We start from the raw sequence: 57,671 nt of genomic DNA on the forward strand, positions 1-57,671 counted from the left end.
GCGAAGCCGGCGTCGTCATCCTCGGCAAGACGAACATGGACGAGTTCGCGATGGGCTCGTCCACGGAGAACTCGGCTTTCGGCCCGACGCACAACCCGTGGGACCACGCGCGAATCCCGGGCGGCTCCGGCGGCGGCTCGTCCGCGTCGATCGCCGCGTTCGAGGCCGCGCTGGCCATCGGCACCGACACCGGCGGCTCGATCCGCCAGCCCGGCGCCGTCACCGGCACTGTCGGCGTGAAGCCGACGTACGGCGGCGTCTCGCGTTACGGCCTCGTCGCCTTCTCGTCGTCGCTCGACCAGGCCGGCCCGTGCGCGCGCACGGTGCTGGACGCCGCGCTGCTGCACGAGGTCATCGCCGGCTACGACCCGATGGACTCGACGTCCATCAAGGCCCCGGTTCCGCCCGTCGCCGCGGCTGCGCGCGAGGGGGCCAACGGCGACCTCAAGGGTGTCCGCGTCGGTGTCGTCAAGGAGTTCAGCGGCGACGGCTACCAGGGCGGCGTCCTGCGCTCGTTCCAGGCCGCGGTCGAGCAGCTGCGCGCGCTCGGCGCCGAGATCGTCGAGGTGTCGTGCCCGCACTTCACCTACGCGCTGCCCGCGTACTACTTGATCGCGCCGAGCGAGGCGTCGTCGAACCTGGCCAGGTTCGACGCCATGCGCTACGGCCTGCGCGTGTCCGACGACGGTTCGCACAGCGCCGAAGAGGTCATGTCGCTGACCCGCGAAAAGGGCTTCGGCGCGGAGGTGAAGCGCCGGATCATGCTGGGCACGTACGCGCTGTCGTCGGGTTACTACGACGCCTACTACGGCTCCGCGCAGAAGGTCCGCACGCTCATCACGCAGGACTTCTCCGACGCCTTCGGCAAGGTGGACGTGCTCGTGTCGCCGACCACGCCGACCACGGCGTTCAAGATCGGCGAGCGCGTGGACGACCCGATGGCGATGTACCTCGCCGACCTGTGCACCATCCCGTCGAACCTCGCGGGCAACGCCGCCATGAGCGTCCCGAGTGGACTGTCCGACGAGGACGGCCTGCCGGTCGGCCTGCAGATCATGGCCCCGGCGCTCGCCGACGACCGGCTCTACCGCGTCGGCGCCGCCTACGAGGCCGCGCGCGACGCCGCCGCCGGCGGATCGCTCGTGCACAAGGTCCCGGAGCTGGGAGGAACGAAGTGACTGCCGTGGCCGAGTTGATGGACTACGCCGACGTCGTCGAGCGGTTCGACCCGGTGCTCGGGCTCGAGGTCCACGTGGAGCTCAGCACGAACACGAAGATGTTCTGCGGCTGCGCCAACGAGTTCGGCGGCGAGCCGAACACCAAGGTCTGCCCCACCTGCCTGGGCCTGCCCGGCTCGCTGCCGGTCGTCAACGGCAAGGGCGTGGAGGGCGCGATCCGCATCGGCCTCGCACTCAACTGCGAGATCGCCGAGTGGTGCCGGTTCGCCCGGAAGAACTACTTCTACCCGGACCAGCCGAAGAACTTCCAGACCTCGCAGTACGACGAGCCGATCGCCTTCAACGGCTACCTCGACGTCACGCTGGACGACGGCGAGGTCGTGCGCGTGGAGATCGAGCGCGCGCACATGGAGGAGGACACCGGCAAGTCGCTGCACGTGGGCGGCGCGACCGGCCGGATCCACGGCGCGGACTACTCGCTGCTGGACTACAACCGCGCGGGCGTGCCGCTGATCGAGATCGTCACTAAGCCGATCGAGGGCACCGGCGAGCGGGCGCCCGAGGTCGCGCGGGCGTACGTCAGCGCGTTGCGGGACCTGCTGAGCGCGCTCGACGTGTCCGACGTCCGGATGGACCAGGGCTCGCTGCGCTGCGACGCGAACGTGTCGCTGATGGCCAAGGACGCCACCGAATTCGGCACGCGGACCGAGACGAAAAACGTCAACTCTCTGCGCAGCGTCGAGCGCGCCGTGCGGTACGAGATGACGCGCCAGGCGGCCATTCTCGCCGGCGGCGGCTCGATCAAGCAGGAGACGCGGCACTTCCAGGAGGCCGACGGCACCACGTCCGGCGGGCGCACCAAGGAGACCGCGGAGGACTACCGGTACTTCCCGGAGCCCGACCTGGTGCCGATCGCCCCCTCGCGCGAGTGGGTCGAGGAACTGCGCGCGACGCTGCCGGAAATGCCGTCCGAGCGGCGCAAGCGCATCCAGACCGAGTGGAGCCTGTCCGACGAGGCCCTGCGCGACCTGCTGAACGTGGGCGCCGTCGACCTCGTCGCGGCCACGGTCGAGGCCGGCGCGTCGCCGGACGAGGCCCGCGGCTGGTGGGTCAACACGCTCGCCCAGGAGGCCAACTCGCGTGAGGTGGAGCTCGCCGACCTGGCGATCACGCCGGCGCAGCTGGCCGAGGTCATCGCGCTGGTGTCCTCCGGCGAGCTGACGAACAAGCTCGCCAAGGAGGTCGTCCAGGGCGTCCTCGCGGGCGAGGGCTCGCCGCGCGAGGTCGTGGAGAAGCGCGGACTGAAGGTCGTCTCCGACGACTCCGCGCTGCTCGTCGCCGTGGACGAGGCGCTGGCCGCGCAGCCGGACATCGCGGACAAGATCCGCGGTGGCAAGGTCGCCGCGGCGGGCGCGATCGTCGGCGCGGTCATGAAGGCGACCAAGGGGCAGGCCGACGCCAAGCGCGTCCGCGAGCTGATCATCGAGCGCGTTGGTTCCTGAGTGTCGTTCTCCGTCAAACGTGTCACCTGGCGCGAGTGGCTCGGCCTGGCGGCCGGGCTGCTCGCGCTGGGCTCGCTCTTCCTGCCGTGGACGACGCTGACCGCGGACACGGCCACGCCGGACGTGCGCGACGCCTTCACATCGCTCCCTCACGGCGACGTCGTGCGGTCGGCGTGGAACGCGGATTTCTTCTCGTGGTTCCCGCCGTTCGTGCTACTGCTCGCCGGCGTGGCGGTGGTGCTTTTCGGGCAGGTGACGAAGGTGCGGACCAGCGGCCTGCCGCACCTGTGGCTCGTCGCCGGTCTCGGGGCGCTGCTGCTGATGGTCATCGGCTGGACCACACTCGACTGGATCTTCGACAGCGACCAGCGCGCCTTCCTGCAGACCGCCGGCGTCGAGATCAACGCCGGGATCGGGCGGTACCTGGGGCTGCTCTTCGCGGTGGTCTCGGTGGTGGCGGCTGTCCTGGACATCCGCGCTGCTCGCGCCGAAGCCCGAGCCCCACGCCCTCGTCGTTCCTGAGTGGCGACGCTCCGGCGATGCCGTAGCCCTTGGCTGGCGAGCGTTGCCGATCGTTGTTGCCGTTGACTGGCGAGGCCTCGCTGATTGTTGTCACCCTTGGTCGGCGACGTCCGGCTGAGCTGCGTCGTCTCTCGCCGGAACGGCTGTGTTCGCTCAGTGGCGACACCCTCGTGCCGCGCGGCAGCGGTGCTTGGCGTTGCCGACGAGCGGCGACGGTCGGTCGTCGGCAACCGGCGATAGCTGGGGAGTAGCCGCCAGATGGTGATGATCAGGATGTCGCCAATCGGCGACGATCAGACTGGCCCGCAAACCTAGCCGGTGTGCCGACTTGCCACTGAGCGGCGATGCCCGGTTCGCCGCTGATCGGCGACGTCCGGGGTTGCCGTCAATCGGCGATTTCCGGACTTGCCGCCAACTGGCGACGATCAGGCTGGTCGCCAACTGGCGATGCCCGGACTTGCCCCTAACCGGCGATGTCCGGGCTGGCCGCCAACCAGCGATGCCTGGACCCGCCGCGAACTGGTGACCGCCAGATTGCTGCTGACCGGCGACGTCTGAAGGGGTCGTCGCCAGTGGGCAACGGGGAAGGCGCCCGGCCGTCGATCGCCGGGGGAGGAGTTGCCGGTACCAAGCGGTCCAGGTCCTGACCAGGCAATCGCCAGTGGCGGGCGACAAGAAGACCACCAGGGCAGCTCAGTCCTTGCCCTGCCCGCCGTTGGTCTGGCTGATGGTGATGAGCACGACGCGGTCGTCACTGGAGACGGGTTTGCCGCCGTCCTTGTTGGTGGTGCCCGCGACGGCCACCTGGGGGTTGATCATGCCCATGCCGGCGAGGCGGCCGTACGTCGTGGGGGGCTTGCCCTTGCCGTCGAGGCTGATGGTGGGCTTGCCGGTGACGGCGCCGTCCGCGTTGACCGGCAGGTTCTGCAAGCCGCCCGACGAGGCGACGGCGAGGATGCCGTTCGCGTCGATGAAGTCCGCGCAGCCGCCGACGCCCGGTTTGTCCGGCCACGTCCACGCGGGCACCGTGAGCTGCTGGCCCGCCTGGACGCGGTAGACGGCGTCGGCGCTGCCCGGCTGGTCGGTGACCCACAGGCGTTTGCCGTCGGCGGAGCCGCAGATGCCGCCAGGGGCGTGGAGGCCGGAGGCGAACACCGCGGAGCTCGGCGTCGGGTTGTCGGCGGCGGGCTTGCCGGAGGTGTCGATCCGCAGGATTTTGCCCGCGAGCGAATTCGCGTCGGCGGCCGCCGACGGGTTGCCCGCGTCGCCCGTCGCGACGAGAAGCGCGCCACGGCCGTCGCTCGCCAATGCGCCGCGGTTGCCCGTCGTGCCCTTCGGGATGCCGGTGAGCACGGCCTTCGGCGCCTGGCCCTTCGCGAAGCGCACGACGCGGTTGTCCGTGGCCGTCGTCACGTACGCGAACACGAGCTGGTCCTCGACGTAGCTGGGCGAAAGCGCCAGCCCGGTCAGACCGCCGTCGCCGGTGGCCTGGACGTCGAGCTGCGCGAACGTCGTCGCGTCGTGGCCCGCGGTGGCGAGCAGGACGCGGCCGGACTTCCGCTCGCCGGCGAGGGCGCTGGGCGTGGTGCCGTCGCCGGGCAGCCCGGCCACGGCCGCGACGGTGTCCAGGCAGGTGGCGATCACGGCCTTGTCGAAGTCCTTGCAGCCCTGTGGCGGCGGGACCGGCGTCGGCGGCTGCTGCGACCCGCCCGGGTTGCCGGGGCCAGCCCCGGAATCGTCGCCGGGGCCCTGGACCTGCGGGGGCGACTCGGGGCTGGGGACGGGCGCGGGGCTGAACGTCTGGCCCGCGGCGCTGTCGTCGAACCGGGCACAGCCGGAAAGCAGGAGACCGCCGCAGGCCAGCAGGGCCAGCGGCGAGGACCACCGGTACCGGGTACGCACGGTGACCCAGCCTAGGTGGCGCCGCGTGAGCCACAGGTAAGTGGTTACCGTGGTGATCATGACCGTAACCGTGCTGGTCCCCGATGACGAGGGCGTCGCCGCGCTCTCGGAGGTCCCGCTCGTGCAGGCCGTGCGCTACCAATGGGGCGATCCGGCGCCGACGGAAGCCTCGAAGGCGGAAGTGCTCATCCCCGGCCGTCACCCGGCGGGCGACGAGCTGTGGCGCGAGCTGCCGAACCTCAAGCTGATCCAACTACTGACGGCGGGCGCCGACGACTGGATCGGCAAAGTCCCCGAGGGCGTTCTCCTCTCGACGTGCCGCGGCGCGCACGGCGGCAGCATGGCCGAGTGGGTCGTCGCGGTGCTGCTGTCGATGCACCGGCAGTTGGACGTCTTCGCCGACGCACAACGAGAAGCGCGTTGGACGCGGTTCTCGGCCGACACGCTGCAAGGCAAGCACGTGCTCGTCATCGGCGCCGGCGATCTCGGCCGGCAACTACGGCGGCGACTCGAACCGTTCGACGCGCGCTGCACGATGGTCGGCATGTCCGCGCGCGACGGTGTGCACGGCGTCGAGGAGCTGCCGGACCTGTTGCCGGTGCACGACGTCGTGGTGCTGATGGTCCCCCTCACGTCGCGTACGCGCGGCATGGTCGACGCGGAGTTCCTCGCCGCGATGCAGGACGGCGCAGTGCTGGTCAACGCCGCGCGCGGCCCCGTCGTGGCCACCGACGCGCTGGTTGCCGAACTGGCCGCGGGACGGCTACGCGCTGCCCTCGACGTCACCGACCCCGAACCGCTGCCGCCGGAACACCCCCTGTGGTCGGTGCCGGGCCTGCTGCTGACGCCGCACATCGGCGGGACGGTGAGCGGGGGCCGCCGCCGCTCGTACGCCGTCGCCGCGGCCGAGATCGCGCGGTACGCCGGCGGCGAGCTACCGGACAACCTGGTGCACGGGGAGTACTGAATTCGCCCGCTTGACGTCGAGATGGTGTGAGGAGGGAGACGAGGCGGTGTCGTACGCGGTGTGGACCGGTTCAGTGGACCGGTTCAGTGGAAAGGGGTCCCTGACCTCGGCGTGCTCGCTCGCGGCCGGGCGCGTCATCGCCTAATCTTCGCGCGTGACCAGTCAAGGGGACGACCACCAGACCAGTCTGCTGTCCGGCGTGGAGGACTCCAGCGGCGACGATTTCGACGAGCCGCGCCAGGCCGGCCTTGGCCTGGGCCTGCTGGTCCTTCGGCTCGGGCTGGGCGTGATCATGGGCGCGCACGGGCTGCAGCACCTGTTCGGCGCGTTCGGCGGGCCGGGGGTCGGCGGCTTCGCGCACGTGCTGGAGACGTTCGGCTACCACAAACAGACCACCCTGCTTTCGTGGATCACGGGTGTCACCGAGGTCGCGGGCGGGGCGCTGGTGCTCGTCGGCCTGTTCACCCCGCTCGCGGCCGCCGGGCTGCTCGCTGTGGCGGCCAACGTCGTCTACGCGAAGTTCCACGGCGGCTTCTTCGTGGGTGACGGCAAGGGCTTCGAGTTCGAGCTGCTGCTCGGCCTGGTCGCGCTGGCGCTGGTCTTTACGGGTTCCGGCCGAATTTCGCTGGAGAGGAACACGCCGTGGCGGAAACGGCCATTGCCGCTGGGGCTCGTTTCGCTACTGCTCGCCGCGGCGGCGTCTGTGGTGGTCATCGTCCTGACCCGGTGACTGGTGACCCGCTGAGGCGGGCTAAGACGAGCGAAAGGGCCGTTCACCACGGGTGAACGGCCCTTTCGCGTCAAAGTGGTCAGGTCGGGAGGCCTGGTGGATCGACCATGGCGGGCAATCCGGCAAACCTGGTCGGGTCAGCCAGATCAACAGGTAAGGCTGGTCGGTCGAACCTGCGAGGCCAAGCAAGTCGTGCCGACCGGCCGAGCCGAGGGCGGTCAGATCAGCGGACGGCCACAGGGCAGCCAGGCCGGACCGATCGATCCGGTCGGACCGACCCAGCCAAGGCGGCTCAGCCCAGCCAAGGCCGCTCAGCCCAGCCAAGGCCGCTCAGCCGAGGCCGCCCAGCCCAGCCAAGGCAGCTCAGCCGAGGCTGACCGACCCAGCCAAGATCGAACCCAGCCAAGTCCGAACCCAGCCAAAGCCGACCAGCCCAGTCAGGCCGACCAACGCACTCGGCCCGACCAACCCAGCCCCACGGTCAGCTCACTTGTTCGGGTCGCGCACCGCGCCCGTGTCCGCGGAGGTGGCCATCCGGGCGTACGCGCGCAGCGCCGCCGTGATCGGGCGCTGGCGGTCCTTCGGCTGCCACGGCCGTTCGGAGACTTCCATCTTCGACCGGCGCTCGGCCAGGATCTCGGGGGCGACCAGGAGTTCCAGGCGGCGTTCGTGGATGTCGAGGACGATCTGGTCGCCGTTTTCGACCAGGGCGATCAGGCCGCCCGCGGCCGCCTCGGGGGAGATGTGGCCGACCGAGATGCCCGAGGAGCCGCCGGAGAAGCGGCCGTCCGTGATCAGGGCGCACTTCTTGCCGAGGCCAGAGCCCTTGAGGAACGCCGTCGGGTGCAGCATCTCCTGCATGCCGGGGCCGCCGGCGGGACCCTCGTACCGGATCACCAGGACCTCGCCGGGCTGGATCTCCTTCTTGAGGATCGCCGAAACGGCCTCCTCCTGGCTTTCCAGCACGCGCGCCGGCCCCTGGAAGTGCCACAGGTCCTCGTCGATGCCCGCGGCCTTGATGACCGCGCCGTTCTCGGCGAGGTTGCCGCGCAGGATGGCCAGGCCGCCGTCCTTGGTGTACGCGTGCTCGACGTCGCGGATGCAACCGCCCGCCGCGTCGGTGTCCAGCGACGACCAGCGGTTGTCCGTGGAGAACGCCTTTGTGGTCCGCACACCGCCGGGCGCCGCGTGGAACAGCTCCAGTGCCTTCTCCGACGGGGACTCGGCGCGAACGTCCCACTCGTTCAGCCACGAGTCGATGTCGGGGGAGTGCACCGAGTGGACGTCGGTGTTCAGCAGCCCGCCGCGGTGCAGTTCGCCGAGGATGGCCGGGATTCCGCCGGCGCGGTGGACGTCCTCCATGTGGTAGTCGGAGTTCGGCGCCACCTTCGACAGGCACGGCACGCGGCGGCCGATCGCGTCGATCTCGCCGATGGTGAAGTCGACCTCGCCCTCCTGGGCGGCCGCGAGGATGTGCAGGACGGTGTTCGTCGAGCCGCCCATCGCCATGTCCAGCGCCATCGCGTTCTCGAACGCCGCCTTGGTGGCGATCGAGCGGGGCAGCGCGGACTCGTCGTCGTCGCCGTACCAGCGCTTGCACAGGTCGATCACGGTGCGGCCGGCGCCCGCGAACAGGTCGCGGCGCGCGGCGTGCGTCGCCAGCGTGGAGCCGTTGCCCGGCAGCGAAAGGCCGAGCGCCTCGGTCAGGCAGTTCATGGAGTTCGCGGTGAACATGCCGGAGCAGGAGCCGCAGGTCGGGCAAGCGGAGCGTTCGACGATCGACAGCCCCTCCTCGTCCACCTCGCTGTTCGCGGACGCGGAGATGGCGGTGATCAGGTCGGTCGGCGCCTGCGCGACCCCGCCGACGACCACGGCCTTGCCCGCCTCCATCGGCCCGCCGGAGACGAACACGGTCGGGATGTTCAGCCGCATGGCGGCGTTCAGCATGCCCGGCGTGATCTTGTCGCAGTTGGAGATGCACACGAGCGCGTCGGCCTGGTGCGCGTTGACCATGTACTCCACGGAGTCCGCGATGATCTCGCGCGAGGGCAGCGAGTAGAGCATGCCGGAGTGGCCCATCGCGATGCCGTCGTCGACGGCGATCGTGTGGAACTCGCGGGCGGTGCCGCCCGCCTCCTTGACCGCTTCCGCGACGATGTCGCCGAGGTCCTTGAGGTGCACGTGGCCCGGCACGAACTGCGTGTAGGAGTTGGCGATGGCGACGATCGGCTTGCCGAAGTCGCTGTCGGTCATTCCGGTCGCGCGCCAGAGCGAGCGCGCGCCCGCGGCGTTGCGGCCGTGGGTGGTGGTCCGGGAACGGAGGTGCGGCACGGCATTCTCCCAGGTCAGAAGGCTGGTCCAGGCGGAGTCACGAGATCGCCCCGCAAACTGGTCCTACCAATTCTACTCGCCCGGCTTCGCCTCGGACCCGGCGGTCTCCGCGGGAGCGGTCTCAGCAGCGGTCTTGGAAGCGGGCTCAGGAGTGGCCCCGGCGTCCGGTCCGGCCTTCGCCTCCGGCGTGGTCACGCCCGTCTCGGCGCCGGCTCCGTCGGCCTTACCGGTCTTGACGTCGTCGTCGCCCAGCACCCCGCTCGGGTCCTTGACCACGCCCTCGCTGACCAGCGCGAGTACGGGCAGGTGCCGCGTCCGCACGGTGGGCAGCGCGATCTGCGTGTCGTCCTGCAATACCGCGCGGACCCGCGACTTGCCGGTGATGGCCAGCCCCTTGAGTGCGGACCACGGCAGGTCGCGCTGGCCGAACATGGTCCGCACGGCGAGGCCCCGCTTGGTCGCGACGGTCCGCCACCGCGCGACGAACACGAACAACGCGATCGGGAAGACGTACAGCCACTGCAGCCCGCCGATCTCGCCGAGTGCGATCGGTGTCACACAGACGGTCAGGAGCCCGATCGCCAGGTATGCCGTGCTGGGGATCTTGAAGACGGCCTTCCGGCCCTCGTCCACGCTCTGGTCCTGCTCTTTTCCGTCCACGGGAGAATGGTGCACCGGCCCTCGCGCGGGCCTGCGCGCGGGTCTGCGGGGACAGTACTGGCCGTCCAGCATGCGGAATCGCCGTCCCGCAGAGTTGACACTCGCGCGGCGGCCGGTCTAACGTCAGCGCCGTGACAACGCACACCGGCCTCGTACTTCCCAAGCGCGTCGACGCTTAGGAAGAGTCCGCTGCGTCGACGCGCGACCCTCGTGCGACCTTATGGTCGGCGAGGGTTTTTTGTTGCGTGAAACCGGTTTTCGACCGGTGTACGGCCCCAGATAACCCGAACGAGTGACACCGACAACCCACGAGGCAGAACCGATGACCAGTGCCACGTCGCGCAGCGACGCGAAGCCCGGGCCCACCGCGCCCGGTGTCCCAGGAGCACGTCCGAAGCCGGCGCCGCCGGCGGGAACCCCGGTAAGGGTCACGGGCGCCCAGTCGCTTGTGCGCTCGCTCGAGGCGGTCGGCGCCGAGATCGTCTTCGGCATTCCCGGCGGAACGATCCTCCCCGCGTACGACCCGCTGCTCGACTCCACGAAGGTCCGGCACATCCTCGTCCGGCACGAGCAGGGCGCCGGGCACGCCGCCACCGGTTACGCCCAGGCGACCGGCAAGGTCGGCGTCTGCATGGCGACGTCGGGCCCCGGCGCCACGAACCTCGTCACCCCCCTGGCCGACGCGAACATGGACTCGGTCCCGATCGTCGCCATCACGGGGCAGCAGAGCCGTTCGCTGATCGGCACGGACGCGTTCCAGGAAGCCGACATCTGCGGCATCACCATGCCGATCACCAAGCACAACTTCCTCGTCACCGACCCGGCGGAGATCCCGCGGGCCATCGCCGAGGCGTTCCACCTGGCGTCGACGGGCCGACCCGGCCCGGTGCTGGTGGACATCCCCAAGGACGTGCTCCAGGAGATGACCTCGTTCTCCTGGCCCACGGAGCTGCGGCTGCCGGGCTACCGCCCGACGCTGCGGCCGCACGGCAAGCAGGTCCGCGAAGCCGCGAAGCTGATCGCGCAGGCCCACCGCCCGGTGCTGTACGTCGGCGGCGGTGTGATCAAGGCGGAGGCCTCCGAGCAGTTGCTGGAGCTGGCCGAGCTGACCGGCATCCCGGTCGCGACCACGCTAATGGCGCGGGGCGCGTTCCCGGACTCGCACCGCCAGCACGTCGGCATGCCCGGCATGCACGGCGCCGTCGCCGCCGTCGCGTCGATGCAGCGCGCCGACCTGCTGATCGCGCTCGGCGCGCGGTTCGACGACCGGGTCACCGGGCAGCTCTCGTCGTTCGCGCCCGACGCGAAGGTCGTCCACGCCGACATCGACCCGGCGGAGATCTCCAAGAACCGCAAGGCCGACGTGCCGATCGTGGGCGACTGCAAGGAGATCCTCGGCGAGCTGATCACCGCGGTGCGCGCCGAGTTCGACCACGGCCACCGCCCCGACCTCGCCGACTGGTGGACGCAGGTCGATTCGTGGCGGACGGACTACCCGGCCGGCTACGAGTGGCCCGACGACGGCTCGCTGTCGCCGCAGTACGTCATCGAGCGGATCGGCGAGCTGGTCGGCCCGGACGCGGTGTTCACCGCGGGCGTCGGCCAGCACCAGATGTGGGCCGCGCAGTTCATCAAGTACGAGAACCCGCGCACCTGGATCAACTCCGGCGGCCTCGGCACGATGGGTTACGCCGTCCCGGCCGCGATGGGCGCGCAGTTCGGCCTCCCCGACACGCCGGTGTGGGCGATCGACGGCGACGGCTGCTTCCAGATGACCAACCAGGAGCTCGCCACGTGCGCCATCGAGGGCGCGCCGATCAAGGTGGCCGTGATCAACAACGGCAACCTCGGCATGGTCCGGCAGTGGCAGAACCTGTTCTATTCCGAGCGGTACTCCAACACCGACCTCGGCACGCACAAGCACCGCATCCCGGACTTCACGCTGCTGGCCGAGGCGCTCGGCTGCGCCGGCCTGCGCTGTGAGACCAAGGAAGACGTCGACGCCACCATCCGCCGCGCGATGGAGATCAACGACCGTCCCGTCGTGATCGATTTCGTCGTGGGGAAGGATGCCCAGGTGTGGCCGATGGTGGCCGCGGGCACCGGGAACGACGAGATCATGTCGGTCCGCGGGATCCGGCCGCTGTTCGACGACGACGACGTTTCGCAGGAAGTGGCCGAGACCGCCACAACCGCGGAAGGAGAAGACCGATGACCGTCCACACGCTCAGCGTGCTGGTCGAGAACAAGCCCGGTGTGCTCGCCCGGGTTTCCGGACTGTTCTCCCGCCGCGGCTTCAACATCGAGTCTCTCGCCGTCGGGCCCACGGAGAACCCCGAGGTGTCCCGCATGACGATCGTGGTCGCCGTTGAGGAGCTACCGCTCGAACAGGTGACCAAACAGCTCAACAAGCTGGTGAACGTGATCAAGATCGTGGAGCTGGAACAGTCCACGGCGGTGCAGCGCGAACTGCTGCTCGTGAAGGTCCGGGCCGACAACACCGTGCGCAGCCAGGTGCTCGAGACCGTCCAGCTCTTCCGTGCCAAGGTGGTGGACGTGTCCCCCGAGGCGCTCACCGTCGAGGCGACCGGCACGTCGGACAAGATCGGCGCGCTGCTGCGGATGCTCGAGCCGTACGGCATCCGGGAGCTCGTGCAGTCCGGGATGGTCGCGGTCGGGCGCGGGGCCCGCTCGATCACCGCCACCTCGCCCCGCTGACAGTGTTCCCGGGGGCCGGACCCCCAGACCCCCCATCGGAGGGCAAGCCCGCGCTTGCCCCAAGACGTTCAGAAGTCAGGAAAGGAAGTAGTACCCCCCATGGCAGTGGAAATCTTCTACGACGACGACGCGGACCTTTCGATCATCCAGGGTCGCAAGGTCGCCGTGATCGGCTATGGCAGCCAGGGCCACGCCCACTCGCTGAGCCTGCGCGACTCGGGTGTCGACGTCCGGATCGGCCTGCAGGAGGGGTCGAAGTCCCGCGCCAAGGCCGAAGAGCAGGGCCTGCGCGTGCTGTCGGTGGCGGAGGCCGCGGCCGAGGCCGACCTCATCATGATCCTCGCGCCGGACACCAAGCAGCGGTTCATCTACGAAGAGCACATCGCGCCGAACCTGAAGGACGGCGACGCGATCTTCTTCGGCCACGGCTTCAACATCCGCTACGACCTGATCAAGCCGCCGGGCAACGTGGACGTCGCCATGGTCGCGCCGAAGGGCCCGGGCCACCTGGTCCGCCGGCAGTTCGTCGACGGCAAGGGCGTGCCCTGCCTGATCGCGGTCGAGCAGGACGCCACGGGCGGCGCGCAGGCGCTCGCGCTCTCCTACGCCGCGGCCATCGGCGGCGCGCGGGCGGGCGTCATCAAGACGACCTTCACCGAGGAGACCGAGACCGACCTCTTCGGCGAGCAGGCCGTGCTCTGCGGCGGTGCCTCCGCGCTGGTGCAGACCGGTTTCGAGGTGCTCACCGAGGCCGGCTACGCCCCGGAGATCGCCTACTTCGAGGTGCTGCACGAGCTCAAGCTGATCGTCGACCTCATGTACGAGGGCGGCATCGCGCGCCAGCGCTACTCCATCTCCGACACGGCCGAGTACGGCGACCTCACCCGCGGCCCGCGCGTGATCTCGCCCGCGGTCAAGGCGGAGATGAAGAAGATCCTGGGCGAGATCCAGGACGGCACCTTCGCCCGCGAGTGGGTGGCCGAGGACGAGGCCGGTCGGCCGAACTTCATCAAGCTCGAGGAGCAGGGCAACCAGCACCCGATCGAGGCGACCGGCAAGAAGCTGCGCGACCTGATGTCCTGGGTGGACCGGCCGATCACCGAGACTGCCTGAGTCCTGCCTTCGGATCCGATCACAGCGGGTCCGATTACCGCGGATCCGGGCACCTCGGTGGTCCCGACTGTCGCGGTGGTCCCGATCGCCGCGGCGGTCCCGATCACCTCGGTGGTCCCGATTGCCGAAGTGGTCCCGATCGCCGTGGTTCCGGTCGCGAACGGCCCCCTCGCCCTGCCGGGTGAGGGGGCCGTTCCCGTCCGCGTGGCCGTCCCTTGTGGCCGGTGACCGGGTGGTTACGCTGGCGTCATGACTGATCAGCCGGTCGATGACAAGGCGCACATCCGGCACGAACTCGACCTGGCCGACGCCGAGTGGATCCGGGGCGAGCAGGAAGGCATCACACTCGAGAACCGCCTTGAGTTCGCCTTCGTGCCGCACACCGATGGCGTCACCTACGTGGCATTGCGGCATTCCGTGGAGCCGGACGGCCTCACGATGGTGTTCACGCCTTCGGAATGGGATGCGTTCGTGAAAGGCGTCGAGGACGGGGAGTTCGAACTACCCGGGGACTTCTCGAAGTAGCCGTTGATCGGCGACGGGCTGTGCTCCTGCTGGTCCTCGTTGCTCGCGAGGTCAGGCCGGCTGGTCGCCCAGGCTCGCGATCAGCTCCGGCAGCCGTCCCGCGGTCGCGGCCAGCGAGAGGTGGTCGCCGTAGTCACGGGACTCGACGATCAGGCCGTCGCGCACCCGCACCACGAAGATGTTGTTGACGCGGAACGGTTTTCCACCGAGTTCACCCTCGTAGCCGAATTCGCCGATGATCACCTCCGGATCGGTCGACTGGTACGTCACGAGGTCGGTCGCCTGCATCCGGATCCCCAACTCGCCGGCCGACGCGAAGTGGGTCCGCAGGTCGTCGCGGGTTTTCAGGGCCGGTGCGTTCGGCAGGAACGGGTGACTGACGTCGGTCTGCTCGGCGTAGAGGTCCGGGAGCTCGGCCCAGCGGCCGTCCGAGACGCCGAAGCAGAGCCGTTGGAACACACCCAGTGGGCTCTTGCGGTCGGCCAGTTCGGCGGGCCGGGGCGCGATGGGCCCGGGCACGTGCGCCGGGGCTTGCGCGTAGGCGTCCGCGAGCTGGTCGGTGCCGCCCTGGACGGCGGCCAGCTTGAGGTAGTCGTGGTAGTCGCGGGTGTGGACGAGCAGCCCGTCGCGCGCGCGGATCACCAGGATGTTGGCGGTTTCGGTGCTCCGCCCCGTCTTGAGGGACTCCACCGTGTTCCGGTATTCGGCGACGATCACCTCGGGATCCGTCGTCTCGTGGACGACCACGTCGTGGCCCTTCAGGCGCAGCGTCGCCCCGAGCCCGCCGGTGAACCGGTCGTGGAGGGCTTGGCGCCCCTCCAGCCGCCCGGGCCGCGGCACCGCCGTCGGATGCTCGACCACGGTGTCCTCGGCGTACAACGACGAAAGCTCGTCGTACCGCCCCTCGGACAGGCCATCGGAAAGGCGAGTGAACACATCGGCGGGTTTGGTCATGAAGCCCTCCAGTGGACGCGATGAAACGGAGTATCTAGTCCGTATACTCGACGACCATACGGACTAGCTACTCCGGTTGTCCACTGGTCGGCGCTTGGCGGGGCGCTGAGCAGGGTTTGGCCGCTGGGTGGCTACGGCTCGGGAGCGTGCTCCGGGCCGGCCAGCTGCTGCAGCAGGACGCGGGCCTCCGGCTGGTCGCACGCCTCGGCCCAGCCTTCGGGGGTGCTGTTCCATTGGCTGTCGCGGACGGTGAGGTCGGCGCCGGCCGCGGTGAGCGCGGTGATGACGTCCAGCCGGCCGCCCTCCGCGGCGAGGTGCAGCGCAGTGATGCCCACGCCGTGCTCCGGACCGCCGAACGTGCCCACGCGGTTCACGTCGGCGCCCAGTTCGAGCAGCGTCCGCACCACGGCGAGCCGGCCCCGGGCGACGGCCCACGTCAAGGCGGTGCCGCGGTAGACGTCGGCGTCCAGGTCCGCGCCGCGGGCGGTGAGCGTCCGGATTGCTTCCACGCGATCGTTGCGCGCGGCCCAGCTGAGGGCTTCGTCGCGGATCTCGGCCGGGTCGTCCGTGGGACGCCAGAACGGGAATCCGCTGTGCGGGCGGTAGAACTCGCGGTGCTCGCCCGCGCCCGGCGCGAGTGTCCCGTTCGGACGGATGAGCTCGTCCAACAGTGCGAGGTCGCCGAGGCCAGCGGCGACCCGGAGGTTGTGAGGGGACCGTTCGCGCGCCGCCAGTTTTTTGGCCACGGCCCGGTTTCCCCAGAACAGGGCGACGATCAGGGGAGTCCCGCCGTCGCCGCGCGCGGAAACGTCCAGTGGTGCGCCGGCGTCGAGCAGCATGCCGGCGAGCAGCGGCAGCTTGCTGTAGGCGGCCTGGTGCAGCGGCGTCCAGCCGTGCGCGTTGGCGCGTGACGGGTCGGCGCCGCGATCGAGGAGCACGCGCGTGAGCCGTTCGTCGCCGGTGGCGCCGGCCATGCCGAGCAGGTCGTTGCCGTTGGTGCCGCGGGCGTGGACCAGCTGGGGGAACGCGTCGAGCATCGCCGCCAGCCCGTCGACGTCGCGCGCTTCGACCAGCCGGTACGCGCGGGCGAAAGGTTCGCCGCTTTCCGGCAACGCCGCGACGTGCTCGCGTAACGCCCGCCACGAGCCGAAACCGTGCTCCCGCGCGACGACCGCCCGGGCGCCGTCGCGGGTGAGGGCCTGACCGTGGCGTTCGAACGCCACGCACGCGCCGGGCGTGCCATCTTCGGCGGACGCGAGCAGCCCGATCGCGCGGTCGGCGTAGTAGCCGACGTCGGCGTGGTAGGCGTGCTGCAGGTCTGGCCCGTTTTCGGCGACGCGGCGGACGTACGCCTGCAGCTTGGGCCAGCTCGGGAAACCGTGCTCGCGCGCGATGCGGAACTGCGCTTCGGACAGCTTCACGGCTTCGGCGCGCGCGAGTTCTTTCGCGCGTTTACGCAACTGCTCCAGGCTGGGATTCGCGGGCAGCGTGCCCATAGTGCCTCCTTCCCTCGTCGCCCGTGGTCCGCCGGCACCGGGCAGGAAAGAAGGTGCGGAACTGGTGGTGCTGTGCTGCGGGGGTGGGCTCAGCCCTTTCCGCGGACGGGACGCGGCCCTCACCGCGTCCCGCCAGCTTACCTCGGGGCCCGCCGCTCGCTGCTCAGGTCAGCAGGGCGGCGAGGGCGCGGTAGGACCGCGGGGTCCGGGCCAGCACCTGGACGCAGACGTGGTCGGCGCCCGCGTCGAGATGGGCCCGGATCCGGTCGGCGACCTGCTGTTCGCCGCGGAAGGCGACCAACGCGTCGACGAGCCGGTCGCTGCCGCCGCCGGACAGGTCGTCGTCGGTGAAGCCGAGCCGACGGAGGTTCGACCGGTGGTGCGGGGCGAGCTTCACGTACGTGCCAACGTGTTCCCGGGCCACCTCACGCGCCGTCTCGGTGTCGCCGTCCAGCACCACCGCCTGCTCGACCGCGAGGTACGCGCTCTGGCCGAGCTGTTCCCTGGCCAGCGCCGTGTGCTCCGGCGGGACGAAGTACGGGTGGGCCCCGTCGGCCTGCTCCGCCGCCAGGTCCAGTGCCTTCGGGCCGAGCGCCGCGAGCACCCGGCGCGGCCGCAGTGCCGGCGGCGGCAGTCCGGGCAGGTCGGCCTGGTCCATGCCGGCCAGGTATTCGCGTATCGCCGCGAGCGGCCGCTGGCCCGGGAAGTGCCCGCCCAGGCCGACGACGAACCGGCCGGGGTACGCCTCGCCGAGCGCCCGCGTCGCGGCCTCCGCCGTGATCGGCGCCCGTCGGTCGAACCGCGCGATCCCGGTCGCCACCGTCAGCTTCGACGTGGCCGCGAGGATCAGCGCGGCTTGCGTGAACGCGTCCCGCCCGCCGTATTCGCCGAACCAGAGCGCGTCGAAGCCCAGCTCCTCCACCTCGGCGGCGGTCTCGCGCAGGGCGCCGACCGGGACACCGTCGAAGAACTGCCAGATTCCCACGCTCATCGCGTCACCTCGGCCAGTGCCGGGGCCAGCTCGGCCAGATCGTCCACAATGGATTCGAAGGAGCCGGCGGACGGGGTGACGAGCACGTGGTCCGCGCCGGCGTCGAGGAGTTCGCCGAGCCGCTTCGCGATCGTCTTCGCGTTGCCCCAGATGAGGTAGTCGTCGACGAAGCGGTCGCTGGGGCCGTTGATGTCGGAGTCGGTGAAGCCGAGCCGTTTCCAGCCTGCGATGTACGCTTTCACGTTGTGTTCGTGTGAAAGCGCCACGCTGCGGCGGACGCTCGCCCTGGCTTCTTCGCGGCTGCCGAGCAGCACCGTCTGCTGCGGGATCAGCAGTTTGTCCGGCCCGAGGATTTCGCGGGCGTACGGCGTGTGCCCGACCGTCTGGGCGAACGGGTGCGCGCCGTCGGCGTGGTCGCGGGCCAGCGCCAGCATTTTGGGCCCGACAGCGGCCAGTACCCGGGGAAACGCCACCGGGGAAGGGTTCTCCGCCGCACTGGCGTCCATTTCGGACAGATAGTCCCGCAGCTGTTCCACCGGCCGGTATCGCTTGCCGAGCTTCGCCGTCTGGAACTCGTGCCCGGCGCCGATGCCGAGCACGAACCGGCCGGGGTATGCCTGCGCGAGCGTCGCCCCGCCCTTTTCGGCGGTCCGCCCCGCCCGCGACCACATGTTGGCGATGCCGGTGCCGAGTACGACGTCCGGCACCGAGGCGAGCAGGTCGCCGAAGTGTGCGAACACCTCGCGCGTGCCGGGTCCTTCACCGCTCCAGACCGAGCGGTAGCCGAGCGCGGCGAGCTGCCGGGTCGCCGCGCGTTCGACGTCCGGCGGTGGGGCCAGTGGCGCGCTCGGCAGCCACGCGCCGATCGCGCCGAGCCGGGCCCGGGTGTCTTCGAGCAGGGTCATCTCGTTCCCTCCAGTAATCCGAGGCTGCCTCCGGTTAACATACGGAGGCTGCCTCCGAATGTCTACCGGGTAGCATTGGCGGGGCGATGACCGAAGTGAAGCCGATGCGCGCGGACGCCCGCCGTAACTACGAACGCCTCCTCGAGGAGGCGGAGCGTGCGTTCACCGAGCACGGCGTCGACGCGTCGCTGGAAGACATCGCCCGCCGCGCCGGCGTTGGCATCGGCACGCTCTACCGGCACTTCCCGACCCGGGAAGCACTACTCGAGACGCTCCTGCGCGCCCGGTTCGACGTCCAGGCCGAGCGGGCGCGCGAACTGCTCACCCACGCCGAGCCGCTGACCGCCCTGCAGACCTGGCTGGCGGGGCTCGGCGACACCACCGGCACCTTCCGCGGGTTGGTCGAACTGACCGCGGACGCGCTCAACGACGAGTCGTCGCGGCTGTACGCGTCCTGCCACGCTATGCGCGAGGCGGGTTCCCATCTAGTGGAACGTGCGAAGCAGGCAGGCGAGCTCCGCGCCGACGTCACGGCGAACGAGCTGCTTCTGTTGCTGCACGCGGCATCCTGGGCCGGTGCGCACCTGCCCGGCGACGGAGGCATGCAACGCCTCCTTGCTCTTGTTTTCGAGGGATTGCGGGCGAGTTAACACCGGGAGAAGCCAGGGGCCGGTCCAGCGGGTTAAACTCCGCCTTGACCGGGGCACAATGACGTGCTGAGACCGTTGTCGACCCAGAGCATCCTGGAATGTGACCAGATAGTGGGAGCCGCATCGTGACCAAGCCCAGCAAACCCGTCGTCCTCATCGCGGAGAAGCTCGCGCCTTCCGTGGTGAGTGTTTTCGGTGACGAGGTAGAGGTCCGGCATGTGGACGGCACGGACCGTCCCGCGCTGTTCGAGGCGGTGAAGAGTGCCGACGCGCTCCTGGTCCGATCCGCCACGAAGGTCGACGCCGAAGTGCTCGCCCACACCACGCAGCTGAAGGTCGTCGCGCGCGCGGGCGTGGGGCTGGACAACGTCGAGGTTCCCGCCGCCACCGAGCGTGGCGTGCTGGTGGTCAACGCGCCGACGTCCAACATCGTCTCCGCCGCCGAGCACGCGGTCGCGCTGCTGCTCTCGGTCGCCCGGCGCGTGCCGGCCGCCGACCAGAGCCTGCGCGCGGGCGAGTGGAAGCGCAGCTCGTTCTCCGGCATCGAGCTGCAGGGCAAGACCGTCGGCGTGGTCGGCCTCGGCAAGATCGGCCAGCTGTTCTCCCAGCGCCTCGCCGCCTTCGACACCAAGCTCATCGCGTACGACCCGTACGTCTCGGCCGCGCGCGCCGCGCAGCTCGGCATCGAGCTCGTCACCCTCGACGAGCTGCTGGAGCGCGCCGACGCCATCTCCATCCACCTGCCGAAGACGCCGGAGACCAAGGGCCTGATCGACGCCGAGGCGCTCAAGAAGACCAAGCCCGGCGTCATCATCGTCAACGCCGCGCGCGGCGGCCTGATCGTCGAGGAGGCGCTGGCCGACGCGATCCGCAGCGGCCACGTCGGCGGCGCGGGCATCGACGTGTTCGTCACCGAGCCGACCACGTCCAGCCCGCTGTTCGAGCTGCCGAACGTCGTGGTCACGCCGCACCTGGGCGCGTCCACCGCCGAAGCGCAGGACCGTGCGGGCACCGACGTCGCCCGCTCCGTGCTGCTCGCGCTGCGCGGCGACTTCGTGCCGGACGCGGTCAACGTTTCCGGTGGTGGTGCCGTCGGCGAGCACGTGCGCCCGTACCTGTCGCTGACGCAGAAGCTGGGCACCGTGCTCACCGCGCTGCGCCCGAAGGCGCCGACCTCGGTGACCGTCGTGGTCAAGGGCGAGCTGGGCAGCGAGGACACCTCCGTGCTGCAGCTCGCCGCGCTGCGCGGCGTGTTCGCCGGCGTGGTCGAGGACCAGGTCACCTTCGTCAACGCGCCGCGGCTGGCCGAGGAGCTGGGCGTGCAGGTCGACCTCGTCACCGAGACCGAGAGCCCCAAGTTCCGTAGCCTGGTCACCGTTCGCGCGGTGCACGGCGACGGCACGACCCTGACTGTGTCCGGCTCGGTCACCGGCAAGGACGAGGTCGAGAAGCTCGTCGAGGTCAACGGCCGCCACTTCGACCTGCGCGCCGAGGGCCACGTGCTGCTGCTCGAATACCCGGACCGCCCCGGCATCATGGGCCGTGTCGGCACGCTGCTCGGCGAGGCCGGCATCAACATCGAGGCCGCGCAGATCAGCCAGACCACCGACGGCTCCGACGCCGTGATGCTGCTGCGCGTCGACCGGCATGTGGACAACAACGTGCTCCAGCCGATCGGCGCCGCCGTGGGCACGCACACGATCCGCGGGGTCGACTTCAACTAGATTTCCACTGGACACGACCACGTCGAAGGCCCCTTTTCCGCGCGCTGCGGGAAAGGGGCCTTCGTTTTCGCCGGTACGGGCAGACCGGCAACATTCGCATAACAGAGGCTATTCGGCACGAAAGTAGGTCTTTCGGGCGGATAGGTTCTGTGCCGCGAGGCAGAACCACGCGCCGTGAGAGCACGGCGCGGCGCCGGGCGCTCACCTGTCGGGGGTGATCGGGGAGCGGCAGGCAGGTTCACGATCCAGGCCTCGGGTTAAGGGGTTGGGTGTTCATGAGTAGATCCCGCTTACCTGGCTGGACGGCCCGGTCCACGGCCGTGGTGTCCGCCGTGGTGCTCGCGGCCGCCGTCGCCGGTGTGCCGGTCGCGTCGGCGCAGGGGGCGCCGCTCGCGGAGCCGGTCGTGCCCGCGAAGGTCGACGCTTCCGGGTTGCAGGGCAAGCTCTCGCCGCGGCTGAGCGCCGCGCAGGGCAAGATCACGGCGTTCGTGGAGCTGGCCAAGAAGCCGGCCGTCGACGCGTTCACCGCTGAGCAGAACAAGGGCGCTGGCAAGGAGAAGGCCAAGCAGGCCGCGCGCGCCGCGAAGGCCGACACTGCCGCCGCGGTCACCTCCGTGCTCGGGCAGCTCAAGGCCTCGGACTCGGCCGCGAAGCTCGTCACGCAGACGTCGAACGCTGTCGCGGGTGCCGTCGTCACGGCGGACGCGGCGAAGATCCGTGAACTCGCGAAGCGCGCCGACGTCGTCTCCGTGCGCACCGTCGTGCCGAAGTCGCGTACGAACGCCAGCGCCGAGCAGCTGACGAACACGCTCGCCTCCTGGCAGCAGACCGGGAAGTACGGCGACAACATCCGCGTCGGCGTGATCGACGACGGCATCGACTACACCCACGCCGACTTCGGCGGCCCCGGCACCCCCGAGGCGTACAAGGCGGTCGACCCGACCAAGGCGTCGCCGCTGTTCCCGAGCGCCAAGGTGGTCGGCGGCACCGACCTGGTCGGCGACGACTACGACTCCAACGGCGAGACCGGGTCCCCGACCCCGAAGCCGGACCCCAACCCGCTGGCCTGCGGTGAGCACGGCACGCACGTGGCCGGCACCGTCGCCGGCTTCGGCGTGAACGCCGACGGCAGCACCTTCACCGGCGACTACAAGAAGCTGGACAAGAAGAAGCTCGAAGCGCTGAAGATCGGCCCGGGCACCGCGCCCAAGGCGCTGCTGTACGCCATCAAGGTGTTCGGCTGCGCGGGCTCCACGAACGTCACCTCGCAGGCTCTCGACTGGGCCCTCGACCCGGACGGCGACGGCGACTTCACCGACCACCTCGACGTCGTCAACCTGTCGCTGGGCAGCGACTTCGGCGCGCCGGACGACCCGGACTCGCTGTTCGTCCGCAAGCTCGCGCAGAACAACGTGCTCCCGGTGTTCGCGGCGGGCAACGGCGGCGACCTCAACGACATCGCGGGCTCGCCGGGCGCCACCCCGGAGGCGCTGACCGTGGCCAGCAGCCGCGACGCGGGTGTGCTGCGAGACGCCGTCGAGGTCACCGCGCCGACCAAGGGCCAGCAGCCGGGCCAGTACAGCCAGGACTACGCGGCTTACGACACGCTCGACCTGACCGCCCCCGTCGTCGCCCTCTCCGCGGCGAACAACGCAGGCTGCCTGCCGTACTCGGCCGAGGACAAGGCCAAGGCCGCGGGCAAGATCGTCTGGCTCGAATGGGACGACAACGACTCCAGCCGCGCCTGCGGTTCCGCCGCGCGCGCCAACAACGCGCAGGCGGCCGGGGCGAAGGCGGCTCTGGTGTCGTCGACACTGGAGCAGTTCTCCGCCGGGCTCGCCGGCAACGCGGCCGTGCCGATGTTCCAGCTCACCGGCAAGGCCACCGCGGCGCAGCGGCCGGCCTTGACCGCAGGCACGCTGACCGTGCGGTTCTTCGGCGCCGGCCGGACGACGCTGCAGACCTACGACCAGTCCATCGTGGACAGTCCCAGCTCGTTCACCTCGCGCGGCGGCCGCGGGCCGGCGCTCAAGCCGGACGTCTCGGCCCCCGGTGACACGATCACGTCGGCGTTCCGCGGCAGCGGCAACGGCCGGGCCGTCCTCTCCGGGACGTCCATGGCCGCGCCGCACACCTCGGGCATCACGGCGCTGATCCGCCAGGCGCACCCGGACTGGTCGGTCGAGGAGGTCAAGGCCGCGGTGATCGACACCGCCGGGCACGACCTGAGCGACGGGGCCGGTCACACCTACGCGCCGCAGCGCGTCGGCGCCGGCCGGATCGACACGCTGGCCGCGCTGGACAACCAGGTGCTCGCCTATGTTCAGGACGACCCGGGCGCGGTGAGCGTCAACTTCGGCACCGTCGAGGCCGGCGGACCGGTCACGCTGACGAAGACGATCAAGGTCGTCAACAAGGGCGTCACGCCGGCCGAGTACTCGGTGGCGTACGAGGCGGTCAACAGCCTGCCCGGTGTCGAGTACACGGTGGACAAGAGCTCGGTGAAGCTGAGCCCGCGCGGCGTCGCGACGGTGAAGGTGACGTTCAAGGTCGCCGATCCCAAGAAGCTGCTCAAGGTGATCGACCCGACTATGCAGACCACGCAGGCCGGGCTCGCCCGCCAGTTCGTCGCCGACGCCTCGGGCCGCGTCGCCTTCACCCCGAAGAACGGGGCGACGGTGCCGCTGCGCGTGGCCGTCTACGCGGCGCCGAAGCCGGTCTCGGCCATCACCACGCCCGCCGGCGTGCGGTTCGGCGCCGGGCAGGACCAGGCCGTGCTGAACCTCGGTGGCAAGGGGGTGGACCAGGGCAGCGGCGCCCAGCGGTACCGCTCGCTGGTCAGCGTCCTGGAGCTGCAGGCCGAGTCGCCGCAGCTGCCGGAGTGCGAAGGGGGCGTGACGTCCGACTGCACGCTCAACCGCACCGCGAAGGGCGGCGACCTGCGTTACGTCGGCGCGGCCTCGACCGCCCCGCTCGCCAAGGCGCAGGGTGATCCGGAGAACGCCGTGCTCGCGTTCGGCCTCACCACCTGGAGCGACTGGGCGAACCTGGGCAGCAACACCGTGCCGTTCGTCGACATCGACACCACCGGCGACGGGAAGCCGGACTTCGAGACCTTCGTCACCAAGGCGACGGCCACCGACGTCCTGCTGGTGAACACCGTGTCGCTCACGAAGCCCGGGTTCCCGAGCGTCGACCTGCAGGCGATCAACGGCCAGCTCGGCGACGTCGACACCAACGTCTTCGATTCGAACGTGATGGTCCTGCCGGTCAGCATCGCCGCGCTGGGCATCGACCCGAACGAGGCGTCGCACCGGATCAGCTACACCGTGGGCACCAGCGGCTACTACGTCGCGCCGGGCACCACGAACGGGTTGATCGACTACGTCGGCACGCCGATTTCGTTCGACGCGCTCGCGCCGGCGTACTCGGTCCAGGGCGGCGGCGACGCGGCGCTGGGCTACGTCGCCAAGCCGGGCACCGCGCTCGTGGTGAACCGCAACGCGGCAGCCGTCGCCGAGGACAAGGCGAAGGGCCTGCTGGCGATCGAGCACCACAACGCGGCGGGCTCGCGCGCCGCCGTCGTGCGGATCGAGACGGGAGTGCCGCGGGCGTAACACCCTCGGCGTCACCCGGCCAGGCAAGGCGAGGTGATCCTCCGATCGGGTAGCGATCGGCGGAACGGTCACCGTCGCCGATTGACGGGAAAAGGGGGCTTTCCGGGCCTTGACGGCTCGGGAGGCCCCCTTTGTCATTCACCCGTTCAGGTGTCTCACCCTGCGGGAGGATGCGGCATAAGGGTGGTGCGGCTACGGCCTCTTGTCTACGGCCGGTAACCTTCCGCTGCTGGCGTTTTCTTGCGGATGGGCCATCGGAGCGTTCGGGTGGCCTGGTCTACGGAGGTGTGTGGATGCGGCTCGCGGTGATCCCAGGTGACGGGATCGGGCCCGAGGTGGTCTCCGAGGCGCTCAAGGTGCTCGGTGAAGTAGCACCAGCGGCGGAGATCACGAACTACGACCTCGGCGCCGCCCGGTGGCACTCGACCGGGGAGCTGCTCCCCGAGTCGGTGCTGGGCGAGTTGCGTCAGCACGACGCGATCCTGCTCGGCGCGGTCGGCGACCCGTCGGTGCCGAGCGGAATCCTGGAGCGCGGGCTGCTGCTGCGGCTGCGCTTCGAGCTCGACCACCACGTGAACCTGCGCCCGGCGCGGCTTTACCCCGGCGTCCGCGGCCCACTGGCCGACGCCGGCGAGGTCGACATGATCATGGTGCGTGAAGGGACCGAAGGCCCGTACGCGGGCAACGGCGGTCTGCTGCGCAAGGACACCGAGCACGAGATCGCCACCGAGGTCAGCGTCAACACGGCCTTCGGCGTGCGGCGCGTGGTGGCCGACGCGTTCAACCGCGCCGAGGACCGGCCGCGCAAGCACCTCACGCTGGTGCACAAGACCAACGTGCTGGAGCACGCCGGTTCGCTGTGGTCGCGGATCGTCGAAGAGGTGTCGCTGGAACACCCGGACGTGACGGTGGCCTACTCCCACGTGGACGCGGCGACGATCCACCTGGTCACCGACCCGTCGCGGTTCGACGTGATCGTCACCGACAACCTGTTCGGCGACATCCTCACGGACCTGGCGGCCGCGGTGACCGGCGGCATCGGCCTCGCGGCCAGCGGCAACCTGGACATCACGCGCCGCAACCCGAGCATGTTCGAGCCGGTGCACGGCAGTGCCCCGGACATCGCGGGCCAGGGCCTCGCGGACCCGACGGCCGCCGTGCTGTCGGTCTCGCTGCTGCTCGACCACCTCGGCCAGAAGGAGGCGGCGCGCCGTATCGAGGCGTCGGTCGCCTTCGATCTGGCCACCCGCGACCAGGCCTCGCCCGGCGCCACCCAGGCGATCGGCGACCGTCTGGCGGCGCTGGTGTCGTCGAACGTGCGTACGGGCTGAGTTCCTGTACGTGGGAGCGTGCTTGTCGTAGGCGCTCGGCGTGAGCAGGCGCTTGTCGTAGGTGCTTGTGGTGCGAAGTGGCTGCTGCCCGGTGCGTAACGCGTGCTGGGCAGCAGTTGTGGTTCGGCACGCAGAGCGCTGGGCAGGCGCTGTCGTAACTAGTCGTTGTAGCAGGACCCCCGCCGCGGAAGACCGGTCGAAATCCGGCGCTGACCCGCAACGGTAGGCCCGTGGTCCCACTCCGGACCGCGAGCGAGCCCGACACCGGCGGTGGTTCGCCCCACCCGTCCCCTCCCGTCGCGGTCTGCGGGAGACGGCATCCTTCCCCGCCGTGGCTGATCGTCGGCCCTGCTGCGTGGATGGCTGTTGTCTTCGTCGCGCGGACCCGGAACAGATTGGGTCTCCCGGTGCCTCCCCGCGACGACGAGTTGCCCGACGCCGGGCGGGCCGCTCCGGTCTCGCCTGTTTCCGGCGACGGCCTTCCGGGCCATCATGTCCCTGGTCAGCCCGCTTCAGTCTCGCCTGTTTCGGGCGACGCTCCTCCGGATCATCATGCCCCTGGCCAGCCCACTCCAGCGTCGCCTGTTTCCGGCGAGGGTCTTCCGAACCGTCGCGCCGCCGTCGCGCCCGCTTCAGCCTCGCCTGTTCTCGGCGAAGGCACCCCTGCGGATGAGGATCGCCGCTCGGCTTTTTCGGCTGTGCCCGATTCGGGCAGTCGCCGTCGGGGGTCCGATCCACCGACTCCGACTCCGACTCCGACTCCGGCACCGATACCGACTCCGAAGTCCGAGACGAGCCCCGCACCTACTCCCACCGGCACCAGCGCCCTCCCCAGCACCCCCGCTGTCATCGGCGCCGCCAGTCCGGAGCCCACCAGCCGCCGGCTGACGCCGATCCTCCTGGGCCTCCTCATAACCCTCCTGGCGTCCGTCGTGGTGGCCGTCGGGATCGGGACGGTCGCCGTGCCGGTCACTCACACGTGGGCATTTCTCCGGGCCGGGCTCGTCGGCGGCACCATCGGCCCGGGCGACGTCGGCCAGTACCGGATCATCTGGGACATCCGGCTGCCGCGGGTGCTGCTCGCGGTGGTCGTCGGCGCGGGGCTGGCGACGGTGGGCGTCGCGATTCAGGCCATGGTGCGCAACGCGCTCGCGGAGCCGTTCGTGCTCGGCATCTCCTCCGGGGCGTCGGTGGGCGCGACGGCGGTGGCGTTGTTCGGTGTCTTCGCGTCGATGGGCATCTACGCCCTGTCCGTCGGCGCGTTCCTGGCCGCGCTCGGCGCGACCGTGATCGTCTACCTTGTCGCGAGGACGCACGAAGGCCTCACGCCGCTGCGTCTGGTGCTGACCGGCACCGCGATGTCGTACGGGTTCTTCGCCGTCACCACGGTTCTCGTCTTCCACGCGCCGAACGGCGAGGCCGCGCGCTCGGCCCTCTTCTGGCTGTTGGGCAGCCTCGCCGGGGCGAACTGGGCGTCGCTGCCGGTGGCGGCGATCGTCGTGGTGGCCGGGTCAGTGCTGCTGTTCGCGCTGTCGGGCCGGCTGAACGCACTGGCCATGGGGGACGAAGCGGCGACGACGCTGGGCATGAGTGTGCCAAGACTGCGCGTGCTGCTGTTCGTCGTTTGTTCGGCCATGACCGGCGTGCTGGTGGCGGTCAGTGGCGCGATCGGGTTCGTCGGGCTGATCCTGCCGCACTTGGTGCGCCTCGTCGTGGGCGCCGACCATCGGCGGGTGCTGGCCGTCGCGCCGCTCGCGGGCGCGGTGTTCCTCGTGTGGGTGGACGTGGCCGCGCGGGTGCTCGCCGCGCCCGAGGAGTTGCCGATCGGGGTGCTGACGGCGGCCGTCGGCGTACCCGCGTTCCTGGTGCTGATGCGGCGCCGGGCCTACGTGTTCGGGGGTGCGTGAATGGACCTCTCGCTCCACGGCGTGACGGTGAACGCCGCCGGCCGCGCGCTGGTCGAGGACGTGACGCTCGACGCGCCGGCCGGCCGTTTCGTCGGCCTGCTCGGGCCGAACGGCAGCGGAAAGTCCACCACGCTGCGCGCCGTTTACCACGTGCTGAAGCCCGCGGCGGGCGCCGTGCTGCTCGACGGCCGCCCGCTCGACAGCCTCGCGCCGCGCGAACGGGCGCGCGCGATCGCCGCCGTGGCGCAGGAGTCGCACACGGAATTCGACTTCACCGTCGCCGAAGTCGTGGCGATGGGCCGGCTGCCGCACCACGGCCTGCTCGACCGGGCGACCGCCGCCGACCGGGACATCTGCGCGGCGGCCCTGCGCCAGGTCGGGCTGACGGACCTGGCCGGACGCGGCGTGCTCACGCTGTCGGGCGGTGAACGGCAACGGGTGCTCATCGCGCGGGCGCTCGCCCAGCAGTCGAAGATCCTCGTGCTGGACGAGCCCACGAACCACCTCGACATCCGCCATCAGCTCGAGGTCCTCGCCCTGGTGCGGCGAAGCGGCCTGACGGTGCTCGCCGCCCTGCACGACCTCAACCTCGCCGCCGCGGTGTGCGACACCGTGCACGTGCTCGACGGCGGCCGGCTCGTCGCGAGCGGGACTCCCGCGGACGTCCTCACTCCCGCATTGCTGGCCGACGTGTTCGGCGTGCGTGCGCACGTGGTGCCGCACCCGGCGTCCGGCCGGCCGCAGCTGTTGTTCGACCGGCTCGAGTCCCAGGAGGACAGTCATGCGTAAGGCAGTCGCGATGGTCCTGGCGGCCACGCTGGCGGTGACGGGCTGTGGTGCCCAAGTGTCCGAAGGGGACAGTGGTGCCGTGCCGGCGGGGTATCCCGTCACGGTGACGAACTGCGGCCAGCCACTCACGGTCCAGCGCCCGCCATCGCGGGTGGTCACCAATGACATCGGCATCACGGAGCTGATGTTCGCCCTCGGCCTCGACGGCCGGATGGCCGGTTACGTCGTCGACAAGGGGCAATCCGGCGGCGTCGCCTCGTCGCCGTGGAAAGGCGACTTCACGAAAGTGCCCAGGCTCGCCGAGAAGATCAACCGCGAGGTGGTGCAGGGCGCGGGCGCCGACCTCGTGTTCGCCGGCTGGAACTACGGCTTCTCCGAGAGCACCGGCTTCACCCCGGACACGCTGCGGCAGCTCGGCATCCCCAGCTATCAGCTCACAGAGGCGTGCCGCAACGGCGTCGGCAAGCAGCGCGGGATCATGCCCCCGCTCGACGCGCTGTACACCGACCTGCGCAACCTCGGGAAGATTTTCGGCGTGAGCGATCGCGCCGAGCAGCTGGTCAAGCAGTACAGCGCGCAGGTCGCGGCGGTCGAGGGAGCTGTCGCCACTGGGCGGCAACGGCCGAAGGTCTTCCTCTACGACGACGGGCGTGACCAGCCGTTCACCGCCGCGCGCAACGCGGGCCCGGACGAGATCATCACCAAGGCCGGCGGCACCAACATCTTCGCCGACGTCGACGACACCTGGACGACGGTGAGCTGGGAAGCCGTGGTCCAGCGCGCGCCCGACGTCATCTTGATCAACGACTACGGCGGCGAGGTCGGCACCGTCGCCGACAAGGAGAACTTCCTCCGCTCGCGGCCTGGCCTGCGCGACATCCCGGCGGTCAAGCAGGGCCGGTTCTTCGCGCTGCCGTACGCGGCGTTGGTGGAGGGCCCACGCAACGCGTCGGCCGTCCAGTCGTTCGGCGCCTATCTGGCCGGGCTCGCTCGCTGACGTCTCCCACAGGATGGGAAGCTCCGCCCGGCAGTTGGAAGCCGGGCGGGGCCTGTGGCATGATGCGACCATGACCGCGATCTCGATCATTATCGCCGAGCGCGCCGGATAGACGCTCCACAAGAGCTTCCGGCGCGCAACCTCTCGCACCCATGCGGGAGGTTTTTTTGTTGCCAGAAACAGGTTCTGCCCCGCCACAAGGAGATACCGTGACCCGCACGGAGCCCGCCGAAACCCCGCTCGGCGACGCCTTCCACCTCTACGACACCACCCTGCGCGACGGTGCCCAGCGTGAGGGGATCACGTACTCCGCCACGGACAAGCTGGCTGTCGCGCGGTTGCTGGACGAGCTGGGAGTCGGCTTCATCGAGGGTGGCTGGCCCGGGGCCCTGCCGAAGGACACGGAGTTCTTCGCCCGCGCGGCCAAGGGCGAGCTGGAGCTGAAGCACGCGGCGCTCGTCGCGTTCGGCTCCACGCGCAAGGCGGGCACCACGGCGGATCGGGATCCGCAGGTCAGGGCGTTGTTGGACGCCGCGGCGCCGGTCATCACGCTCGTCGCGAAGGCGGACCTGCGGCACATCGAGCGCGCGCTGCGCGTAGACGTCGACGAGGCCTGCGCGATGGTCAGCGACACTGTCAGGTTCCTGACTGGCGAGGGCCGCCGCGTTTTCCTTGACGCCGAACACTTCTTCGACGGTTACACCCACTCCCCGGAGACCTCGCTGCGCGTGCTCGACGCCGCGGCGACCGCGGGCGCCGACGTCCTCGTGCTGTGCGACACCAACGGCGGGCAGCTGCCGCTGGGGCTCGCCGAGACCGTCCGCGAGGTCAAGGAGAAGACCGGATTCCGCCTCGGGATCCATTGCCAGGACGACACTTCCTGCGCCGTGGCGAACTCCGTCGCCGCAGTGCAGGTCGGCGCGACGCACGTCCAGTGCACCGCGAACGGTTACGGCGAGCGGGCCGGCAACGCCGACCTGTTCGCCGTGACGGGAAACCTCGTGACCAAGCTCGGGATGGAGGTCCTCCCGACCGGAGGTGCCGCCGAGCTCACCCGCGTCTCCCATGCGCTTGCCGAAATCGCGAACATCGCACCCGACACCCACCAGGCCTACGTCGGGTCGTCGGCCTTCGCCCACAAGGCGGGGCTGCACGCGAGCGCGATCAAGGTGGATCCGTTGTTGTACAACCACATCGATCCGCCCTCAGTCGGCAACAGCATGCGGGTACTGGTCACGGAGATGGCCGGCAGGGCCAGTCTCGAGCTCAAGGGACGTGAGCTCGGGGTCGACCTTGCCGGCCGGCCCGAAGCACTGACGAACGCGGTGCGGAAGGTCAAGCTGCTCGAATCCGAAGGCTGGTCGTTCGAGGCCGCCGACGCCTCGCTGGAGCTCCTGTTGCGGCGCGAGGTCGCGGGCGCCGCCGACGAGGAGCCGGCCGCGCCGCCGTTCGAGCTGGAGTCCTACCGCGTGGTGCTCGACCATCGCTCCGACGGTGAGGTGGTGTCCGAGGCCACCGTCAAGGTGCACGTGTCCGGGCACCGCGTGATCGCCACGGCGGAGGGCAACGGCCCGGTGCACGCGCTCGACGCCGCGCTGCGGCAGGCACTCAGCCCGCACCTGCCCTGGCTGGACACCGTCGAACTCGCCGACTACAAGGTTCGGATCCTTCCCTCCCATCCCGGCACGGACGCCGTCACGCGGGTGCTGCTGGAAACTACTGATGGCTTGCATGAATGGACCACTGTGGGCGTCCACGGGAACATCGTGGAGGCCAGCTGGCTGGCGATGTGTGATGCGTTGGTCCACAAGAGCCTGAGCCCTTTGGCCTGATCCACGCAAGGTTTTCCTGACGCGAGCGGTCCGTTCACGACCTTGTCGGCGCGGATGGGCCGCTCGCGCCGCGGATGGGGTGTCGGCGTGCGCAGTGAAATGCACGCTATGCGCCGACATCCGTGCGCTCAATTCCTGCGACGGTTCTGCCAGGCATCGGTTCGTACCTTTTGCCTATGACAAGGCGATCGGCCTTTGATCCGTGGCATGGCGGGTAGGTCCTAAAGGCATCGAAGCCGCCTCGGCTTGACCGGCTCCGCTCGTGCAGGTGCCCTCGTGCGTTTCGCCGTGGTGAAGGTCACGAGGGGACCGTTCGCGTCGCGCTGTCGCGAACGGGCCCCTCGCTCGAGGAAACGGGGTGTTTCCCGAGGTCGTGAACGGTGCGAGTGGTCCGTTCGCACCGTGAACGTCGCGAACGGGCCGCTCGCGACGCGCGGGGTGCGCGCCTGGCGGCGGGCGTACGTAGACTGGCCGGGTGCGTCTAGCTCGTATTGCTCATCCCAGTGGTGTCGCGTTCGCTTCGGTCGAGGGCGACGGTGACGACGCCCAGGTGCTGGAGATCGCCGAGCACCCGTTCGGCCAGCCGAACTTCACCGGCAAGCGGTGGCCGCTCGCCGATATCCGGCTGCTCGCGCCGATCCTGCCGTCCAAGGTGATCGCCGTCGGCCGGAACTACGCCAAGCATGCGGCGGAGTTCGGCAACGAGGTGCCGTCCGCGCCGATGCTGTTCATCAAGCCGTCCACCACCGTCATCGGTCCCAACGTGCCGATCCGCCGCCCGGCGGACGTCGGCCGCGTCGACTTCGAGGGCGAGCTGGCCGTGGTCATCGGCCAGCCGGTCAAGAACGTGTCCGCCGCGCGCGCGGCGAGCGCGATCCTCGGCTACACGGTGGCCAACGACGTCAGCGCGCGCGACCTCCAGAAGGCCGACGGCCAGTGGGGCCGCGCGAAGGGCTTCGACACTTTCTGTCCGCTCGGCCCGTGGATCGAGACTTCTCTCGACCCGTCCGACCTCGCGCTGCGCAGTGAGGTGGACGGCGAGCTCAAGCAGGACGGCCGTACGTCGGACCTGGTGCACACGGTGCCCGAGCTGGTGGAGTTCGTGTCGAGCGTGATGACGCTCCTGCCCGGCGACATCATCCTCACCGGCACCCCGGAGGGCGTCGGCCCGATCGACGACGGCCAGCAGGTCTCGATCACGATCGAGGGCATCGGCACGCTGACCAACCCGGTCCAGAACCTCTGACCCGCAGGTCGGCCGCGGTCGCGGGAATGCCCTGCGGCGGCGTCTGGCCTGTGTTTCCTTTGATCCTGGGTGACGGCTGGGCTGGGGCTTGTCCGGTGGTCGGCTTTGTCAGGCCTCGGATGATGGTCGGGTCCGTGAGGACGGTCGGTCGCGGTCGCGGTCGCGGTCGCGGTTGCCGCTGGCTGGCTAGAGGTCTGGCCTTAGGCGTGGCGAACCGCTTTAGCCGCTGGGGGCCGGGCCGCTGGTCATGATGTGGCGATCCGTTGTTGCCGCTGGGTGGTCCGGCCGCTGGACCTGGGGTGGCTGCCGCTGAGCAGATAGGCGCTTGAGCGGTGGTCCATCGACGTCGCCTTTGAGAGGCCAAACGGTTGTCCCCGGCGTTTGAAGGCATTGCCGTTGAGTGACTACGCCTCTGTCTGCCGGGTCGCCGTCGCCGGTGGGCGGATAGGACGGTCGGTCTGGAATTCGATGACTGTCGCCGCTGGGTGGCGAGGCCGTCGTTTCAGGCGTGCGGCGACCATCGCTGCCGTCAGGTGGATGGCCCTAGGGCCCGGAGGTTCGAAGGTCTTGTCGCTGAGTGGCGAGACCGCGATGTCCGGCGCGATTGCCGTTGCCGTTGGGTGGCGAGGGCTGGTGAAGCCCGGGACAGCGTGGCCTGTCGGGGCCGGCAGTTCCCCGGTGGGGTCCGGCCCCGGCGGGGTCAGCGGTCGGCCGGTTCCTGGGCTCGGCGGGCGAACGCGGGAGCGTGCTCGGGCCGGACGCCGACGCCCAGCAGGAGCGCTGGGAAGTACGAGAGCTTCGGGAAGCGCGCGAAGATCTTCACCATCGGCTGCGGTGGCCCGTCGCGGCGGCCGGCCATGACTGGGCGCATCACGAAGCGGTGGAGTATCCGCTGGAGCGTCTGGACGGCGATCGTCGGCAGGACGCGGCGGGTGCGGACAGCCCTCAGTTCCGAGTCGGTGGGACGGCCGCGGCGGAGGGCGTCCGCCAGCAGGCCCGCCGCCGCGACGGCGTCCTGCACCGCGAGGTTGATCCCCACGCCACCCACGGGCGACATCGCGTGGGCCGCGTCGCCGATGCAGAGGAGGCCGTCGGTGTGCCAGCGGTGCAGGCGGTTGAGGCGGACGTCGAGGAACTTCACGTCGTCCATCGACTCGAGTTCGTCGACGCGGTCGGCGAACTCCGGGCAGACCTCGGTGATGTTGTGCCGGAAGTTCTCGATGCCAGCCGCGCGCAGGTCCTCGCCCTTCGGCGCTAGGTAAGCGATCTGGTAGTAACCGGTGCGGGGGAGTGGCACCGCGAAGCGACGGTGGCGCATTTTCGGCATCAGCGTCGTATCGGTCTCGTCGTCGCGCCGCGACAGGCGGAACCACCAGGCGTCGAACGGCGTGTCGTACTCCTTCGGCTCCAGCCCGGCGAACCGGCGTGCCGACGACCATCGCCCGTCAGCGGCGACGACCAGGTCAGCGCGCAGTTCGCCCTCGACGCCGTCGGCGGTCCGGTACCGCACGCCGTCGACGCGGGCGCCTGAGCGGAGAAGCCCGGTCATCTCCGTCTCGACCCGCAGGGTGAACGTCGGCTCTTTCTGCGCGGCGTCCGCGAGCAGGTTCAGGAAGTCCCACTGCGGGACCATCGCGATGTAGGGGCGCGGCACCTTCAGCCGGGATAGGTCGGCCAGTTTCATCATCCCGCCGTCTTCGGTCGGGAAACCCGCGGAGGACACCTCGCTGTGCGGCACCGCGTCGAACTTCTCGCCGAGGCCGAGTTCGTCGAGCAGCGTGAGCGTGGACGGGTGCACCGTGTCGCCGCGGAAGTCGCGGAGGAAGTCCGGGTGCTTCTCCAGCACCGTCACCTCGACGCCGGCCCTCGCCAGGATCAGTCCGGTGACCATCCCGGCCGGCCCGCCGCCGACGACCACGCACCCTGTGCGCTCGTCCATCGCCCTCAGCTCCTCTTTTTCATCATACGTTGAATAAGAGGAGCATGCACCCGGCGGCGATGGTGCGTCAAGGCCGACGCTCGCGGACGGTCCGATCGGGCTACCGCGTCAACAACTGTCCTCATGCGACTGATTGCCGAAGCTTTTCCACCCAGTGGCTCGTCCCGGTCCGTCCGGTTTTCTCGCGGCGACGAGATGCATTTCACTGTCAGCGACGAAGCTGTGAAACTAAGTCCGTGTCGGTGTATCGCGGGTCGTGATCATCGGGTGCGGGGCGTGGTGTCCTCAGGGGTTGGTCGCGGACGCAGGCGGGGCTGGAATTTTCAATGCTGGTAAGGGTTTTGCCGCCGTTCGAGCGGTGCTATCGGGATAGGACGGTGGGGTATCGGCTTTCACTCGGCCGGCCGTGGGACGGTGTGACCGGATAAACGGACGGCCGCTTTCCGCCCACCGGGAGTAGAGTTGTCGCGCCGAAACAGCCCAGTCGCTGTCACCTTTTTGGCCGCGTTGCGAACGCGGCGAGTGCCCTAGCCTCACTGGGTGGATTTCGCCGTGGCATCAGGGACCCCTTCGCGCATCGCCCCGCCGGCGCCCGCCGGCCCTGAACCGTGGGCACCGCCCGAGTTGCGGCTGGTCTGCCTTGACATCGATGACACCCTGATCGACTGCACCGCCGCGATCCGCCGCACCTTGCACGCCCTCACGGGCCGCGGCGACCTCTGGCCACTGTGGGACTTGATCACCGAGGAGCACGTGGCAATGGTCGTCGCCGGCCAGCTCGGCTATGGCGTGATGCACCACCGCCGTACTGAGTGCTTCCTCGCGGAGCTCGGCATTCTCGCGGACTTCGCGCAGGTCGCTTCGTTCGAGGAACGCCGTCGCGACATCCTTTCGCAGTCCTGGCAGCTATTCGACGACGTCCTGCCGTGCCTCGAGTGGCTGCGCGCGGCCGGCCTGCTGCTCGCCGCCGTGACGAACGCCTCGGGGGCGCACCAGCGGCGGAAGATCGCCGACCTCGGGCTTGCGCCGTTCTTCGACCATGTCGCCATCGCGGGGGAACTCGGCGTCGCCAAGCCGGACCCCCTGATGTTCCACTCGGCCTGCCTGGGACTCGGCTGCGACCCGGCCCAGACAGTCCACGTCGGCGACAAACTCGACACCGACGCCATTGGCGCGCAGGACGCCGGTCTCGGCGCCGTCTGGCTCGATCGCGACGGCACCAGCCGCACTGGCGAGCGCGCACCTGAGGGTGTACACACGGTAACCAGTCTCGGCGAGCTGCCTGAGCTGCTGGTTTCCGAGTACGCGACGGTCGGCGTCCCGGCCCAGCGTGCGGCGGGGACCCCCGCTGCGCAGGTACGTGACAGCGTGCTCTAGTATTTCTCCTCGTGCGGTGCTGAACCGGGTCAAACTGGGAAAGCACCACACTGGGGTATGGTGTAATTGGCAGCACGACTGGTTCTGGTCCAGTTAGTCTAGGTTCGAGTCCTGGTACCCCAGCTGCGGAGAGGGACCCCCTTGCAGAGCGGGAAATCGGCTCTGGTAAGTTCTCTCTCGCAAGAAAACAGAAAAAAGCCCCGGAAACGGGGAAAGTTCCTAAGCCCCCGTCGTCTAGCGGCCTAGGACGCCGGCCTCTCACGCCGGTAGCGTGGGTTCGAATCCCATCGGGGGTACAGCACAAACCCTGGCTCAGCTTGATCGCTGAGTCGGGGTTTTTTGCGTTTGGCCTGGTGTTCGCTGAGCGTGTTCGTGGGGCTGGTCGGCGCTGGTGACGTACTGGGCGCGGTCGGCTCAGAGGACAGGGCTGAGCGATGAGGTGGGCCGTCGGTGGTGGGCTGTGGCCGGGGGGTGACCGTGCAGGGCTGATCCGGCCGCCGGTGGGCGATCGGTGGCTGGGGCGGCTGGTCTTGTCGTCTGCGGGGCGAGCGCTTAGTCGGCGCGGGCGAGTCTTGTCGCCTGTGGGCGATCGGTGGCTGGGGTGGGCTGGACCTGCACGCTCCGCGTACAGGAGGTCGTCTGTGGGGCGACTGGTGGCCGGGGCAGGCTGATCTGATGGTCCGCTGGGACGGTGCTCGGTAGTGGGCCGGTCGGAGTGGATCGTCGGGTGCCGATCCTTGAAGGTGAGCTGGTCTCGATGGCTTGTCGGTGACGGTGGTCATGGGCGGCTGGTTGGGTGGTCCGCTGGTGACGGTGGTCGGAGGTGGGTCGGCCTAGGCGGATCGTTGGGGTGACGGTCGTTGGGCATGCTCCGCGTGCAGGAGCGGGCAGGCCTGGTAGTTCGCCGGGGCGGCAGTCATGGGGCGTGGGGCAGGTCGAGTTGTCTCTCGGGGCGATGGCGGCTGGGGGCGGGGTCGATCTTGTGGTCCGCCGGGATGGTTCAGGGTGACTTCATCTGAACGGCGACTTCATCGGGAATTGCGACTCCGTTGTGAGTGGTGACTTCATGGGGGAGTGGCGAGTTCATTGGGGAGCGGCGTGGTTGGGAGTGGCGAGTTCATCGAGGGCGAGTTCGTTGTGAGTGGTGAGTTCGTTTGGGGGATGGGGGTCGTCTGAGAGGCAGCTCGGGACGCGGGCGGTTCGGTGGGCGGCGGGTTCTGGCGGCGGAGCGGTGGGTTGCCGTCGGGTTGGGGCGCTCGAGGTTGTGAGTGGTTAGGCGGCTTGGAGGTCGGTCCGGAGTGTCGACGTGGTCGTGAGGCGGCTGATGCCAGTGCGGTGCTGGGCTGGTGGTGCGGCGTTCGGCGTCGTGAGGTGGTCGGGGCCGGGGGTTTGTTGGGCGCATGGGTTCCTGTACGCGGAGCGTGCGGGGCCTCGGCGGTCGTTGTGACGTTGGTGGCGCCGGGGTTTCTGTTGGGGGCATCCGTTGGTTGGTGGGCGGGTGGTGGCGATGTGCTGGCCTGATCGTGTCGTTCGCGAGGCTGGTATTGGGTGATCGTGAACTGGCTTGTGGCCGAGGGCGGTGCTGCCGGGCTTGTTCTGGAGGTGTGGCTTGGGCGGCGGTTTTGTTCTTGGGCGTGGCTTAGGTTGCGGTTCTCGTTTGGCGGAGTGCTGTGAGTTCTGCGGTGCTGTGTGCAGGGTGCGCTGGGCGCGGTCGAGGTTGTCGGGTCTACATGCGACTGGTGGGTGTGGGATGCGGCGGAGCGTTCGCTGGGAGTCGGCGGGATCGGTGTGCGGGTGTCGGGGCGGTTCCCGGGTTGTGGCGGTCGGCGGTTTGGCTGGGCATGGGTTGTGGGTGGGGTGCCTTAGCTGCGGAAGCCGTTTGTTGGCTGGTGCGGTGGAGCCGGGGGCGAGGTACTGCTCCGTGTCGGCTTGGACCGGCGGGAGATCGTGCTTCTGGATTGATCGTTGAGTGGGCAGCAAAGCAAGCGGGCGTGCGGGCAGTCCTGAAGCAGGCAGGCAAGTAGACGGTTAAGCGGGCAGGTCAGTAGGTGGCTACGCAAGCACGTTGATGTGCGGGCGGCTAGGCGGGCAGTCGGTACAAGTAAGCGGCCGGGTGCACGAGCGAGCAGTCAGGCGGCTAGGGAGATGGTCAGGCAGACGGGCGGAACAACCCGGTAACCAGACAGAGACCTGGGCAGTCAGCCAGATAGATGGGTAACAAGGCGGTGGATAAGAGCACATGTCGGCAGTAGTGCAGGCAGACAAGTACGCAGGCGGGTAGGTGGCCGAGCGGAGGGCCAGGCGAACAGCCAGCAGATGGTTAAGCGGTGGGCAATTAGGCGTGGCCAAGCAGTGGGCTGGTCGATGGTTAAGCGGTGGGCGATCAGGCACTACCAAGCAGTGGGCTGGCTGATGGTTAAGCGGTGGGTAATCAGGTACGACCGAGTAGTGGGCCAGCGGATGGCTTAGCGGTGGGCGATCCGGCGCCACCGAGCAGTGGGCGGCCGATGGCCAACGGTGGAGCGGCAGCTGGTCAAGTGGAGAGTCGGCGGATGGCATTGCGGTGGGCCAGATGGTGGCCAAGCGGTGGGCCAGCAGACGACTAAGCGGAGAGCCAGCAGATGGTCAAGCGAGGAGCCGGCGGACGGCTTTGCGGGGGGCTGGCAGGCGACTAAAGCGGTGGGCCAGCAAATAGTCCAAGCGGAGAGTCAGTGGACCGCATTGCGGTCGGCCGACAGAGACAGCAGGGACGGGGCCAGCAGGCTGCCAGGAGGGACAACCAGGCAGGCAACAGGCAGACGCGGGTATACAGACAGTTGGCAGTCAGATAAGCGGGCACGGACAGCGGGCAGGCAAGCGGGCGGGCCGGCAGACAGGCAAATAAGCGGGCACGCGGACTGCGGGCTGGCAGACAGCGGGCAAACAAGCGGCTGGCAGACAGGCAAATGAGCGGGGCACGCGGACTGCGGGCTGGCAGACAGCGGGCAAACAAGCGGGCGGGCAGACAATAAGCGGGCGGTCCGGCGGTCCGGCGGTCCGGCGGTCCGGCGGTCAGGCCCAGCGGGCCGGCGGGCTGGGAGGCAGACAAATAGGCGGGGCACACAGACGGCGGGCAGGCCAGCAGGCAAATAAGCGGGCGGTCAGGTGGTCAGCCGGGGCCAGGCGGGCCAGCTGGCTGGGAGGCTGGGAGGCAGGCAAATAAGCGGGCAGGCAGGCGGGTCGACTGGCTGGCTGGGAGGCAGACCAATAAGCGGGCAGGCGAACAGGCGGATAGGCAGGCACTCAAACAGGCAGGGCCCCAGCCGCGGTGCGGGTGGGGCCCTGCCTGGTGAAAATCCTCGCCGGTGGGAGAGGGTTACTTCTTCTTCGCTGCGGCCGAGGTGCGCTTCGCGGGGGCCTTGGCTGCGGGCTTCTTGGCCGCGGTGGTCTTCGCGGCAGTCGCCTTGGCGGCGGGCTTGGCGGTGGCCTTGGTCGCGGTCGCCTTGGTGGCCGGCTTGGCCGCGGCCTTCGCGCGGGTGGTGGTGGTCTTGGCCGCCGTGGTCTTGGCGGTGGCCTTGGTGGCCTTCGCCTTCGTCGCGGGGGCCTTGGTGGCGGTGGCCTTCGCGGCGGGCTTCGCCGTGGTGGCGCGGGTCCGCGTGGTGGTGGCGCGGGTGGTGGCCGGACGCGAGGCCGTCGCGCGGGTGGCGGCGGCGCGGGTCGTCGTCGCGGTGGCGCGGGCCGGTGTGGCGGTGGCGCGTTTGACGGCGGTGGCCTTGGGCAGCTTCTTCGTGCCCGAGATGACGTCCTTGAAGGTGGTGCCGGCGCGGAACGCGGGCACGTTGGTCTTCTTCACCTTCACGGTCTCACCGGTACGCGGGTTACGCGCGGTACGGGCGGCGCGAGCACGCTTCTCGAACACACCGAACCCGGTGATGTTCACCTTCTCGCCCTTGTTGACCGTCCGGATGATGATGTCGACGAGACCGTCGACGGCCTCCGAAGCAACCTTTTTGTCGCCCAGACGCTCCGACAGCGCCTCGATCAGCTGGGCCTTGTTGGCCATTCCAGTCCTCCAAGAAGAACTCTTCGTCCACGGCCACGTCGGCCGAACCTCAATACAGTATTACCCATGACGTTACAAAGTCCAAACGGGACCCTTCGAGTTTCCTTGTACCCAAGGCAATCCGGGGTCTCCAGAGCGGCTTCCGACGGCCTCGAAATATTCGCTCTCCTGTTCGATCGACGATGGCAAAAGGGCTTCTAGCAGCGGTTTCGCCGGAAGTCCTGTGCCCGTTGGCGAAATACCGTGGTCCACAAGCGACTGTTCGGAGGATCCGCGATCCGGTCCGCAGGAGGGGCCGCGCGGCGTGTTCGCGGGTGCGGTCGGAGGGCGGGGCACGGTAGGCGGATCCGTGAAAACGAGGACGACGGGACCCGTGCGGCAGCCGGGCATTCGTGTGCGGGGGCGGCGCGGTCGATGCCGGTGCGAGTCATCCGCCGTTGAGGTGCTGGGGATCCTGAAGGAGGCTTGAGTCCGGCTGCCGTGTGCGCGTGGCGGATCCGGTCCTGCTCCACGCGGACTGCGGCAGCCGCGTCTGGCTGGGTCGTGCTGTCGATGACCGCGGCGCAGGAGTGGAAGCCCGCCGCGCGGGAACGGGTGGCGAGTGGCCTGTCGGGCGCCCAGTGGCCGGCGTCCGCTGCCTAGGGAACCCGCCGACGACCTTGTCCAACGATGCCGTCCATCAGCGCTCAAGCAGCCCGGAGGCGTCCACTGAGGACGATCAGACCGCCTCTGTGGTGCGGGAAAGCGCGAAGTACCGCTCGTCGGTGTAAGCCGCGCAGGTGCCGGCTCTCAGGTCCCAGATCTTGCGCGACAGTTCGAACAAATCACCCAGGTACACGTGCAGCGCGACGGAGCGCTCGCCGGTTCGGTTGCCGACCGAGTGGATCACGTTCTCGTCCATCGGCAGCACGCCGCCCGCGGTTGTCTCGACCTCCGCGACGGGCGTGACGAGCGGGCCGGCGGCGCGGTAGAAGGTGTTCGTCTCGAGGCCTTGGAGGACGGCGACGCACGCGGGGATCAGGTGGTCGTGCGGCGGGTACTCGGTGCGGGGCGGGATTTCGACGCGCAGCAGCGTCAGCGTCGGCTCCGCGTGCAGGACCTGCTCGTCCGAATCCCCGCCGGGCAGCCACGACAGGACGTCGTCCGCCGAGGCCGCGACGAGCTCCTGCAGCCGGCGCAGGGTCGCGATCGGGTCCGCCGCGGCGGCGGCGCGGCGCGCGTCCTGGACGAGTTCGGGCAAGCTCATCGTGGCCTCCGTGGGATCCGTCCACCGGGGATCGTTCGCGGGCGGGGGTGTCCGCCCGCGCCAGCCTCCCATCGGCACCCGTCTCGCGCTGGTGAAGAAGCGCGGCCGGTTCTCAGCCGGCTCTGGTGATCGGCACAGGTTTGTCTTGTGGCAGCCCCGAAGGAAATTGGCTAACATCTGTTCGGTAAGTTGGTGAACGAGTGTTTGGTCTCTGGGGGCCGGTGCCGAACATCCTTGCGATGTAAGGAGGAACCGGTCCATGGACGTTCCCGCCGCCGCGCGCCGGGCCGGTGATCGCTTCACCGCCTCGGATCCCGGTCTGACCCGGCTGCGCGGCGCGGTCTCGACGGCCGTCGCCATCGCCACGGTGCTGGGCGTGGAGTACGGCCTCGCGCTGTTCACCCGCTTGGCGCAGCAGCAGACGGTGCTGGCGATGATGCTCGGCGCCGTCGTCGCGATGAGCGGCACGCCCGCGCTCGCCGGCTCCCGCGCGTGGCCGAAGGTCCGCACGGCGGCGTGCTTCCCGCTCGCCGTCGGCCTCGGCATGGTGCTGGGCGCGCTCACCGCCACGAACACCCTGCTGATGCTCGCGGTGTTCGTGGCGGTCATGTTCGTCGCGGTCTACGTGCGCCGGTTCGGCGTGACGTTCTTCTTCCTCGGCTTCATGATCTGGATCGGCTACTTCTTCGCGGCGCTGCTGCACGCCGGGTTCGCCCAGCTGCCGTCGTCGCTGGTCGCGGTGGTGGTGGCGAGCGCGTGGCTGCTACTGCTGTCGTTGACGGTCCTGAAGACCAAGCCCGCCAAGGTGCTCGCCCGCACACGCCGCGCGTTCGGCGTCCGGGCCAAGGCTGTGGCGCAGGCCTCGCGACGGCTGCGCCGGGTTCGCGCGGCGCAGAACCGGCTGGCCGAGGCCGCGCTGATGATCGAGGGCTGGTCCGGCGAGCTTCCCGGCGGAGCGTCCGCGGCAGCGTTGCGGCGACTGGTGCTCGACGCGCAGCTCGCCGTCGATGATCTTGTTGCCGGTGCCGAGGGTTTACGCGGTGGTGACGCCGAGCTGGTGCTGGCCGCCGCGCGGGTCGCCGGGATCGCGGGTGGCGACGGGTTCCCGGCCGCCGCTCCGGCCGCCGCGGAACTGCTCACGCTCGTCGGTCCCGCGGGTGCGCACCGGGCCGGCGGCTGGGCCGCGGCACGGCAACTGGCCACGGCCGTCGGCGACTATGCGGAGCTGATGCGGGAAGCCGATTCCCCCAGCGCGATCACGGACGAGTTCGAGCCCGTGGTCACGCTGTCCATGGGCAACCTGCCCGGCAGCGTCTCCGTCGCCCGCGACGTGCGGCCGCGCGGTGGCCCGTGAAACCTGCTGCGCCACCTCGACCTCACCACCCGCCAGGCCGTGCAGGTCGCGGTCGCCGGCACGCTCGCGATCGCGAGCGGCCGGGAGATCTCCGAATCGCGCTACTACTGGGCCGCCATCGTCGCGTTCGTCGCCTTCACCGGCACGGCAACGCGCTCGGAGGTGTTCGTGAAGGCGGCCAGCCGCGTGGCGGGCACGCTGGCCGGGCTCGCTTTCGGCGTGCTGCTGGCCCATCTGACCGGTGGCGACCCGGCCGGCGTCATCGTGGTGGTCGTGCTCTGTGTGTTCTTCGGCACGTGCCTGACCCGGATCTCCTACGCCCAGCTCTACAGCCTGCTGCACGAATTTTCCGCCGAGCTGCTGCGCGACGGGCTGGCGCGCGGACTCGACGATCGGCTGCGGCGCCTGCTGCTCGTGGCCGGTCCGTTGAGTCAGGTGCTGCCGTGGGCCGCGGGCTCACGGCGCGTCCGGCATCGCCTCACTGTCCACACCGGCCTCGTGAGTCACACGCGCGCGTTCACCGGAGCAGTGCGCCGAAACGGGTCCGCTCGCGTTTTGGAGGACGCCTGCCGGGCACTGGCCGACGCGGCCGAAGCGCTGGCCGGGAGCCCAAAACAGCCGTCTGACGCCGTTTTCGACCGGCTCGCCAAGGCGGAGACGGCGCTGCGCCGCTCGTGGCCGACCGCCGCCGGGCGCGCGTGGGGTGAGCTCGACCACCTGCGCCGCCTGCTGCACGAGCTGGCCGGTCGCGACACCGTTCCCGCGCTGTCCGCCGAACCCGTGCGCCCGGCCGGTTTCCCCATCCGCGGCACCGTGCTCGGCCCGTCCGGCGCGGGCGCTGCGCGGACCCCGCTCACGCTGATGGACGGCCACGGCCACCAGTTGCGCCGCGCGATCACCGGCCCGGACGGGCACTTCGAGGTTCACGTCCCGCGCCCCGGCTCGTTCCTGCTCCTCACCGTGGCCGGGCGGTTCCGGCCGTCGGTGACCACCGTGGTGGTGCCACGGCACGAGCGGGGCGCCGTGGTCGACGTGGTGCTCGCGCGGTTGCCGGTGCCCGGTTGTCCTGGTGAGATGCGCGCATGAGCGAGAAGCTGACCGACCCCGCCGTGCTGGCCTTCGTGACCGCGCTGAACGCGGGTGACAGGGCGGCGTTCCGCGCCGCGCTCACCGACGACGCCGCGATGTCCGACGACGGCACGGAGCGGGACCTCGGCGACTGGACCGAGCGGGAGGTCTTCAGCTCCCAGGGTCATCTCGACACGGATTCGCTGGAGTCCGTGACCGACGGCGGCCGGTCGTTCGTGACGACCTACTCCAACGCCACCTGGGGCGGCATGCGCACCCGCTGGCACTTCGTGGTTCGCGACGGGAAGGTCGCGCGCTTCGAGACCGGGCAGGCCTGACCGGGCACATCTGAAAACAAGGGCCGTCTCCCCTTCGGAACGGGGAGACGGCCGGGTTCAGGCGTGGTGGGAGGGCAGCGGTTTCAGAGCCGTTCCTGCAGGGCGTCGGCGGCCGCGAGGAGGTCGGCGGCCCAGCGGGCGCCCGGCTTGCGGCCGATCCGTTCGACGGGGCCGGAAACCGACACCGCGGCCACCACGGTCCCGGACGAATCGCGCACCGGCGCCGAAACGCTGGCCACACCCGGTTCCCGCTCGGCGACGCTCTGCGCCCAGCCGCGGCGGCGGACCTCCAGCAGCGTGCGCTCGCCGTAGACGGCGTCGGCCAGGATCGTGCGCTGGGTGTGCGGATCCGACCACGCCGCAAGGACCTTCGCGCCGGAGCCGGCCGTCATCGGCAGCCGGGAGCCGATCGGGACGGTGTCGCGCAGGCCACTCGGCGGCTCGGCCGTCGAGACGCACACGCGCTGAACGCCGTCACGCCGGTACAGCTGCACGCTTTCGCCGGTGATGTCCCGTAACTTGGGCAGCACCGAACCCGCCGCGTCGAGCAGGGGGTCGGTCGAACCGCCCGCCAGCTCCGCGAGCGCGGTGCCCGGCCGCCAGCGGCCGTCCGGACCCCTGCGCAGCAGGCGATGCACCTCGAGGCCCACGGCGAGGCGGTGTGCTGTCGCTCTCGGCAACCCCGTACGGGTGCAGAGTTCCGCGAGCCCACAGGGGTCTTCGGCCACGGCCTGCAACACCGCCACGGCTTTGTCCAGTACTCCGATACCGCTATGCTGTCCCACGACTCGATACTATCTTCCCGCACTTTGGGAAGTCCAGAATCTGGGAAAAACGAACTCGAGCTGCGCGCGTGACGCGGCTCGCCACGTCTTCGCCGCGTCGCCCGAGTTCCTTGCTCCCGCCGACCCCATTGGAAGGAGCCGGAGATGACCAGCCCGACCGGCAAGGCCCGTACGCTGGCGGAGAAGGTGTGGGAAAGCCACCTCGTGCGCCGAGGCGAAGGCGCCGAGCCGGACCTGCTCTACATCGACCTCCACCTGGTGCACGAAGTGACCAGCCCGCAGGCGTTCGACGGCCTGCGCCTGGCCGGGCGCCCGGTGCGCCGTCCCGACCTCACGATCGCGACCGAGGACCACAACGTCCCGACGGTGGACATCGACCTCCCGATCGCCGATCCGGTCTCCCGGACCCAGGTCGACACCCTTCGCCGCAACTGCAAGGAGTTCGGTGTCCGGCTGCACCCGATGGGTGACGCGGAGCAGGGCATCGTGCACGTCATCGGCCCGCAGCTGGGCCTCACCCAGCCCGGCACCACCGTGGTCTGCGGCGACAGCCACACCTCCACCCACGGCGCGTTCGGCGCGATGGCGTTCGGCATCGGCACCTCGGAGGTCGAGCACGTGCTCGCCACCCAGACGCTGCCGCTCCGTCCATTCAAGACGATGTCGATCAACGTCGACGGCACGCTGCGGCCCGGCGTCACGGCGAAGGACGTGATCCTCGCCGTGATCGCCAAGATCGGCACCGGCGGCGGCCAGGGCTACGTGCTCGAGTACCGCGGCAAGGCCATCGAGGCGCTCTCGATGGAAGCCCGCATGACCGTTTGCAACATGTCGATCGAGGCGGGCGCGCGCGCCGGCATGATCGCCCCGGACGAGACGACGTTCGCCTACCTGAAGGGCCGTCCGCACGCCCCGCAGGGCGCGGACTGGGACGCCGCCGTGGCGAACTGGCGCGAGCTGCGCACCGACGACGGCGCCGAGTTCGACGCCGAAGTGCACCTCGACGCCGACGAGCTGACCCCGTTCGTCACCTGGGGCACCAACCCCGGCCAGGGCCTGCCGCTGGGCGCGAACGTGCCCGACCCGGCCGCCATCGCCGACGAGAACGAGCGGTTCGCGGCCGAGAAGGCCCTGTCCTATATGGACCTGGAGCCCGGGATGCCGCTGCGTGAGGTGGTCGTGGACACGGTCTTCCTCGGCTCGTGCACCAACGGCCGGATCGAGGACCTGCGGGCCGCCGCGGACGTGCTGCGCGGGCGCAAGGTGGCCGGCTCGGTCCGGATGCTCGTGGTGCCCGGCTCGATGCGCGTCCGCAAGGCCGCCGAAGAGGAGGGCCTGGACGAGGTCTTCACCGCGGCCGGCGCCGAGTGGCGGCAGGCGGGCTGCTCGATGTGCCTCGGCATGAACCCGGACCAGCTCGCCCCCGGCGAGCGCAGCGCGTCGACCTCCAACCGCAACTTCGAGGGCCGGCAGGGCAAGGGCGGGCGGACGCACCTGGTGTCGCCGCTCGTGGCCGCGGCCACGGCCGTCCGGGGGACGCTGTCCTCCCCGGAGGACCTGGTCCCCGCCACCGTCTGAGACCCCCGACGCCCGAGACAAGGAGCTCCCACCATGGAACCGTTCACCCAGCACACCGGCATCGGGGTCCCGCTGCGCCGGTCCAACGTGGACACTGACCAGATCATCCCGGCCGTGTACCTCAAGCGCGTGACCCGCACCGGCTTCGAGGACGGGCTGTTCGCCGCCTGGCGCGGCCAGGAGGACTTCATCCTCAACCAGGAGCCGTTCGACCGGGGCAGCGTCCTGGTCGCGGGGCCCGACTTCGGTACCGGCTCCTCGCGTGAGCACGCCGTGTGGGCGCTGATGGACTACGGCTTCCGCGCCGTGATCTCCGCCCGCTTCGCCGACATCTTCCGGGGCAACTCCGGCAAGGGCGGCCTGGTGGCCGCGCAGTGCGAGCAGTCGGACGTCGAGCTGCTGTGGAAGCTGCTCGAGAACGAGCCCGGCACGGAGGTCACGGTGGACCTGGCGACCAAGACCGTGCGGGCCAAGGACTTCACCGCGCCCTTCGAGATCGACGACTACGTCCGCTGGCGGCTGCTCGAAGGACTGGATGACATCGCTCTCACCCTTCGCCACGCCGAAGAGATCACCGAGTTCGAGTCCGCCCGCCCGTCCTGGAAGCCCGTGACCATCCCGATCGCGGCCTCCTAGCCCTGGTCAGGGGCACGGATTCCGTTGCCGAGCTCGGAATCCGTGCCCCCGCACCAGGTCCTTTGAAACCTTCGAAACCACGCCGAACGGCACCTCCCGCGGGCCCCGAACGGGTCCCTCAAGAGGCGGAACCACTCCCGATGCAAGGGAAATTTCCGCGCGCCGTTTGGAATTTGTGCTGCGTTGGTAATACCGTGTGCGCTAGTCGGCCGACGTGGCCGTGGACGAAGAGTTCTTCTTGGAGGACTGGAATGGCCAACAAGGCCCAGCTGATCGAGGCGCTGTCGGAGCGTCTGGGCGACAAAAAGGTTGCTTCGGAGGCCGTCGACGGTCTCGTCGACATCATCATCCGGACGGTCAACAAGGGCGAGAAGGTGAACATCACCGGGTTCGGTGTGTTCGAGAAGCGTGCTCGCGCCGCCCGTACCGCGCGTAACCCGCGCACCGGTGAGACCGTGAAGGTGAAGAAGACCAACGTGCCCGCGTTCCGCGCCGGCACCACCTTCAAGGACGTCATCTCGGGCACGAAGAAGCTGCCCAAGGCCACCGCCGTCAAACGCGCCACCGCCACACCGGCCCGCGCCACGGCTTCGCGCGCCACCACGACGCGTGCGGCCGCGACGACGCGTGCGGCGGCTTCGCGTCCGGCGACCACGCGGACCCGTGCCACCGCGGCGAAGCCCGCCGCCAAGGCCACCGCCACCAAGACGGCCGCGAAGCCGGCCGCCCGCGCGACGGCCGCGAAGCCGGCCGCGGCGAAGGCGACCACGCGGACCCGCGCCACCGCGGCGAAGCCGGCCGCCAAGGCGACCGCGACCAAGGCCGCCGCCAAGCCCGCCGCCAAGGCGACTGCCGCGAAGACCACCGCAGCCAAGAAGCCCGCAGCCAAGGCCCCGGCCAAGCGCACGTCGGCTGCGAAGAAGAAGTAGGCAGTTTTTGTAGCCACCTCTCGAGGCGAGCAACGGCAGGGCCCCACCCGATCCACGGGTGGGGCCCTGCCGCATGTTCGGGGCCGGTCCTGTGAATCGGCTGTGTGGCAAGGCATCCGTCGGGGTGGGGTGGTGGGGTGGGTGGAAGGTGGCTTGGAGCTGGGTTTTGGGGGCCGGGCCGGGGCTCGGGGCTCGGGGCTTGGGGCTGACGGCCGGCGGCTGGGTTGGTGGCTGGCAGATGGGTACGGGGGCTCGGGTTGCTGGCTGGCAGTTGGGCGCGGCGACTTGGGTTGGTGGCTGGCAGTTGGGCTCGGGGGCTCGGGTTGGTGCCTGGGCTCGGGGCTCTAGCTGCCTGGGCTGGTGGTTTGGGGCCGGCCGGCGGGTTGGTTTGGTAGCTGGGGCTTGGGCGTCTTGGTCTGGGCTTGAGTTCGCCGGGCTCCGGGCTTTGACTCCGAAGTTCGCGCTGGGTCTCGGACTCCCTGCCTCGGACCGGGCTCCCGGCTTTGCCGTTGGGTAAGGCAGGTAAGGAGTTCTTTACGCGGCGGGCTGTCGTGCGGAGACGTCCGCGCCGTGAAGCTGCCGGTGCGGCACCCACGTTCGCCGCACTGGGGCAAGAACTTGGGCCGTGGGGATCGGCGCGAGCTACAGGCGCCTCCGCCCTGGTCGTACCCGCTGTGGCCTGGCGGGGAAAGTTCCCGCCGGTGGGTGGAATCGAGGCCACCCGGTCGGACGAGCGAGGTCACCGTCAGATGTCAGTCGACGAGTGTTCCGCGCCGGTCGCGGCTCTCCGGCGCCGGGTCCGCCGTCCGCCGTGTACTCAAGAAAGGACGCTCCGGAGGCCTGGAAGCCCGCCCAGCAAGCCGTGGCCCGCAGGAAGGCCCCAGGAGGACAGCTGCGTGGCAACGTCGCTCAGCGGCCGTCGTAGGACGGAGCGTGAACGGAGAAGACGCCGTCCCCCGAGTGGCGCAATGATCAGCAGGTGACAGCGGACAACAACTCACGAGGCGCAACAGTAAAGCGCTGACTCTATAGAATTCCGCGGTAAATCCGGCGGCTTCGCAAAGGCGTCCGGGAGGCCTTTGCGTTATTGCCGATCTTCGCCGGGACCGAATCCCGGTACCTCCACAATGGAGGAACGTACGTTTCCGGTCCCGGGTCTGAACCGGCGAACGAACCGGCGAACGAACCGTCGCCGGTGAGTGGCTAGGAGTGCGACGGCGCCGGGGAAGGCAGCGCGCTCGCGTAATAGTCGGCGCTCATCAGTTCCGGGCCGGTGCTGCCCGACGGCGGGCGGAACGTCAGCACCCACAGCGAGCCCTTCTTGCTGGGCACCACGCCGCCGCGGGAGGCCGTCAGCTCGATGCCGTCGCGGTCGGCCAGCGCGCTCACCAGGTCCGGGATCACCCCGCCCTGGCTGCTCACCACGGGAGTGCCGCCGTCGCCCGCGATCGCGAGCAGGCGGGCGATACCGAGGACCGGGTCGGGCCAGTAGCCCTCTTCCGACAGCAGCTGCTCGTGTCGCACGTCGAGGCCGAGGTCTTCCGCGACGCCGCCCACCGTCTGCACACACCGCAGCCGCGGCGCGGACAGCACGCGGTCCGCGCCGAACAACGGCAGCAGCGCGCGCAGGGCGTCCGCCTGACGCTGCCCGGCGTCCGACAGCGGGCGGAGGTCGTCGTCTCCGGTCCAGTCCTCGCGCTTGCCCGCCTTCGCGTGGCGCACCAGCAGCAGGGTGGTCGACTCCGGCGGCAGCGCGCAGAACTCCCGCAGCACCCGGACGTCGGTGTCCCGCGTCAGCAGTCGCTCCGCCACCACGGGGCTGAGCCAGCGCAGCTCGTCGACCTCGTCGTTGGGCTCGAAGGAGCCGGACACCGCCTCGCCGCTGAAATAGTCGACCGTCTTTTTCAGCACCCCTTCGCCGTGGCGGGCGGGCACGTCGTACGCGGTCTGCGCGACGTACCGGCCGAGGACGGTGCGAAAGCCCGTCTCCTCACGGATCTCGCGGACGGCGGTGGCGGCGATCGTCTCGCCCGGGTCGACCTTGCCCTTGGGCAGCGACCAGTCGTCGTACCGCGGACGGTGGACCAGCGCCACCTCGAACGCGTCACCCGCGCCGCGCCACAGCACCGCGCCGGCCGCCCGGACGTCCGGGCTCATCCGGCCGCCCCGTGCAGCTTCGCCAGCTCGGTCTGGTGGTCACGCACCTGCGAGCCCGCGGCCGGGAACGGCTGCCACTCGCCGGTGGCCGACAGCACCCAGCAACGCGTGGTCGGGTCGAGCGCCGAGTCGAGCACGGCGTCCAGCTGCTGCGTCAGCTTCGGGTCCTTGACCCGCACCAGCGCCTCGATCCGGCGGTCCAGGTTGCGGTGCATCATGTCCGCGCTGCCGATCCAGTGCGTGCCGCCCGCGCGGAAGTGGAACACCCGCGAGTGCTCCAGGAACCGGCCGAGGATCGACCGGACGCGGATGTTCTCGCTCAGCCCCTCCACTCCCGGCTTCAGCGAGCAGATCCCGCGCACCACCACGTCGACCTGCACGCCGGCCTGCGACGCGTGGTACAGCGCGTCGATCACCTGCTCGTCGACCAGTGAGTTGCACTTGATCCGGATCCCGGCCCGCTGCCCGGCGCGGGCCAGCTCGATCTCCTCGCCGATCGCGCGCACGATGCCGCGGCGGATGCCGTGCGGCGACGTGAGCAGCGTCCGGTAGGTGTCCTGGCGCGAGTAGCCGGTGAGGACGTTGAACAGGTCGGTGATGTCCGCGCCGACGCTCGGGTCGGCCGTGAGCAGGCCGAGGTCTTCGTACAGGCGCGCGGTCTTCGGGTTGTAGTTGCCGGTGCCGATGTGGCAGTAGCGGCGGATCGTGGCGCCTTCCTGCCGCACCACCATCGAGACCTTGCAGTGCGTCTTCAGGCCCACGAGGCCGTACACCACGTGCACGCCCGCGCGCTCCAGCGTGCGCGCCCAGGCGATGTTGGCCTGCTCGTCGAAGCGCGCCTTGATCTCCACCAGCGCCACGACCTGCTTGCCGGCCTCGGCGGCGTCGATCAGCGCGTCGACGATCGGGGAGTCACCTGAGGTGCGGTACAGCGTCTGCTTGATCGCCAGCACCTTCGAGTCGGCCGCGGCCTGCTCGATGAAGCGCTGCACGCTGGTGGAGAACGAGTCGTACGGGTGGTGCACCAGCACGTCGCCCTCGCGCAGCGTCGCGAACACGCTCTTCGGCGTCTCGCGTTCGCCGAACGCCGGGTGCGTCGCCGGCACGAACGGCCGGTCCTTGAGCTCCTTGCGGTCCACACCGGACAGCTGGAACAGGCAGGTCAGGTCCAGCAGGCCGGGCACCTCGACGACGTCGGCCGGGTCCACTTCCAGCTCGCGCAGCAGCAGTTCGAGCATGTGCTCGCTCATGTCCTGCGCGACCTCGAGCCGGACCGGCGGGCCGAACCGGCGCTGGGCCAGCTCACGCTCCAGCGCCTGCAGGAGGTCCTCGTCGCGGTCCTCTTCGACCTCGAAGTCGGCGTTGCGGGTGACGCGGAAGATGTGGTGCTCGATCACCTCCATGCCGGTGAACAGCTCGCCGAGGTGCGCGGCGATGAGCTCTTCGAGCGGCAGGAACGTGGCCGTGCGGTTGGTCCGTTCCTGTTCCACCCGCATCAGCCGGGGCACGTTGCTGGGCACCTTCACCCGTGCGAAGCGCTCGGTCCCGCCCTGCGGGTCCCGCACCGTCACCGCGAGGTTCAGCGACAGGCCGGAGATGTACGGGAACGGGTGCGCCGGGTCGACCGCCAGCGGTGTGAGCACCGGGAAGATCTGCTCGGAGAAGTAGCTGGACAGCCGCAGCTGGTCGGCCCCGGCGAGGTCGGTCCAGCCGACGATCCGGATGTCCTGCTCCGCCAGCTGCGGGCGCAGGTGCTCTTCGAACGCGGCCGTATGCCGCTCCACCAGGTCCTGGTTGCGCTTGGCGATGTAGTCCAGCTGCTCGCGCGGGGTGAGCCCGTCCGCGCTGCGCACCGGCAGGCCCGTTTCGTCGCGGCGCTTCAGGCCGGCCACGCGGACCATGTAGAACTCGTCCAAATTGGACGCGAAGATGGCCAGGAACTTCGCCCGTTCGAGCAAGGCCTGCGACTCGTCCTCGGCCAGCGCGAGCACCCGCGCGTTGAAGTCCTGCCAGGAGAGCTCCCGGTTGAAGTACCGGTCGTCGGGCAGGGTTTCCACCGGTGTCGGCGCGGTCGAGGTGACGGCCGGCGGCGCGGACGGCACGGCGCGGAACTCCTCGCCCGCGGCCTCCTTCGCGGACGCGGCGGCGCTCGCCGCGGAGGCGCGGGCGGTGATCTTCGCGAGCGCGGACTTGCCAGACCCGCTCTTGGCACCCGTGTTCTTGGACGCCCGGCTCTTCGGCGTCGCGGGCTTCGAGGCCGAGGACCGCAGCGCGGCGGACTTCGACAGGGCGCTCTTCGGCTCGCTCTTCGACGCGGAGCTGTCCGTGGCCGTCTTCCGGGCGGCGGCGGAGACACCGGCGCCGGCCGCGGTGGTGCGCGCGGCCGTCGCCTTGGCGGAACCCGGGCCCGTGGACTTCGGGGCCGCTTCGCCGGTGGCCCTGCTCGTGACCGTCTTCCGGGCGGCCGTGGTCCGGCGGGGAGCGGGGTCCTTCGCGGCCGGCTTCGCCGCGTTGGTCCCGCGCCGCCGGGCCGGCTGACCGCTACGGGCTGGAGTGCTGCCGTCGTCTGTGCTCACGAGACCCATTGTTCACTACAAAGCTACTGATTGCGCAGACCACGGTGAAGGTCAAATGAACAGCTCAGCCCAGCGGCACGCACGCCGTTCCGAGCACCGCCGCGGTGTGCTCCCCGACACCGAGTGAACAGGCGTGCCCGAGGTCCTCGGGGGTGTCCACGTCGCTGCGCAGGGAGATCAGCCCGCCGGCCAGCGGGGTGGCGCCGGAGCGGGTGTGCAGGCCCGCGGAGCCGACGCCGAACCGCGGGTCGAGCGGCGCGCCGGGTGCCGACAGCAACAGCGTCGTGCCGGTGCCCTGACGGTCGGCGACGAACGCGCGCCGTCCCGCCGCTTCGCCCAGCGCCGTGGACAAATCGCCCGGGCGCAGGGCGGGCAGGTCGGCCTGCAGCGCGCCGATCACCCCGCCGGGTGAGGCCGTTCGCAGCAGCGCTTCGCCGTGCCGGAGCGCCTCGTTGAGCCCGGGCACCTCAGGCTCGGGGACGATTTCCGCGCCGAGTGCGGCCAATTCGGACACCGCCGCCGGGTCCGCCGCGACCACCAGCACCCGCCGGACGTGCGCGGCCGCCGTCACCGCCGCCAGCGTGTCGTACGCCAGCGCCAGTACCAGGTCGGGGTGCCGTTCGTCGGCGAGTGCGCCCCGCAGCCGCGACTTGCCGTCGCGCGGGTGTTTCAAGGGCACGATCAGGTCCACGTCCACCTGTCCATCTTTACCCGAAACCGCCGCCGCCCGTGGTGAGCACACCCTCCCTGGACTGCGCGAACCGGCGCGCGGCAGGATCAGCACGAGTGCGAGTTCGAGGAGGAGACATTGACACGGCGTGAGAAGGGCGGCTTCTGGGTGGGACTGGCCGCCGCTGTGTTCTACCCGTTGACGGCGATCGGCAAGCGGGTCCAGATCGGTACGGAGAAGGTGCCGCGCCAAGGCCCGGCGGTGCTGGTGCTGAACCACATCTCGCACCTCGACCCCGTGGTCGACGCGGTGTTCGTGCACCGGCTGAAGCGGGTTCCGCGGTTCTTCCTCAAGGAGAGCCTGCGCCACGTCCCGGTGCTCGGGAAGATCGTGGACGGCTCGGGCCAGATCCCGGTGTCGCGGGGTTCGAGCGCGGCCGGCGACAGCCTCAAGGCCGCCCACCAGGCGCTGGACGAGGGCAAGGTCATCGTCATCTACCCCGAGGGCACCATCACGAAGGACCCCGAGGGCTGGCCGAAGGACGCGTTCACCGGGGCTGCGCGGCTGGCGTTGCAGAACGACGTCCCGGTGATCCCGATCGCGCGCTGGGGCACGAACGAGATCTTCAACGGCTACACGAAGAAGTTCACGCCGCTGCCGCGCAAGACCGTGACGCACCTGGTCGGCGACCCGATCGACCTGTCGGCCTACGAGGGCGCGAACCCGCGCAGCGCGTCGACCCTGCGTGCGGTGACCGAGCTGATGATGGACGAGGTCACGCGGCTGCTGGCGGAGATCAGACACGAGGAGCCGCCGTCGAAGAAGCCGGAGGACGGCGCCTGATGGCCGCTTTCGCCGCCGACGTCCAGCGCGTCACCGTGCTGGGCGCCGGCTCGTGGGGCACCGCGTTCGCGAAGGTGCTCGGCGACGCCGGCCGGGACGTGACGATGTGGGCGCGCCGGGAGTCCGTCGCCGGGGAGATCCGCTCGGCGCACACGAACTCCTCGTACCTGCCCGGCGTCCGGCTGCCCGAGCGCATCACGGCGACGGCGGACGCCGCGGCGGCGCTGGACGGCGCCCAGGCCGTGGTGCTGGGCGTGCCGAGCCAGAGCCTGCGCGCGAACCTCACCGCGTGGCAGCCGCTGCTGCCCCGCGAGGCGATCCTGGTGAGCCTCGCCAAGGGCGTCGAGCTGGGCACGCTGAAGCGGATGAGCGAGGTCATCGCGGAGCTGGCGCAGGTGCCCGCGGACGAGATCGTGGTGGTGTCGGGGCCGAACCTGGCCCGGGAGATCGCCGCGTCCCAGCCGGCCGCGGGGGTGCTCGCGTGCGCCGACCACGAGCGCGCGATCGCGGTGCAGCGGGCCGTTTCCAATCAGTACTTCCGGCCGTACACCAACACGGACGTGGTCGGCTGCGAGCTGGGCGGGGCGTGCAAGAACGTGATCGCGCTGAGCTGCGGCATGGCCGCGGGCATGGGCCTCGGCGCCAACACGATGGCGACGCTGATCACCCGCGGGCTGGCAGAGATGGCGCGTCTCGGCGCGAAGCTCGGCGCGGACCCGCTGACGTTCGCCGGTCTCGCCGGACTCGGCGACCTGGTGGCGACGTGCTCGTCGCCGTTGTCGCGCAACCGCACCTTCGGTGAGCGGCTGGGCCGGGGCGACACGCTGGAACAGGCGCAGGCCGCGGCCGGCGGCCAGGTGGCCGAGGGCGTCGCGTCGTGCTCGTCGATCCGCGCGCTGGCCCAGAGCCTGGGCGTCGATATGCCCATCACGGACGCGATGCACCGCGTCTGCCACGAGGGTGTCGACCCTCGCCAGGCGGGCGCGGAGCTGCTGGGGCGGTCGCAGAAACACGAGTGGAGCTGAACTGCTCGTGAGTGTTGATGACGGTTAGAACCGTCATAGCCACTCACGAGCGGTTCCTGGGCCCGGCCGGGTCCAGGGGGTGGGACGGGTTGACCGGGGCCGGTGGCGCTGGTTCGCTGTACGGCATGTCGACGTGCCTGATGACCGTGTGGCCGGGGTCCTGTGACCTCCGCCCCGTCATGTGCGCGTCGTGTCGCTCCTGTCGGTGAACCCCGCCCCGGCCCAGCTCTTCTCTTCTTTCCTTCTGTGAGGACAGTTCCATGTTCGCCGTTCCGGACAACACCCTGCTGCGTCCCGAGAACCCCGCCCTGCGCCACCCGGTCCGCGTCGCCATCGAGGTGGCCGCCGACCGGGACCGCTGGGGCGGCCTGCTCCGCTACGACCCCGACGAGCGCTTCTCGGCGCTGGTCTCCCGCGAGGACGGCCAGGAGATCTGGCTGCTCGGCTGGCTGCCCGGCCAGCACACGGACCTGCACGACCACGTCTTCGCGACCGGCGCGTTCACGGTCGTCTCGGGCCGGCTGAGCGAGACAGTCGCGCGCCGCGCCCCCGGCGGCCGCGCCGTGACCGAGGTGCACGCCCTCTCCGCGGGCCAGTCGCGCGTCTTCGGCCCCGGCTACGTCCACGAGGTCCGCAACGACGGTCCCGACCCGGCCATCAGCATCCACGTCTACCGCGACGGTCCCCGCGACATGCGCCCGTACCACCTGGACCCGCTGGGCGGGCCGATCCGGGACTGAGCCCGCGGCTGTGTCCGCGGTGGAAGTTCTTTACTGGCATAGGACACAACCGGTTGCCGGTACGAAAGTCCCGTTCGTGCGGCCGTGAACCCGCGCCCGGTCAGCGGTCCAGGTCACCGCGGAGCCGGAACTCCGCCTCGATCCGGGACCGCGACGCGCCGCCCGCCAGCAGGAGCTGCAGGAGGACCCGGGACTTGCGCGGGCACAGCCACCCCGCCATCGTCGCGCCCATGCGGATCAGGCTGGACTCCGAGCCGTGGAAGCCGTAGGTGCCGCGGAAAGTCGGGCCGGCGCCGGTGCGGGACGCGATCACGACCGGGACTTCCGCGGCCGCGATCACGTCCGCCGTGCCCGTGGAAACGTGGCCGACGCCGCTGGCCGCGAAGACCACGCCGCGCGCGCCGCCCGCCAGTACCAACGACAACAGCTCACCCGAGTCCGCGGTGCCCGCCTCCAGCAGCGGCACCAGCCCGGAGAAGTCCGCGTCCGCCAACGGCAGCGCGGGCAGGCGTGGGGCGGACGGGTGGAGGTAGTGCACCGAGCCTTCCGCGACGAGGCCCAGCGGTCCCGCCGGCGTCGACGAGAACGCCTCCAGGTGGCTCGAATGGGACTTTCGCACCCAGCGCGCCGCGTGGACGTCGTCGTTGAACACGACCAGGGCGCCGCGGCTGCGCGGGGAGGCCGCGACGGTGAGCGACGCCAGCAGGTTCGCCGGTCCGTCCGCGCTCGGCAGGCTCGGGTTGCGCATCGCGCCGGTGACCACCACCGGCACGTCGTCGTGCGGCCAGGCCAGCTCGAAGAAGTACGCCGTCTCCTCCAGCGTGTCCGTGCCCTGCACCACGACGAACCCGGTCGCGCCGTCCGCGACCTGCTCGGATCCCCAGGCCAGGCAACGCGTCAAAGTGGCGTAGTCCATCGAGGCGCTGCCGATGGCCGCGAGCGTGGCCGCGCGCACGTCCATCGGCAGGTCGGTGCCCAGCCCGCCGAGCAGGTCGGCGGCGGACAGCCGCGGCACGACACCGTCCTCGATCCGGCCGCCGGGGGTCATCGAGATGGTGCCGCCCAGCGCGGCCACAGCGATCAAGGGACGAGTCATGCCGCCACTCTAAGGAACTGTGAATCCGGCCAACAACAGGGAATCCGGCCAACAACAGGGAATCCAGGCGGCGTCAGGAAGCCTTCACTGCCTGGAGCGTGTAGCTCGCCGCGAGCCGGCTCGGGTTCTCGCGCATGCGCCACTCGCCGCTCTCGTCCACGGCCATCTCGTTCGGCAACGCGTTCCACGGGACGCTGTCGTGCTCGATGAACCCGGTCAGCGTCAAACCGTTGTCCAGCAGCGCCGTGATGATCTCGCCCAGCGAGTGGTTCCACGAGTGCGTGGTGGTGTTGCGAAGGGGCCGTTCGGTGTCGACGTAGGTGGAGTCGTCGTCCCACACCAGCGGCTCGTCGTGCTCGAAGTACTCGTACTTCGGCCACGCGCGCTCGGCCTCGTCGTCCAGGGCCCACATCATCGGGTGGGCCTCGCGCAGGAACAGCCGCCCGCCCGGACGCAGCAGCCGCGCCACCACCGAGGCCCAGTCCGCGATCCTTGGCAGCCAGCACAGCGCGCCGATCCCGGTGTAGACCAGGTCGAACGAGCTTTCGCCGAAGACCTCGACGGCGGCGTAGGCGTTCGCCTCGTGGTAGTCGATGTCCGCGCCGGCGCCCGTCGCGAGCTTGCGCGCTTCGGCGAGCGACGCGGGCGAGAGGTCGAGGCCGGACATCCGCGCGCCCAGCCGGGA

At 70.2% G+C, this 57,671-nt stretch carries 44 protein-coding genes and 2 tRNA genes (2 of these 46 running past the window's edge); 30 read left to right on the plus strand and 16 right to left on the minus strand.

Annotated features, from left to right (window positions below):
- The 3 genes in view from gatA to OG943_RS46195 are tightly spaced (each overlapping or abutting the next) and all read left to right on the plus strand, a layout consistent with a single transcriptional unit that may run on beyond the window.
- Positions 1–1,178 carry the 3' portion of an Asp-tRNA(Asn)/Glu-tRNA(Gln) amidotransferase subunit GatA gene (gene gatA / locus OG943_RS46185; protein WP_328607197.1) on the plus strand. 340 nt of this gene lie to the left of the window's left edge, so the window shows 1,178 of its 1,518 coding nt (coding positions 341–1,518); the start codon falls outside the window, past its left edge; its stop codon occupies positions 1,176–1,178.
- Positions 1,175–2,680 carry an Asp-tRNA(Asn)/Glu-tRNA(Gln) amidotransferase subunit GatB gene (gene gatB / locus OG943_RS46190; RefSeq protein ID WP_328607198.1) on the plus strand — a complete coding sequence of 502 codons (1,506 nt, stop codon included), beginning with the start codon at positions 1,175–1,177 and terminating at the stop codon, positions 2,678–2,680. The genes gatA and gatB overlap by 4 nt, the downstream gene beginning before the upstream one ends.
- Positions 2,681–3,202 carry a hypothetical protein gene (locus OG943_RS46195; protein ID WP_328607199.1) on the plus strand — a complete coding sequence of 174 codons (522 nt, stop codon included), beginning with the start codon at positions 2,681–2,683 and terminating at the stop codon, positions 3,200–3,202.
- A 693-nt stretch (positions 3,203–3,895) separates the two neighbouring features.
- Here OG943_RS46195 and OG943_RS46200 read toward each other — a convergent pair.
- Positions 3,896–5,104, minus strand: coding sequence for a PQQ-dependent sugar dehydrogenase (locus OG943_RS46200; protein WP_328612350.1), 1,209 nt, complete (start codon positions 5,102–5,104; stop codon positions 3,896–3,898).
- 58 nt (positions 5,105–5,162) lie between these two features.
- Here OG943_RS46200 and OG943_RS46205 point away from each other — a divergent pair, with 58 nt between their 5' ends.
- Both OG943_RS46205 and OG943_RS46210 read left to right on the plus strand, forming a co-directional pair.
- Complete coding sequence (locus OG943_RS46205) at positions 5,163–6,071, plus strand: NAD(P)-dependent oxidoreductase (protein WP_328607200.1); 909 nt, start codon at positions 5,163–5,165, stop codon at positions 6,069–6,071.
- A 187-nt stretch (positions 6,072–6,258) separates the two neighbouring features.
- Positions 6,259–6,801 (plus strand): DoxX family membrane protein, encoded by a 543-nt coding sequence (locus OG943_RS46210; protein ID WP_442874849.1) that lies wholly within the window; start codon positions 6,259–6,261, stop codon positions 6,799–6,801.
- Between the two features lie 486 nt (positions 6,802–7,287).
- On the opposite strand, the gene ilvD is transcribed toward OG943_RS46210, so the two are convergent.
- Positions 7,288–9,132, minus strand: a complete 1,845-nt coding sequence (ilvD, locus tag OG943_RS46215) for a dihydroxy-acid dehydratase (protein ID WP_328607202.1) — start codon at positions 9,130–9,132, stop codon at positions 7,288–7,290.
- Positions 9,133–9,204: 72 nt separating this feature from the next.
- Positions 9,205–9,792, minus strand: a complete 588-nt coding sequence (locus OG943_RS46220; RefSeq protein WP_442874666.1) for a PH domain-containing protein — start codon at positions 9,790–9,792, stop codon at positions 9,205–9,207.
- Between the two features lie 322 nt (positions 9,793–10,114).
- Here OG943_RS46220 and OG943_RS46225 point away from each other — a divergent pair, with 322 nt between their 5' ends.
- The 4 genes from OG943_RS46225 to OG943_RS46240 all read left to right on the plus strand — a co-directional run bounded on the left by OG943_RS46225 (position 10,115) and on the right by OG943_RS46240 (position 14,148).
- Positions 10,115–12,007, plus strand: a complete 1,893-nt coding sequence (locus OG943_RS46225; RefSeq protein ID WP_328607203.1) for an acetolactate synthase large subunit — start codon at positions 10,115–10,117, stop codon at positions 12,005–12,007.
- A complete protein-coding gene (gene ilvN / locus OG943_RS46230) occupies positions 12,004–12,510 on the plus strand; it encodes an acetolactate synthase small subunit (protein WP_086842284.1) in 507 nt (168 codons plus the stop codon). Before OG943_RS46225 ends, ilvN begins: the two co-directional genes overlap by 4 nt.
- A 99-nt stretch (positions 12,511–12,609) precedes the next feature.
- Entirely contained in the window at positions 12,610–13,623 is a 1,014-nt protein-coding gene (gene ilvC / locus OG943_RS46235) for a ketol-acid reductoisomerase (RefSeq protein ID WP_328607204.1), read from the plus strand.
- A gap of 249 nt (positions 13,624–13,872) precedes the next feature.
- Positions 13,873–14,148 (plus strand): DUF397 domain-containing protein, encoded by a 276-nt coding sequence (locus OG943_RS46240; RefSeq protein WP_328607205.1) that lies wholly within the window; start codon positions 13,873–13,875, stop codon positions 14,146–14,148.
- A 51-nt stretch (positions 14,149–14,199) separates the two neighbouring features.
- Here OG943_RS46240 and OG943_RS46245 read toward each other — a convergent pair whose 3' ends face one another.
- The 4 genes from OG943_RS46245 to OG943_RS46260 form a co-directional block, all read right to left on the minus strand.
- Complete coding sequence (locus OG943_RS46245) at positions 14,200–15,102, minus strand: nuclear transport factor 2 family protein (RefSeq protein WP_328607206.1); 903 nt, start codon at positions 15,100–15,102, stop codon at positions 14,200–14,202.
- A gap of 131 nt (positions 15,103–15,233) precedes the next feature.
- A complete protein-coding gene (locus OG943_RS46250; RefSeq protein WP_328607207.1) occupies positions 15,234–16,598 on the minus strand; it encodes an ankyrin repeat domain-containing protein in 1,365 nt (454 codons plus the stop codon).
- 163 nt (positions 16,599–16,761) lie between these two features.
- Positions 16,762–17,589 carry a TIGR03620 family F420-dependent LLM class oxidoreductase gene (locus OG943_RS46255; protein WP_328607208.1) on the minus strand — a complete coding sequence of 276 codons (828 nt, stop codon included), beginning with the start codon at positions 17,587–17,589 and terminating at the stop codon, positions 16,762–16,764.
- Complete coding sequence (locus OG943_RS46260; protein WP_328607209.1) at positions 17,586–18,494, minus strand: TIGR03620 family F420-dependent LLM class oxidoreductase; 909 nt, start codon at positions 18,492–18,494, stop codon at positions 17,586–17,588. Before OG943_RS46260 ends, OG943_RS46255 begins: the two co-directional genes overlap by 4 nt.
- An 86-nt stretch (positions 18,495–18,580) precedes the next feature.
- Here OG943_RS46260 and OG943_RS46265 point away from each other — a divergent pair, with 86 nt between their 5' ends.
- The 9 genes from OG943_RS46265 (at position 18,581) to OG943_RS46305 (ending at position 32,587) form a co-directional block, all read left to right on the plus strand.
- Positions 18,581–19,144, plus strand: a complete 564-nt coding sequence (locus OG943_RS46265; RefSeq protein WP_328607210.1) for a TetR/AcrR family transcriptional regulator — start codon at positions 18,581–18,583, stop codon at positions 19,142–19,144.
- A gap of 125 nt (positions 19,145–19,269) precedes the next feature.
- Entirely contained in the window at positions 19,270–20,868 is a 1,599-nt protein-coding gene (gene serA / locus OG943_RS46270; RefSeq protein ID WP_328607211.1) for a phosphoglycerate dehydrogenase, read from the plus strand.
- A gap of 275 nt (positions 20,869–21,143) precedes the next feature.
- The gene (locus tag OG943_RS46275) at positions 21,144–24,485 is read left to right on the plus strand and encodes a S8 family peptidase (protein ID WP_328607212.1); all 3,342 of its coding nucleotides are present in this window, start codon (positions 21,144–21,146) and stop codon (positions 24,483–24,485) included.
- A 293-nt stretch (positions 24,486–24,778) separates the two neighbouring features.
- Entirely contained in the window at positions 24,779–25,816 is a 1,038-nt protein-coding gene (locus OG943_RS46280; protein ID WP_328607213.1) for a 3-isopropylmalate dehydrogenase, read from the plus strand.
- A gap of 848 nt (positions 25,817–26,664) precedes the next feature.
- A complete protein-coding gene (locus OG943_RS46285; RefSeq protein WP_442874850.1) occupies positions 26,665–27,723 on the plus strand; it encodes a FecCD family ABC transporter permease in 1,059 nt (352 codons plus the stop codon).
- Complete coding sequence (locus OG943_RS46290) at positions 27,724–28,512, plus strand: ABC transporter ATP-binding protein (RefSeq protein WP_328607214.1); 789 nt, start codon at positions 27,724–27,726, stop codon at positions 28,510–28,512. It begins immediately after the preceding gene.
- On the plus strand, positions 28,505–29,509 hold the full coding sequence (locus OG943_RS46295; RefSeq protein WP_328607215.1) for an ABC transporter substrate-binding protein: 1,005 nt from the start codon (positions 28,505–28,507) through the stop codon (positions 29,507–29,509). The genes OG943_RS46290 and OG943_RS46295 overlap by 8 nt, the downstream gene beginning before the upstream one ends.
- A 209-nt stretch (positions 29,510–29,718) precedes the next feature.
- Positions 29,719–31,341: a citramalate synthase gene (cimA, locus tag OG943_RS46300; RefSeq protein ID WP_328607216.1), complete on the plus strand. Its 1,623-nt coding sequence runs from the start codon at positions 29,719–29,721 to the stop codon at positions 31,339–31,341.
- Positions 31,342–31,816: 475 nt separating this feature from the next.
- Complete coding sequence (locus tag OG943_RS46305) at positions 31,817–32,587, plus strand: fumarylacetoacetate hydrolase family protein (RefSeq protein WP_328607217.1); 771 nt, start codon at positions 31,817–31,819, stop codon at positions 32,585–32,587.
- Between the two features lie 700 nt (positions 32,588–33,287).
- On the opposite strand, the gene OG943_RS46310 is transcribed toward OG943_RS46305, so the two are convergent.
- On the minus strand, positions 33,288–34,622 hold the full coding sequence (locus OG943_RS46310; protein WP_328612352.1) for an FAD-dependent oxidoreductase: 1,335 nt from the start codon (positions 34,620–34,622) through the stop codon (positions 33,288–33,290).
- A gap of 444 nt (positions 34,623–35,066) precedes the next feature.
- Here OG943_RS46310 and OG943_RS46315 point away from each other — a divergent pair, with 444 nt between their 5' ends.
- From OG943_RS46315 to OG943_RS46325, 3 genes are all read left to right on the plus strand, one after another.
- Positions 35,067–35,903, plus strand: coding sequence for an HAD family hydrolase (locus OG943_RS46315; protein ID WP_328607218.1), 837 nt, complete (start codon positions 35,067–35,069; stop codon positions 35,901–35,903).
- Between the two features lie 51 nt (positions 35,904–35,954).
- Positions 35,955–36,026: transfer RNA gene (locus OG943_RS46320), tRNA-Gln, on the plus strand.
- 100 nt (positions 36,027–36,126) lie between these two features.
- Positions 36,127–36,199 (plus strand) — tRNA-Glu (locus OG943_RS46325).
- A 3,059-nt stretch (positions 36,200–39,258) separates the two neighbouring features.
- On the opposite strand, the gene OG943_RS46330 is transcribed toward OG943_RS46325, so the two are convergent.
- On the minus strand, positions 39,259–39,945 hold the full coding sequence (locus OG943_RS46330; protein WP_328607219.1) for an HU family DNA-binding protein: 687 nt from the start codon (positions 39,943–39,945) through the stop codon (positions 39,259–39,261).
- Positions 39,946–40,663: 718 nt separating this feature from the next.
- Positions 40,664–41,191, minus strand: a complete 528-nt coding sequence (locus OG943_RS46335; protein WP_328607220.1) for a hypothetical protein — start codon at positions 41,189–41,191, stop codon at positions 40,664–40,666.
- 259 nt (positions 41,192–41,450) lie between these two features.
- Between OG943_RS46335 and OG943_RS46340 the strand changes: the two genes are divergently transcribed.
- Genes OG943_RS46340 through OG943_RS46350 form a run of 3 tightly spaced genes read left to right on the plus strand, consistent with a single transcriptional unit; the run spans position 41,451 to position 43,951 of the window.
- The gene (locus OG943_RS46340; RefSeq protein ID WP_328607221.1) at positions 41,451–42,545 is read left to right on the plus strand and encodes a hypothetical protein; all 1,095 of its coding nucleotides are present in this window, start codon (positions 41,451–41,453) and stop codon (positions 42,543–42,545) included.
- A 39-nt stretch (positions 42,546–42,584) separates the two neighbouring features.
- Positions 42,585–43,631 carry an FUSC family protein gene (locus OG943_RS46345; RefSeq protein WP_328607222.1) on the plus strand — a complete coding sequence of 349 codons (1,047 nt, stop codon included), beginning with the start codon at positions 42,585–42,587 and terminating at the stop codon, positions 43,629–43,631.
- Positions 43,628–43,951 (plus strand): nuclear transport factor 2 family protein, encoded by a 324-nt coding sequence (locus tag OG943_RS46350; protein ID WP_328607223.1) that lies wholly within the window; start codon positions 43,628–43,630, stop codon positions 43,949–43,951. The genes OG943_RS46345 and OG943_RS46350 overlap by 4 nt, the downstream gene beginning before the upstream one ends.
- Before the next feature lie 83 nt (positions 43,952–44,034).
- On the opposite strand, the gene OG943_RS46355 is transcribed toward OG943_RS46350, so the two are convergent.
- A complete protein-coding gene (locus tag OG943_RS46355) occupies positions 44,035–44,736 on the minus strand; it encodes an IclR family transcriptional regulator (RefSeq protein WP_177231881.1) in 702 nt (233 codons plus the stop codon).
- Between the two features lie 144 nt (positions 44,737–44,880).
- Here OG943_RS46355 and leuC point away from each other — a divergent pair, with 144 nt between their 5' ends.
- The 3 genes from leuC (at position 44,881) to OG943_RS46370 (ending at position 47,879) form a co-directional block, all read left to right on the plus strand.
- Positions 44,881–46,314, plus strand: coding sequence for a 3-isopropylmalate dehydratase large subunit (leuC, locus tag OG943_RS46360; RefSeq protein ID WP_328607224.1), 1,434 nt, complete (start codon positions 44,881–44,883; stop codon positions 46,312–46,314).
- A gap of 33 nt (positions 46,315–46,347) precedes the next feature.
- The gene (leuD, locus tag OG943_RS46365; protein ID WP_328607225.1) at positions 46,348–46,950 is read left to right on the plus strand and encodes a 3-isopropylmalate dehydratase small subunit; all 603 of its coding nucleotides are present in this window, start codon (positions 46,348–46,350) and stop codon (positions 46,948–46,950) included.
- Positions 46,951–47,201: 251 nt separating this feature from the next.
- Positions 47,202–47,879: an HU family DNA-binding protein gene (locus OG943_RS46370; RefSeq protein ID WP_328607226.1), complete on the plus strand. Its 678-nt coding sequence runs from the start codon at positions 47,202–47,204 to the stop codon at positions 47,877–47,879.
- Positions 47,880–49,082: 1,203 nt separating this feature from the next.
- On the opposite strand, the gene OG943_RS46375 is transcribed toward OG943_RS46370, so the two are convergent.
- Genes OG943_RS46375 through cofC form a run of 3 tightly spaced genes read right to left on the minus strand, consistent with a single transcriptional unit; the run spans position 49,083 to position 53,309 of the window.
- Positions 49,083–50,036 carry an NUDIX hydrolase gene (locus OG943_RS46375; protein ID WP_328607227.1) on the minus strand — a complete coding sequence of 318 codons (954 nt, stop codon included), beginning with the start codon at positions 50,034–50,036 and terminating at the stop codon, positions 49,083–49,085.
- The gene (locus OG943_RS46380) at positions 50,033–52,621 is read right to left on the minus strand and encodes an RNA degradosome polyphosphate kinase (RefSeq protein WP_442874667.1); all 2,589 of its coding nucleotides are present in this window, start codon (positions 52,619–52,621) and stop codon (positions 50,033–50,035) included. Before OG943_RS46380 ends, OG943_RS46375 begins: the two co-directional genes overlap by 4 nt.
- A gap of 55 nt (positions 52,622–52,676) precedes the next feature.
- A complete protein-coding gene (gene cofC / locus OG943_RS46385; protein WP_328607228.1) occupies positions 52,677–53,309 on the minus strand; it encodes a 2-phospho-L-lactate guanylyltransferase in 633 nt (210 codons plus the stop codon).
- A gap of 111 nt (positions 53,310–53,420) precedes the next feature.
- On the opposite strand from cofC, the gene OG943_RS46390 reads away from it, so the two are divergent.
- The 3 genes from OG943_RS46390 to OG943_RS46400 all read left to right on the plus strand — a co-directional run bounded on the left by OG943_RS46390 (position 53,421) and on the right by OG943_RS46400 (position 55,890).
- A complete protein-coding gene (locus OG943_RS46390) occupies positions 53,421–54,125 on the plus strand; it encodes a lysophospholipid acyltransferase family protein (RefSeq protein WP_328607229.1) in 705 nt (234 codons plus the stop codon).
- Positions 54,125–55,150, plus strand: a complete 1,026-nt coding sequence (locus tag OG943_RS46395; RefSeq protein ID WP_328607230.1) for an NAD(P)H-dependent glycerol-3-phosphate dehydrogenase — start codon at positions 54,125–54,127, stop codon at positions 55,148–55,150. The genes OG943_RS46390 and OG943_RS46395 overlap by 1 nt, the downstream gene beginning before the upstream one ends.
- Before the next feature lie 260 nt (positions 55,151–55,410).
- The gene (locus OG943_RS46400; RefSeq protein WP_328607231.1) at positions 55,411–55,890 is read left to right on the plus strand and encodes a cysteine dioxygenase; all 480 of its coding nucleotides are present in this window, start codon (positions 55,411–55,413) and stop codon (positions 55,888–55,890) included.
- 100 nt (positions 55,891–55,990) lie between these two features.
- Here the strand turns inward: OG943_RS46400 and OG943_RS46405 are convergent, their stop codons facing one another.
- Positions 55,991–56,986 carry an asparaginase gene (locus tag OG943_RS46405; protein ID WP_328607232.1) on the minus strand — a complete coding sequence of 332 codons (996 nt, stop codon included), beginning with the start codon at positions 56,984–56,986 and terminating at the stop codon, positions 55,991–55,993.
- Positions 56,987–57,059: 73 nt separating this feature from the next.
- A protein-coding gene (locus OG943_RS46410; protein ID WP_328607233.1) for a class I SAM-dependent methyltransferase crosses the window boundary here: on the minus strand, positions 57,060–57,671 show its 3' portion. It continues 210 nt past the right edge of the window; 612 of the gene's 822 nt are visible here — the last part of the coding sequence; the start codon falls outside the window, past its right edge; it ends in the stop codon at positions 57,060–57,062.

Source organism: Amycolatopsis sp. NBC_00345, from assembly GCF_036116635.1.
GTDB lineage: Bacteria > Actinomycetota > Actinomycetes > Mycobacteriales > Pseudonocardiaceae > Amycolatopsis.

What these genes read in the sequence shown, in the direction of transcription:
- OG943_RS46205 (WP_328607200.1), top strand. Translation starts at nt 5,163, where the DNA reads ATGACCGTAACCGTGCTGGTCCCCGATGACGAGGGCGTCGCCGCGCTC.
- OG943_RS46225 (WP_328607203.1), top strand. Translation starts at nt 10,115, where the DNA reads ATGACCAGTGCCACGTCGCGCAGCGACGCGAAGCCCGGGCCCACCGCG.
- ilvN (WP_086842284.1), top strand. Translation starts at nt 12,004, where the DNA reads ATGACCGTCCACACGCTCAGCGTGCTGGTCGAGAACAAGCCCGGTGTG.
- ilvC (WP_328607204.1), top strand. Translation starts at nt 12,610, where the DNA reads ATGGCAGTGGAAATCTTCTACGACGACGACGCGGACCTTTCGATCATC.
- OG943_RS46240 (WP_328607205.1), top strand. Translation starts at nt 13,873, where the DNA reads ATGACTGATCAGCCGGTCGATGACAAGGCGCACATCCGGCACGAACTC.
- OG943_RS46245 (WP_328607206.1), bottom strand. Translation starts at nt 15,102, where the DNA reads ATGACCAAACCCGCCGATGTGTTCACTCGCCTTTCCGATGGCCTGTCC.
- OG943_RS46250 (WP_328607207.1), bottom strand. Translation starts at nt 16,598, where the DNA reads ATGGGCACGCTGCCCGCGAATCCCAGCCTGGAGCAGTTGCGTAAACGC.
- OG943_RS46255 (WP_328607208.1), bottom strand. Translation starts at nt 17,589, where the DNA reads ATGAGCGTGGGAATCTGGCAGTTCTTCGACGGTGTCCCGGTCGGCGCC.
- OG943_RS46260 (WP_328607209.1), bottom strand. Translation starts at nt 18,494, where the DNA reads ATGACCCTGCTCGAAGACACCCGGGCCCGGCTCGGCGCGATCGGCGCG.
- OG943_RS46265 (WP_328607210.1), top strand. Translation starts at nt 18,581, where the DNA reads ATGACCGAAGTGAAGCCGATGCGCGCGGACGCCCGCCGTAACTACGAA.
- OG943_RS46275 (WP_328607212.1), top strand. Translation starts at nt 21,144, where the DNA reads ATGAGTAGATCCCGCTTACCTGGCTGGACGGCCCGGTCCACGGCCGTG.
- OG943_RS46280 (WP_328607213.1), top strand. Translation starts at nt 24,779, where the DNA reads ATGCGGCTCGCGGTGATCCCAGGTGACGGGATCGGGCCCGAGGTGGTC.
- OG943_RS46290 (WP_328607214.1), top strand. Translation starts at nt 27,724, where the DNA reads ATGGACCTCTCGCTCCACGGCGTGACGGTGAACGCCGCCGGCCGCGCG.
- OG943_RS46295 (WP_328607215.1), top strand. Translation starts at nt 28,505, where the DNA reads ATGCGTAAGGCAGTCGCGATGGTCCTGGCGGCCACGCTGGCGGTGACG.
- OG943_RS46330 (WP_328607219.1), bottom strand. Translation starts at nt 39,945, where the DNA reads ATGGCCAACAAGGCCCAGCTGATCGAGGCGCTGTCGGAGCGTCTGGGC.
- OG943_RS46335 (WP_328607220.1), bottom strand. Translation starts at nt 41,191, where the DNA reads ATGAGCTTGCCCGAACTCGTCCAGGACGCGCGCCGCGCCGCCGCCGCG.
- OG943_RS46340 (WP_328607221.1), top strand. Translation starts at nt 41,451, where the DNA reads ATGGACGTTCCCGCCGCCGCGCGCCGGGCCGGTGATCGCTTCACCGCC.
- OG943_RS46350 (WP_328607223.1), top strand. Translation starts at nt 43,628, where the DNA reads ATGAGCGAGAAGCTGACCGACCCCGCCGTGCTGGCCTTCGTGACCGCG.
- leuC (WP_328607224.1), top strand. Translation starts at nt 44,881, where the DNA reads ATGACCAGCCCGACCGGCAAGGCCCGTACGCTGGCGGAGAAGGTGTGG.
- leuD (WP_328607225.1), top strand. Translation starts at nt 46,348, where the DNA reads ATGGAACCGTTCACCCAGCACACCGGCATCGGGGTCCCGCTGCGCCGG.
- OG943_RS46370 (WP_328607226.1), top strand. Translation starts at nt 47,202, where the DNA reads ATGGCCAACAAGGCCCAGCTGATCGAGGCGCTGTCGGAGCGTCTGGGC.
- OG943_RS46375 (WP_328607227.1), bottom strand. Translation starts at nt 50,036, where the DNA reads ATGAGCCCGGACGTCCGGGCGGCCGGCGCGGTGCTGTGGCGCGGCGCG.
- OG943_RS46380 (WP_442874667.1), bottom strand. Translation starts at nt 52,621, where the DNA reads ATGGGTCTCGTGAGCACAGACGACGGCAGCACTCCAGCCCGTAGCGGT.
- OG943_RS46395 (WP_328607230.1), top strand. Translation starts at nt 54,125, where the DNA reads ATGGCCGCTTTCGCCGCCGACGTCCAGCGCGTCACCGTGCTGGGCGCC.
- OG943_RS46400 (WP_328607231.1), top strand. Translation starts at nt 55,411, where the DNA reads ATGTTCGCCGTTCCGGACAACACCCTGCTGCGTCCCGAGAACCCCGCC.
- OG943_RS46405 (WP_328607232.1), bottom strand. Translation starts at nt 56,986, where the DNA reads ATGACTCGTCCCTTGATCGCTGTGGCCGCGCTGGGCGGCACCATCTCG.